General features: G+C 53.6%; 33 protein-coding genes and 1 tRNA gene (1 of these 34 only partly in view). 17 read left to right on the forward strand and 17 right to left on the reverse strand.

Translation table 11 applies throughout. From position 1 onward, the window contains the following. Nucleotides 1-665, forward strand: the 3' portion of a protein-coding gene (gene ttcA, locus ACIDEJ_RS12160; protein ID WP_411988337.1) for a tRNA 2-thiocytidine(32) synthetase TtcA. It extends 283 nt beyond the left edge of the window; only the last 665 of its 948 coding nucleotides appear in the window; its start codon lies beyond the left edge, outside the window; its stop codon occupies nucleotides 663-665. 168 nt (nucleotides 666-833) lie between these two features. Here ttcA and ACIDEJ_RS12165 read toward each other — a convergent pair whose 3' ends face one another. From ACIDEJ_RS12165 to dnaQ, 6 genes are all read right to left on the reverse strand, one after another. Further along, entirely contained in the window at nucleotides 834-1,661 is an 828-nt protein-coding gene (locus ACIDEJ_RS12165; protein ID WP_411988338.1) for a glucosaminidase domain-containing protein, read from the reverse strand. 146 nt (nucleotides 1,662-1,807) lie between these two features. Next, the gene (locus ACIDEJ_RS12170; RefSeq protein WP_411988339.1) at nucleotides 1,808-3,001 is read right to left on the reverse strand and encodes an amino acid aminotransferase; all 1,194 of its coding nucleotides are present in this window, start codon (nucleotides 2,999-3,001) and stop codon (nucleotides 1,808-1,810) included. Nucleotides 3,002-3,277: 276 nt separating this feature from the next. After that, nucleotides 3,278-5,140, reverse strand: coding sequence for a cation:proton antiporter (locus ACIDEJ_RS12175; protein WP_411988340.1), 1,863 nt, complete (start codon nucleotides 5,138-5,140; stop codon nucleotides 3,278-3,280). A 202-nt stretch (nucleotides 5,141-5,342) separates the two neighbouring features. Continuing rightward, nucleotides 5,343-5,419 (reverse strand) — tRNA-Asp (locus ACIDEJ_RS12180). A 268-nt stretch (nucleotides 5,420-5,687) separates the two neighbouring features. Beyond that, the gene (locus tag ACIDEJ_RS12185; RefSeq protein WP_411988341.1) at nucleotides 5,688-6,998 is read right to left on the reverse strand and encodes a TIGR03503 family protein; all 1,311 of its coding nucleotides are present in this window, start codon (nucleotides 6,996-6,998) and stop codon (nucleotides 5,688-5,690) included. 20 nt (nucleotides 6,999-7,018) lie between these two features. After that, entirely contained in the window at nucleotides 7,019-7,753 is a 735-nt protein-coding gene (gene dnaQ, locus ACIDEJ_RS12190) for a DNA polymerase III subunit epsilon (protein ID WP_411988342.1), read from the reverse strand. A gap of 66 nt (nucleotides 7,754-7,819) precedes the next feature. Here dnaQ and rnhA point away from each other — a divergent pair, with 66 nt between their 5' ends. Continuing rightward, nucleotides 7,820-8,296 carry a ribonuclease HI gene (gene rnhA / locus ACIDEJ_RS12195; RefSeq protein ID WP_411988343.1) on the forward strand — a complete coding sequence of 159 codons (477 nt, stop codon included), beginning with the start codon at nucleotides 7,820-7,822 and terminating at the stop codon, nucleotides 8,294-8,296. Here rnhA and ACIDEJ_RS12200 read toward each other — a convergent pair. Further along, nucleotides 8,278-9,189: a LysR substrate-binding domain-containing protein gene (locus ACIDEJ_RS12200; protein WP_411988344.1), complete on the reverse strand. Its 912-nt coding sequence runs from the start codon at nucleotides 9,187-9,189 to the stop codon at nucleotides 8,278-8,280. The genes rnhA and ACIDEJ_RS12200 overlap by 19 nt on opposite strands. 7 nt (nucleotides 9,190-9,196) lie before the next feature. Further along, on the reverse strand, nucleotides 9,197-9,931 hold the full coding sequence (locus tag ACIDEJ_RS12205) for a class I SAM-dependent methyltransferase (protein ID WP_411988345.1): 735 nt from the start codon (nucleotides 9,929-9,931) through the stop codon (nucleotides 9,197-9,199). A gap of 119 nt (nucleotides 9,932-10,050) precedes the next feature. Here ACIDEJ_RS12205 and gloB point away from each other — a divergent pair, with 119 nt between their 5' ends. From gloB to ACIDEJ_RS12220, 3 genes are all read left to right on the forward strand, one after another. Continuing rightward, entirely contained in the window at nucleotides 10,051-10,872 is an 822-nt protein-coding gene (gloB, locus tag ACIDEJ_RS12210; RefSeq protein ID WP_411988346.1) for a hydroxyacylglutathione hydrolase, read from the forward strand. A 251-nt stretch (nucleotides 10,873-11,123) separates the two neighbouring features. After that, on the forward strand, nucleotides 11,124-12,674 hold the full coding sequence (locus ACIDEJ_RS12215) for a LysM peptidoglycan-binding domain-containing protein (protein WP_411988347.1): 1,551 nt from the start codon (nucleotides 11,124-11,126) through the stop codon (nucleotides 12,672-12,674). A 166-nt stretch (nucleotides 12,675-12,840) separates the two neighbouring features. Further along, nucleotides 12,841-14,394, forward strand: coding sequence for a methyl-accepting chemotaxis protein (locus tag ACIDEJ_RS12220; RefSeq protein WP_411988348.1), 1,554 nt, complete (start codon nucleotides 12,841-12,843; stop codon nucleotides 14,392-14,394). 170 nt (nucleotides 14,395-14,564) lie between these two features. Here the strand turns inward: ACIDEJ_RS12220 and ACIDEJ_RS12225 are convergent, their stop codons facing one another. Together ACIDEJ_RS12225 and ACIDEJ_RS12230 are read right to left on the reverse strand one after the other, a co-directional pair. Next, nucleotides 14,565-16,391 carry an AsmA family protein gene (locus ACIDEJ_RS12225; RefSeq protein WP_411988349.1) on the reverse strand — a complete coding sequence of 609 codons (1,827 nt, stop codon included), beginning with the start codon at nucleotides 16,389-16,391 and terminating at the stop codon, nucleotides 14,565-14,567. A gap of 36 nt (nucleotides 16,392-16,427) precedes the next feature. Beyond that, complete coding sequence (locus ACIDEJ_RS12230) at nucleotides 16,428-16,922, reverse strand: putative 4-hydroxy-4-methyl-2-oxoglutarate aldolase (RefSeq protein WP_411988350.1); 495 nt, start codon at nucleotides 16,920-16,922, stop codon at nucleotides 16,428-16,430. 199 nt (nucleotides 16,923-17,121) lie between these two features. Between ACIDEJ_RS12230 and ACIDEJ_RS12235 the strand changes: the two genes are divergently transcribed. The 3 genes from ACIDEJ_RS12235 (at nucleotide 17,122) to ACIDEJ_RS12245 (ending at nucleotide 20,022) form a co-directional block, all read left to right on the forward strand. Next, the gene (locus tag ACIDEJ_RS12235; protein ID WP_411988351.1) at nucleotides 17,122-17,439 is read left to right on the forward strand and encodes a hypothetical protein; all 318 of its coding nucleotides are present in this window, start codon (nucleotides 17,122-17,124) and stop codon (nucleotides 17,437-17,439) included. Nucleotides 17,440-17,710: 271 nt separating this feature from the next. Further along, entirely contained in the window at nucleotides 17,711-18,709 is a 999-nt protein-coding gene (locus tag ACIDEJ_RS12240) for an ABC transporter substrate-binding protein (protein WP_411988352.1), read from the forward strand. Next, nucleotides 18,706-20,022: a diguanylate cyclase gene (locus ACIDEJ_RS12245; RefSeq protein WP_411988353.1), complete on the forward strand. Its 1,317-nt coding sequence runs from the start codon at nucleotides 18,706-18,708 to the stop codon at nucleotides 20,020-20,022. The genes ACIDEJ_RS12240 and ACIDEJ_RS12245 overlap by 4 nt, the downstream gene beginning before the upstream one ends. Nucleotide 20,023: 1 nt before the next feature. Here ACIDEJ_RS12245 and msrQ read toward each other — a convergent pair whose 3' ends face one another. Both msrQ and msrP read right to left on the reverse strand, forming a co-directional pair. Next, nucleotides 20,024-20,620: a protein-methionine-sulfoxide reductase heme-binding subunit MsrQ gene (msrQ, locus tag ACIDEJ_RS12250; protein ID WP_411988354.1), complete on the reverse strand. Its 597-nt coding sequence runs from the start codon at nucleotides 20,618-20,620 to the stop codon at nucleotides 20,024-20,026. Continuing rightward, entirely contained in the window at nucleotides 20,620-21,648 is a 1,029-nt protein-coding gene (gene msrP / locus ACIDEJ_RS12255) for a protein-methionine-sulfoxide reductase catalytic subunit MsrP (RefSeq protein ID WP_411988355.1), read from the reverse strand. The genes msrQ and msrP overlap by 1 nt, the downstream gene beginning before the upstream one ends. Before the next feature lie 208 nt (nucleotides 21,649-21,856). Between msrP and rmuC the strand changes: the two genes are divergently transcribed. From rmuC to ACIDEJ_RS12300, 9 genes are all read left to right on the forward strand, one after another. Beyond that, the gene (rmuC, locus tag ACIDEJ_RS12260) at nucleotides 21,857-23,383 is read left to right on the forward strand and encodes a DNA recombination protein RmuC (RefSeq protein WP_411988356.1); all 1,527 of its coding nucleotides are present in this window, start codon (nucleotides 21,857-21,859) and stop codon (nucleotides 23,381-23,383) included. Nucleotides 23,384-23,467: 84 nt separating this feature from the next. Beyond that, the gene (locus ACIDEJ_RS12265; protein WP_411988357.1) at nucleotides 23,468-25,384 is read left to right on the forward strand and encodes a transglycosylase SLT domain-containing protein; all 1,917 of its coding nucleotides are present in this window, start codon (nucleotides 23,468-23,470) and stop codon (nucleotides 25,382-25,384) included. Nucleotides 25,385-25,435: 51 nt separating this feature from the next. Continuing rightward, nucleotides 25,436-26,341: an AAA family ATPase gene (locus tag ACIDEJ_RS12270; RefSeq protein ID WP_411988358.1), complete on the forward strand. Its 906-nt coding sequence runs from the start codon at nucleotides 25,436-25,438 to the stop codon at nucleotides 26,339-26,341. A gap of 5 nt (nucleotides 26,342-26,346) precedes the next feature. After that, nucleotides 26,347-27,327: a DUF58 domain-containing protein gene (locus ACIDEJ_RS12275; protein ID WP_411988359.1), complete on the forward strand. Its 981-nt coding sequence runs from the start codon at nucleotides 26,347-26,349 to the stop codon at nucleotides 27,325-27,327. Continuing rightward, nucleotides 27,314-29,338 (forward strand): transglutaminase family protein, encoded by a 2,025-nt coding sequence (locus ACIDEJ_RS12280; RefSeq protein ID WP_411988360.1) that lies wholly within the window; start codon nucleotides 27,314-27,316, stop codon nucleotides 29,336-29,338. The genes ACIDEJ_RS12275 and ACIDEJ_RS12280 overlap by 14 nt, the downstream gene beginning before the upstream one ends. A 178-nt stretch (nucleotides 29,339-29,516) precedes the next feature. Further along, a complete protein-coding gene (gene recC / locus ACIDEJ_RS12285; protein ID WP_411988361.1) occupies nucleotides 29,517-33,002 on the forward strand; it encodes an exodeoxyribonuclease V subunit gamma in 3,486 nt (1,161 codons plus the stop codon). After that, nucleotides 32,995-36,735, forward strand: coding sequence for an exodeoxyribonuclease V subunit beta (gene recB / locus ACIDEJ_RS12290; protein WP_411988362.1), 3,741 nt, complete (start codon nucleotides 32,995-32,997; stop codon nucleotides 36,733-36,735). Before recC ends, recB begins: the two co-directional genes overlap by 8 nt. 11 nt (nucleotides 36,736-36,746) lie before the next feature. Continuing rightward, nucleotides 36,747-38,720, forward strand: coding sequence for an exodeoxyribonuclease V subunit alpha (recD, locus tag ACIDEJ_RS12295; protein ID WP_411988363.1), 1,974 nt, complete (start codon nucleotides 36,747-36,749; stop codon nucleotides 38,718-38,720). Nucleotides 38,721-38,947: 227 nt separating this feature from the next. Further along, the gene (locus ACIDEJ_RS12300; protein ID WP_411988364.1) at nucleotides 38,948-39,964 is read left to right on the forward strand and encodes a D-alanine--D-alanine ligase; all 1,017 of its coding nucleotides are present in this window, start codon (nucleotides 38,948-38,950) and stop codon (nucleotides 39,962-39,964) included. A 72-nt stretch (nucleotides 39,965-40,036) separates the two neighbouring features. Here the strand turns inward: ACIDEJ_RS12300 and ACIDEJ_RS12305 are convergent, their stop codons facing one another. The 5 genes from ACIDEJ_RS12305 to ACIDEJ_RS12325 all read right to left on the reverse strand — a co-directional run. Next, nucleotides 40,037-40,534, reverse strand: coding sequence for a GNAT family N-acetyltransferase (locus ACIDEJ_RS12305; RefSeq protein ID WP_411988365.1), 498 nt, complete (start codon nucleotides 40,532-40,534; stop codon nucleotides 40,037-40,039). A 21-nt stretch (nucleotides 40,535-40,555) separates the two neighbouring features. Next, nucleotides 40,556-40,846, reverse strand: coding sequence for a hypothetical protein (locus ACIDEJ_RS12310; protein ID WP_239853112.1), 291 nt, complete (start codon nucleotides 40,844-40,846; stop codon nucleotides 40,556-40,558). 86 nt (nucleotides 40,847-40,932) lie between these two features. Then, a complete protein-coding gene (locus tag ACIDEJ_RS12315; RefSeq protein ID WP_411988366.1) occupies nucleotides 40,933-41,337 on the reverse strand; it encodes an ABZJ_00895 family protein in 405 nt (134 codons plus the stop codon). Nucleotides 41,338-41,455: 118 nt separating this feature from the next. Continuing rightward, complete coding sequence (locus ACIDEJ_RS12320) at nucleotides 41,456-41,920, reverse strand: hypothetical protein (RefSeq protein WP_130255316.1); 465 nt, start codon at nucleotides 41,918-41,920, stop codon at nucleotides 41,456-41,458. A 97-nt stretch (nucleotides 41,921-42,017) separates the two neighbouring features. Continuing rightward, nucleotides 42,018-42,458 (reverse strand): DUF4844 domain-containing protein (locus tag ACIDEJ_RS12325; protein WP_411988367.1); only part of this gene is annotated, 441 nt, incomplete at its 5' end.

Here is a 42,458-nt window from a genome sequence, read left to right on the forward strand (position 1 = left end):
CCTTAGGGATCCCCTACCACATTCTGGAAAAAGACACCTACTCCATCGTGAAGGACAAAATCCCGGAAGGGAAAACCACCTGCGCCTTATGCTCCCGCCTGCGCCGTGGCACCCTGTACGGTTTTGCCCATAGAATTGGCGCCACCAAAATTGCCTTGGGCCATCACCGGGATGACATTATCGAAACCTTGTTCCTGAACATGTTTTATGGCGGCAAAATGAAGGCCATGCCACCCAAATTGCGTTCGGATGATGGTGCCAATGTGGTTATTCGTCCCCTCGCCTATAGCCGCGAAAAAGACATTGCCGAATATGCCCAGCTGAAAAATTTCCCGATTATTCCCTGCAATCTTTGCGGCTCACAGGAAAACCTTAAACGCGCTGAAATCAAGCAGATGCTGAAAAGCTGGGACAAACAGCATCCCGGACGCATTGAAACCATTTTTACCGCCATGCAACATACCGCCCCCTCGCAGGGAGTGGATCGCAACGCCTTTGATTTTGTGTCACTGAAACAAGACCCGAATGCGGTGGTTTCCGGTGATGTGGTAGACGCGGATTTACCGGCATTTGACTTTATGGATGTGGAAAACCGTGGCCATATTGACTTGGATGACGCTGGCAAACACCCCCGCATAGAGATAGTGCAAGTGTATACACCTTAAACATGCCGGGGCATGTATATGCCTTGAGCGCAAGCCACATCGGGCCGTGTTTCATCCCCATGTGGCTTTTGTTTTTGTGTCGTCTGCGCAACCTACTTACACACCCGTCACCATTCATGTGCCGCTTTTTTACTGGCGGACTCACGTTGCCCGCCCGTCACATGGGCTTCAGGAAACCGAACTCTGGGTATTTTCAGGTGCCAGATATTTCTGATTATGGCGCAGCATATCCAGTAACTCATCAATGTAGGCATCTTGCCGCTCGGAATAGTTAATCAAGCCGTAAACCAGTTTTTCCGCGGTAAGCGGCTGTTGTTGCACCCGCAAATCGGCCCGAATGGCACGAAACAGGGCATAGGCGGCATTTGTATTGAGATTACGCATGTAGGATGCAACCGACGCTTCAACACTATCGAACACGGCCACTTCGTGCTGTTGGCCTTCATTGCGAGATTGGGGCACCAAACCGCAGCCAGGCTGAAAACACCACTGTCCAAAAAAATTGAACCCTTCTTTGGCAAACCGGGAAGACCCCCAGCCTGATTCGTTGGCAGCCTGGATCAGCACCATGGCCTCAGGAATAATGTCTACCCGCTTCATCAGGTCCTTAAGGGTACTGAGATCAATGCTGTCCATGGTGTAGGCGTATTTGTCAGCAAGTTTTTGCACCCGATACTGCTCCGCATCATCCAGCGGCATCTCATTTTGCAAATGGTTTGCCACCTGTTGTAAGAAGCGGCGCTCTTCGGCAATCAGGTAATTTTGTTTTTTTACCGAGGGACGCAGGAAATCAAAAAACGCCTGCTTTTTTTCACCTATATCGGCAATGTCATTAAAGTCAGGAATTAAACTGACCCCTACCTGATGTTTCTTGACTAACGGCGTTGTGGTTTGCTGACGCTCGGCAACGGGAATGAAAATGATCCGTAACGCCACAATGGCCACTATCACAATGGTAATGGCAAGAATTGAAGAACCTAATCGACCTGTTCTCAAACAGCCTCCTTTGGGGATCTTATTCAATAAGCGGCTGATTATAAATCAGGCATGCGGTTTCACAAAATATACCGCGATTCAGACGTTTTTTTGACCATAAAAAAGGACGGCAATTACCGTCCTTTCACTTAGTTGCGCCTTCGCGATTACAATACCTGGGCAATCGCCTTACAAATCACCGGTATGTTCTGTTGGGTCATGCCAGCAACACTAATGCGGCCGGAACCCACAATGTAAATACCGAACTCTTCCCGTAACCGTTCCACTTGCGCCTTGTTCAGCCCTGAAAAACTGAACATGCCTTTTTGGCGGCAAATGAAACTGAAATCCCGGGTTACGCCTTCCGCTTTCAGTGTGTCCACAAACAACTGGCGCATTTTGGCAATGCGCTGGCGCATGGCGGTCACTTCCTCCAGCCATAAGGCTTTAAGCTCGGGATCTGACAAAATGGTGCTGACCACCAAGCCGCCGTGAGCCGGCGGGTTGGAGTAATTGGCACGAATGGTGCGTTTTATCTGGCTGAAAGCCTTTTGCGCGCTGGCGCTATCTTCAGCCACCAGTGTTACGGCACCGATACGCTCGTTGTACAACCCGAAATTTTTGGAAAACGAGTTGGCAATTAACAACTCGGGCACCACACTGGCCACACATCTTAACCCCAGTGCGTCTTCTTCCACACCATCACCAAAGCCCTGGTAAGCAAAATCAAATAACGGCAGCAATTGCCGGGACAAGCACAGCTGCGCTACTTGTTGCCATTGCTCGGCAGATAAGTCAATCCCGGTAGGGTTATGGCAGCAACCATGAAGCAACACCAAATCCCCGGCCTGTGCCTGCGCCAGGTCTGCTGTCATGGCGGCAAAATCCAGTGCCTGATGGTTGGCATCATAGTAGCGATATTCTTTGATGTTAAGCCCGGCTGCAATAAAGATATTCTGATGATTGGCCCAGGTGGGTTTGCTGACCCAGATGGTTCTGCTGTCAGTGTTTCTGACAATGAACTCCGCCGCTACCCGTAATGAACCTGTGCCGCCCGGCGCCTGCGCGGTCACTGCCAACCCCTGGCTGACAATCTTGCTGTCGGCGCCGAATAAAAGCGCTTGTACCGCCTGGTTGTAACGCTGCACCCCGTCAATGCCCAAATAGGTTTTAGAGGATTCGCTTTGCAGCAATTTGGCTTCAGCCTTTTTAACAGATTGCAAGATGGGGGTCTGACCGGCTTCATTTTTATATACCCCAACCCCCAGATTGACCTTGTCTTCACGGGGATCTTTTTTGAAAGCATCGGTTAGGCCTAAAATCGGGTCGGCGGGCGCTTGACTAATCTGAGGGAAAATCATGTTTCTTACCTGTACTGTTGCGTATGTTGTAGGGGCTTAATCGCAGTATTTATACCACTGAGCGCCCATGCAAAACAGCCTTATTGGCAAATTCTGTAAGCGCGTTGAAGAACAGTCAGCCTTTTGCCGGAATAATGCAAAATCCGTAGCAACAGCGCCTGCCCGGCGCTAGCGCTCCCGGTAAACCCGTGCCAAGCACTCACGGCAAAGTCGGCGCCAAAGAACAGCCGCCGGGCACTGAGCACCTACCGCCATGAGATAGGTGCCACGTCATACTTATTCCGTTAGCGGCAGTGCATCGGCATTTTTCTTGCGCAGGGTTTCTTGGGCGGCTTTTTGCTGGTGCAACTCCATGGCTTCTTTGGGAATAAGGCTGATAAGTTCAATACCTGCTGGTAACTCTTTCACCGGACTGGTCATGATGTGAATTTTGCCTCCCTTCAAATACGCCAGCGGAATGACCGTGTCGCCATAGCGCTCACAAAAATCAGCATAAGTGAATGCTTCCGTGATATTGGTGCTTTTAATCACGGCATCCCGGGACATCAGGCTATGCAGCCGCGCATAAGACACATTGTCACCAAACAGGCACATGCGGCTCAGGTAGGATTCTGACAACTGATGGCGGGCACTGCCGGCACTGCTGCCATTACTGTGCACCCCGAAGACTTTTTCCGCACCGAAAATATCCTGGAAGTGAAAAAACACCACCGGATTAAGTTGCTGATAGGGTGACAATATCAATACCCGGCCGATACCGCTGAGATCAAGATACGTGTCGGCATGCTCCGAGACCGGATTGCCAAAATACACCTGAATATTGTCCATGCGCGCCTGGCGCACGTTATCCCAGTTACTGTCGGCAATGGTGACTTTAAAGCCCTTGTTTACCAGTATCTTGGCAAACTCCCTGGCGAATTTGGAACCGCCAAAAATCAGCAGCCCTTCCACGCTGCCGGAGGTCACCCCCAACCATTGTGCCCAGCGGCCGGCGCTCAGTGACTGAAACACCACTGTTCCGATAATGATAAGGAACACCAGTGGCACCAGCGCTTCGGCGCCTTCAAAGCCTTTGCTCTCCAGCTTGATGGCAAAAAGGGATGATACCGCTGCGGCAACAATCCCCCGGGGCGCCACCCAGCTTAAAAACCATTTTTCACGGGAACTCAATGAGGTGCCGATGCCGGACAGCCATACACTCAATGGCCGCGCCAAAAACAGCACCACCAGCAAAACGCCAATGCCGCCCCAACCCAAATCCAGCAACGCCCCGGAATCAAGCCGGGCTGCCAGCAAAATGAACAAGGCGGAAATCAACAATACGGTCAGCGTTTCTTTGAACTCCAGGATATCGGCAATATTGACTCCGCGCATGTTGGCCAGCCAAATTCCCATCACGGTTACCGTCAGCAGCCCGGACTCCTCTTGCAGCAGGTTAGAGCCCACAAAAATGCCCAGCATGATGGTAAGCACGGCAGTGTTGGTCAGATAATGGGGCAGCAGGTTGCGACGTAAGATAATTCCCACCAGATAGCCGCCTAAAGCCCCCAAGCCGAAACCGATGCTGAGCATGGACCCAAGCGCGGCGAGCACATGGGAGGTCTGATCGCTGCTCACCGTGATGTATTCAAACACCAGCACCGCCAGAATTGCGCCAATGGGGTCGATAACAATCCCTTCCCAGCGCAGGATGTTGGCCAATTGGGCCTTGGGGCGTACCGTGCGCAGCATGGGCACAATGACCGTGGGGCCGGTTACCACCACCAGTGCCCCGAATAACAGCGCTAACGGCCACTCAAAGCCCAGTAAAAAATGCGCCGCCGGCGCAATGCAGCCCCAGGTGACAAAGGTGCCCACCGATACCAGATGGGTCACCATCCGGCCATGATCCTTAATCTCTTTAAAATTGAGGGTTAACGCCCCCTCAAACAAAATAACCGCCACCCCCAGAGAGATGATGGGAAACAGCAGCTCGCCAAAAATCGCATCAGGTTGTAACAGCGCCAACCCCGGCCCCAATACCAAGCCACACAATAACAGCGGTAAAATCGCAGGTAAGCGAAACAACCAACCCAACCATTGGCAGACTAAAGACAATACCCCGATAATTGCCAGCATGGCGGTAATTTTTTCTACCATAAAATTCGCGTCCTGATTGAACCCCCTGTATCCGGCAGACACAGACGGCAAGCCAAATCCCTAAGATTGGCGCATTTGGAATATGTGAAAGTATATAAAGACACCGACCACAGGGTAATCCCCTTGTGCGGTAAAGACATTACAAAAGACATTTATGAACGATAAATAACAAAAAACCTGCCCAATGGACAGGTTAATGCGTTGGCGGGATGGACGGGACTCGAACCCGCGACCCCCGGCGTGACAGGCCGGTATTCTAACCAACTGAACTACCACCCCACTCAATTCACGGGCATCATACGGCAGCTTATTGAAAAACGCCAACATTTTTTTGCATTATGATAAAAATAGTGATGTTGGATAAAAAAATTGCCAGAAGCCTGATTTCACCGCACTAACTGTGTATCGCACAAGGACTTGCCACGCATAAATTATCGATTAATTGCCAAACCAAGAGTACAGCCGCCGCTCATCCGCCCATGTTTAATCGCCGGCAATTGTCCTACAAGCACGGCCTACTCCCATGGCATACGGGTTTACGCTGAATTTAGTGCGGTTTTTCATCATCATCCGGCAGGGACAAATCAATATCCTGCAAATCCAGTGGCGCCGCATCTTTTGCCTGTTGGGCCAGCAGTTCCCGCTCTGCCGCAGCCAATGCCTGCTTGAGCATGGCTCGTTTGCGTAAAAACAGGATCAGGGCAATGGCCGATACCAGCAACACCCCGTTCCCCACAATCAACCACCATAACGCCTGCTCCTTGGCCTGCTGCTCCTGCATCCTGGCTTCTTCTGCCCGCATGGCGGCAATCACTTCAGGGCTTGGCGGCGGTTCAGGCGGTGCCACATAATTGAAAAAACGCTCCGGTAATGTCAGCACGATTTCCCGTCCGGCCCAATTGGTACTGTACAAGGTGCCCTTGATGCGGTAACTGCCAAACTCCGTGACCTGCGGCAACGCTAACTGATGGGTTGCCTGCGCCAGCTCCCTGACGGTTAGCGATAAATGAAACCCGGCGGGGCCGATGATTTCCAGCTGGAAATGGGTTTCACTCAGTTGCAATTCATCCGTGTCCACCACCAGCTGCAAGCCCCAGGGTTGCTGCTGGGGATCTTCAGGCGTGGTCACTTCAATATCGGCAGGAATGGGCGACAGCACAAAATCCTGTTGGTATTCACGTTCAAAGACCTCATTGGCCACCTGAATATCCAGCGTGTAATGTCCCCAAGGGTGATTAAGGTTAATATCCGCCGTAAAAAGTCCGTCATCCGGGCGCTCATCCAGCTGCTCACCGTCATCCTGAAAACTGCCGACGGTAAAACTGCCCGCCGCGAAATTTTCATCCTCCGCCTGACGTGCCGAGATGAATTTGGCGTTCCATTTCAGCATGTAGGCAAGCCCCGGCAGGCGCATGTGCAATTCATCACCGGTCAGCCCGGCGTTCAGCTTCAACCGCTCGCTCTGATAAAGTGGCTGGGGCAAGGGGTCAATCCAAATGCCCAAACGGGACACCTTGGTGATTTGCGAACCGGGGACAATTTGCCCCAGTAATTGCCAGGGGCCAGGTTGGGGATGGGCAATCCGGATCATGTCGCCACTGATGCCCGCCTCCCAATGCACCCATTGGGGATGGCGGCTGGCGTACCATTTACTGCCGTCAGGCAATACCACCACTACGGGGGCAGAGCCATACTCCCGCTGTACCATCAAGGTGATTTCATCCACCATATGGTCTATGCGGAAACGGTTTTTCAGCTCGGAGGCCTGTGCTAGCGGCTGCGGGGGTTCTGCGGCAAAACCGGCCTGTCCCCACACCGTCAGACATAAAAACAGACACCACAGAGGCAATCTTCTCATGGAGCCCTGCATTCCCTGTTTCAATTACGCCATAAACATTTACCGGATTTAGCCACTAAATCCAGCCGTTGTTCGTGCATACTCAGTTCATCGGCAGAAGCGCCGATCACTTTAAGTTTCGGCCGGTTATTTTCCAGACGCATGATACCGCCGCTGGCACTGCCGCCCCGGTTGCTGTCAAGGCTCAGGTTAAGATCCGTCTGGCCACCGGTCATCGCCAGATAAACATCGGCCAGAATTTCGGCATCGAGTAACGCGCCGTGGTATTCCCGGCGGGAGTTATCTATCTGATAGCGCTTACACAGGGCATCCAGGTTGTTTTTTTGCCCGGGATGCAGGTATTTGGCAATGGCCAGCGAGTCCAGCACCGCACAAAAATCCGTGACCTGCGGCCCTTTGGGAGTTAACAGCGAGAACTCATGGTCGATAAAGCTCACGTCAAAGGGGGCGTTATGGGCCACCATTTCAGCGCCGTCCAGAAAAGCGATAAACTCCTGTTTGATGTCCCGAAACAGCGGCTCATTGGCCACCCTTTCATCAGTGATGCCATGCACTGCAATGGCTTCTTCATCAATCTTTTGCTGCGGATTTAAATACTTGTGAAAGGTGCGGCCGGTAAGGCGCCGGTTAATCACTTCCACCGCGCCGATTTCAATAATCCTGTGGCCCAGATAAACCGGGCCGCCGCCCTGGTTCATGCCGGTGGTTTCGGTATCAAGAATAATCTGGCGGGCGGCACTGGAGACAATATTCATATTATTTTTGCTGCTTACTCAATAACAACTTAAGATGTTCCCTTGGTCGACTATGTTAGCAACTTGATGAACGAACGGAAACAGATAGAAATTTTTACCGATGGCTCCTGTCTTGGAAATCCCGGTCCCGGTGGTTATGGCGCCATTTTGCGTTACAAGCAGCATACCAAAGAGTTGTCGGGCGGATTTGCGCTCACCACCAACAACCGCATGGAATTGCTGGCCCCCATCATGGCGCTGGAAACCCTGAAAGAGCCCTGCCATGTGATCCTCACCAGTGACAGCCAGTACATGCGTCAGGGGATCACCCAGTGGATCATCAACTGGAAGCGCAAAGGCTGGAAGACCGCCAACAAAACGCCGGTCAAGAATGTGGATTTATGGAAGCGCCTGGATAAGGCCAGCCAGCAACATGACATTGAATGGCGCTGGGTCAAGGGCCATGCCGGCCACCCGGAGAACGAGCGCTGTGATGAACTGGCAAGAAGCGCCGCTGAATCCCATCCCACCGCCGTTGACAGCGGTTATACCCCTTCGGTCTGACAGGATAATGGTAAAAACCCCTGGCAAAAGCTGATAAACCCACTGGCAAGGGGGGTAAAACTGTGGTGCTTGTGGCGGATGAGATAAAAGGGCCTGGCCAAATCCAACCCCTCAATGTGCACCACTGCAAGCTCTTTTCTTGCCAGTTCCTGCTCAATGGTCAACTCCGATAACACCCCCAGCACCTGCCCTTGCTTCACCGCCTGCTTAATGGCATCCGGTGTGGGGAAGCTGAATTTCACCTCCGGATGCAAATTCAGCTTATTGGCGTTATTCACAAAGTATTCCCGGGTACCGGAACCTTCTTCCCGCAACACCCAGTCAACACCGGCCAGTTGCTCAGGCGCCAGGTGTTGCCCTGCCAGCGGATGCTCGGGATGGCAAAACACCCGCAACTGATCATGATGCCAAGGCGTGGTAACAATGCGACTGTCCAGGCAATAACCTTCAATAAAGCCCAACTCTGAGCGAAACTCCGCCACCTGTTGCACCACATTACGGGTGTTATCAATGGTCAGTTCAACCCGCGCCGCCGGTTGTTGCTGGCTGAACGCCACCGCCGCCTTGGTTAGCAAGAAATTGCCGATGGTATTACTGGCGCTGACATTCAAGGTTCCGGCCAACAGCGAGGATGTATTTGAAAATGCGTGTTCAATATCCGCCATCTGGTGCAACACCTTGGTGGCCATGGGTTGCAACATGCTACCTTGGGAGTTGAGCAACAGGCGGTTGCCTGAACGTTCAAATAACTGCGTATCCAGTTGCCGCTCCAACTCGGCCAGGGCCATGGAGGTGGCAGGCGGCGACAAATTCATCATTTTGGCGGCTTTGGCCACCTGTCCGCTGCGGGCAATGGCGTCAAAAATTTGCAGTTGTTTCAATGTGATGCGCATTGGCCCACTACTCCTTGTTGATACGGCCCGCATTGGTGCTGCCAGAGCAGCCTGCCGTGGCTGCCGGGCGCCAACTGCCCACTTTTTTGCGTTGCCGGTTGGATAGCGGCGTTAATGGCGCTTCAAGCTTTCTGGCCACAAGCAGATAAACCGCACCGGTGCCCGGCAACCAGCGATGCTGCCATTGGCGACACAGCATGGGCAAGTCCCAGTCCGGCATGAAAGCGTGATAACACAGTCGTTCATCATGCACCAGCTGATACCCCAAAAGCCCCAGCCAATCCCGTACCCGTGCGGGCATGAAAAAATGCCCATTCCAAGGCCATCGCTGCTGATAACCGGGTAATAATTTCCCCAAGCAGGCACAGCTGAAAGGATTGATCCCCGAAATCACCAAATATCCGCCACTGATGAGCACCCGGTCCACTTCCCGCAGAATGCGGTAAGGGTTGGATTCAAACTCCAGCAACAAATGCATGGTCACCGCATCAACGCTGGCACACTGCAACGGCAGCTGGCAATAATCCCCCTGCAATGATGCCCCGGTGCCGGGATAGACGGAAAAACGATGGGCAATGCCGCAGTCATTACTGTTGAAATCGGCACTTAACGGCCCGAGCTGCAATAGATGATAACCAAAAATGCGCGGCCACCATTGGGCCAGAGACTGTTCCAAATCTTGCCGTAACCCTGCGCCTCCCGGGAGCGCATCCCAACGGGGCACCTGAGCATTTTGGAACATAATCTCTCCCACCGAACACAATGATAACCCTAGCTTAATAATGAATGACTACTGCAAGCAAGGGCTACAACAGGTAATATTGACCATGATCAGGTCCGTCTGTCATTCAGGAGTTTGCCATGTCTGCCCAGGAGTTTACTGCCACGCCCCATCAGGGATTTTCCGTATTTCCCCTTGCCGCCTTCAGCGATAACTACATCTGGTGCATACAACCGGCCCACAGTAGCAGCATCTGGGTGGTGGACCCGGGAGATGCCGATGTAGTCCTGGCCACCCTGCAACAAAAACAACTGCAACTGGCGGGCATACTGCTTACCCACCATCACCGGGATCATACGGGCGGGGTGGCCAAGTTACAGCAGTCCCATCCCCGGGAAGTGCCGGTTTACGGCCCCCAAAATCCGCTTATTTCAGGGGTTAACCAGCCACTGACTCAAAGCGCCGAGTGCCAGTTAGCCTGTGATGATGCGCCGCCGTTAACCGCCAGGGTGTATCCGGTGCCGGGGCATACGCTGGATCATCTTGCGTATGTGATTGATGATGCGCTTTTTTGCGGAGACACCTTGTTTTGCGCAGGTTGCGGCCGCCTGTTTGAAGGCACGCCTGAGCAACTTTACCAATCATTGCAACGTTTGGCCGCCCTGCCTGACACCACCCGGGTGTATTGCGCCCATGAATACACCCTTGCCAACCTGAAATTTGCCCTGGCAGTGGAACCTCACAACCCTTCATTGCAAACCTTTTACCGGCAAGCCCAGCAATTAAGGTTGCAACAACGTCCCACACTGCCCTCCTCCATTGGCCTTGAGCGCGCCATCAATCCGTTTTTGCACTGCGAAGATGAACGGCTACAAACGGTGCTGAGTGAGCACTGGCAGTGTACGCCCAAAGATGCCGTGACCCGCTTAAAACTTCTCCGCTCATGGAAAGACAATTTTTAATTTATTGGTTACAATAGCTCGCTTTGATGCAGTTCAATCCGCTGCAAAGCCCTGCATCAGCAGCATAATCTACTTGATAAACAAACACATGCTGCAACCGTCCGGCCAGTAGCCATGTCACCATGGATGCCGCATCGGCGAGCCCCCGCAACACGTTGCTTACCCATGGGGCCCGCCATAAGGGATACCCCCCCTTTGCTACTGGCTCAATCACGTTTTTATGCAAGACATTCTTTTGAGGACTGGCGCTTTTGAAGCAACGGAATTTATTTACCACCGCCGGGATAGTTGTGTTTCTGGCAGGCTGCCAGACGGTAACAATGCCGTCAGAGACCACATCTTCGCCTAAAAAACCGCAGATCACCACCGCCCAAGTGCTGCAACAGGCACCGCAAGAACCCCAGCAGCCCCAACTGGCCATTACCGATGTTTGGCAACGGCTGCGCAACCAGCTGCAAATGCCCATTCCTGATGAAAAGCTGGTGCGCCAATACCGCCAGTGGTACATCAATAACCCCAAACATCTGCAGCAGATATCCGAGCGTGCCACACCCTTTTTGTACCTCATAGTAGAGCAGATTGAGCAGCGCCATCTCCCCATGGAACTGGCACTGTTACCCATTGTGGAAAGCGCGTTCGACCCTTACGCTTATTCGCCCGGTGCCGCTTCCGGCTTATGGCAGTTCACATCGCCCATGGCACGTCATTTCGGCTTGCAAATCAACTGGTGGTATGACGGCCGCCGGGACGTACCCGCCGCCACTACCGCGGCGCTGGACATGATGGAATACCTCTACCGGAAAACCGGTAACAACTGGTTATACGCCATTGCCGCCTACAACACCGGCGAAGGCCGGGTGCTTAATGCGGTAAAACGGAATGCCAAACGGGGCAAAGCCACCGACTTCTGGTCATTGTCATTGCCCAAGGAAACCGAGCGTTATGTGCCCCAATTACTGGCTTTGGCGGATGTGATTAAACATGCCGAGCAATATGGCATCAAGCTTGCCCCCATTGATAATCAGGCGGTGGTGTCGGTGGTTGACATCGGCAGCCAGATTGACTTGGCGCTGGCCGCCGATTTGGCCGGTCTGTCAGTACGCGAGCTGCAACAGTTGAACCCGGGATACAATCGCTGGGCAACCGCCCCTGATGGCCCCCACCAATTGGTGCTGCCTGCCGACAAGGCTCAGGACTTTGAAGTGGCACTGGCCACCACCCCGGCGGAGAACCGTCTCAGCTGGCTGCGCTACAAAATCAAGCGCGGCGACGCTTTGGGGCTGATAGCCAAACGCCACAAAACAACCATTGAGATTTTACGCTCAGTCAATGACATCAAGGGCAATACCATTGTGGCCGGCAAGCACCTGTTAATCCCGGTATCCTCCCAGGATGCGGATGCCTATCCGCTGTCTGCCGACAACCGCCTGCAGCAACGGCAAACCAAGGGTAAATACAAAACCACCTATAAGGTTCAGGCCGGGGATTCGCTCTGGAAGATTGCCCATGATCACGGCGTCAGCGTCAGCCAGCTTAGCCGCTGGAACGACATCGCCGCCAAAACCCCGTTGCATCCGGGCAAAGTGCTGGTGTTATGGCACAATCAAGCCACCAAAAAAGGCAGCATTACCCGCACGGTAAAATACACCGTACGCAATGGTGACTCCTTGGCGAGAATTGCCCATAAATTCCATGTCACCGTCACCCAGTTACAGGAATGGAACCAACTGCAACGACAAAAATATATCAAGCCTGGGCAGATACTTACCCTGTTTGTGGATATTACCGCCAGCGACAGCTGACACATGAACGTGACGTGAACGGCAATTGGACTGCCGTTCAGTTGCGCCCACTCAAATTTTACGCATTTAGCCGCCATCATTGCCCCGGCTTCCGTGGGGCGTCACAATTTTGACTCTCGCGATTACCGATAATAAAAAATATTTAACTGCCGTTACTGTGTTGGGTATGAAGCGAGATAAGTACATCACGGATGTTGAAACCATAGTGCCTGAAAACGGCCGCATCATTTCAACCACCGATTTAAAAGGGCGAATTACCCACGTAAATCAGCAATTTTGCGACATTTGCGGCTACAGCCAGCAAGAGCTGTTGGGACACGGGCACAATATTGTGCGCCATCCCCATATGCCCAAAGCCGCATTTGCCGATCTCTGGCAAACCATCCAACAGGGTGAAAACTGGATGGGCCTTGTCAAGAACCGCCGGAAAGATGGCGGTTTTTATTGGGTAAATGCCTTTATCACGCCCATTCGCCGGGCAGGAAAACTGTTTGAGTACCAATCCGTTCGCACCAAAGCGGACCCGGCACTGATTGAACGCGCCACGGCCTGCTACAGCAAGATTGAGCAAGGCAAATCCCCCCTGCCCCGTTTTTCGCTGTCCCTGCCCGGGAAAATCGCCCTTGGCTGGGCACTGTCCTCAGCATTATTGCTGTCAATGCCGCTGCTGCCATCCCCTTTCAATTATCTGTTAGCGTTGGTGGCTGCTGCGATAATGGGCATGACACTTGCCCGCCTTGCAAAACGTTGCCAGAAACTGCAACAGCTCAGTGATAACACCCAGCACAATAGGCTAATGCAGGCCATCTACAGCGGTGATACGGATATACTGGCCGCCGCCGAACTCACCATCCGCATGCAGCAGGCCGAAATTACCGCCATTACCGCCCGTATTGATGACACCAACGAACACCTGACCCAAAACCTGCACGCCCACCAGCAATCGGTGGATGATAATCACCAGGAATTGCGGCAACAGGCAGCGGCCCTTGATGAGCTGGTAGTTGCCATCAGCCAGATGAAAAGTGCCGTGGCAGAAATCGCCGGCACCTCTGCCAATACCGCCGGTGATGTTACCGAACTGGAGCACAGCAATCAAAGCACCATGCAAGCCTTGCAAGCCAGCAATGCAGCCAATGGCGAAATGAGTGCCCTGCTTGAGAAAGTGGCTGGCCAGATTGCAGCGTTGGACAAGCAGGCCACCAGTGTTAACACCGTGCTGGAAGTGATTGAAAAATTGTCGGAACAAACCAATCTGCTGGCGCTTAATGCCGCCATTGAAGCGGCCAGAGCCGGTGAAGCGGGTCGCGGCTTTGCGGTGGTGGCCGATGAAGTGAGGGCGCTGGCGCAGCGCTCATCGGATTCTGCCAAAGAGATTTACAATATCATCCACCAGTTAGGGGAGCAAAGCCGCCAGGCGGTAACGGAAATGGAGCGCAGCCAGCACCTGACCCAGCAAAGCATTGCCCTGGAACAGCAGCTGGTGAACCGGCTCAATGAAGAGTCCAGGGCACTGGCCCGCATTACCGCCGGTAGCCACCAAATTGCGGTTGCCACAGAAGAGCAAGCCTATACGGTAGAGCAACTGCACACCAATTGCGCCCGGATGCAATCCGCCGTCAGCCAGTTGCAGCACAACAGCGAGCAGGCATCGGTCCATGGCTCCGAGTTGCAACGGCAAAGTGCGCGGCAACAAGAATTAATCGCGCAATTTCAATAACGCCGCACGTGCGCCAAAGGCTGATGCATGTTCAGGCATGGTGTTTATGTACGGATGAAAACCAATAAAAAAGTCAGACATGATATCTGACTTTTCATTTTGGCCGATATGTCAGCCTTGTTTAAAGCTGCTGCAGGGCGTTACATGCAGTGCAGCTTCAACCATGGCGTTTATTTTACGCCAAGCTTTTTAAACAGGCTGTCTGTCAGTTTTTCCTTGGCTTTTTCTGCTTCACCCTTCAGTTGGCTTTTAAACAGGGCTTCGGTATCCAGTGAGAATTTAGGCTCGCCAAACGTGCCGCTTATCCGCAGGGGAATTTCAATCCCGGCCAGGTTATCGGAGCTCTTGCCACCCTGGCCTTTAAGGGAGTCCACCAGTGCGGTTTTCAGCTGATAGTCCAATGTTTCCTGCAACAAGTTGGCACCACCGGCGCCCGACAAACGGATTAACGGCGAGGACATTTGCAGATCCGGATTATGGGCTACCCCATCCTTGACAGAAAAACTGCCGGTAAGGCTGGTGAAGTCGGTTTTCTGCTCTTCATTATTGGTGGCGCTCAAATCCCCTTTCAGCTTGTCTTGAGCATTGCGGATCATCAATGGAATGTTGATGCCGTAAAGCGCCCCATCGGCAATGTCAAAACTGCCGTTGGCATTCAGGTTGCGTTTGATATTGGCAGGCAGCAGACTACGGCCAGCACCTTTAACGTTGATTTTGGCGCTACCTGCCAGCATGTCCACCTGTGCCATGTCACTCAATAATGGCCGCAAGTTAATCTGCTGCAATGCGCCGTCAAACTGATAACTGGCGATTTTATTGCGCCCATCAAGCTTGGCCATGGCGCTAAGCTTGCCCTGATACAAATCGGCAGTCATCTGTTGCAGCTCCAGCACGCCGTTATGCAAGCGGGCTTTCATGGCCCAGTTCTCGGTGGTAAGGCCAGCAGTCTTGAGTGAATCAACCGTTAGCGCCAGGGTCATATTCACCGCTTTCATGCCACTGAGATCAGGTTCAGTGGCGGTACTGGCCTTGGCACCTGCATCGGCAGTCTGAGGGGCTGGTGCGTCTTCTGCTGGCAGTAATTTATCCAGGTCAATTGCGCCCATTGCCAAGGTTGCATCAATTTGGGGCACTTTGCCGCCATAGGATAGCGACATATTGCCGTTCCCCGTAATGTCAGCGATTTTCAATATTGGCAAGGCAATCGTTACCACCTGTTTTGCGGTATCCAGCATTACATTGGTGGTCAGATCCACTTGCATTTCACCATGAGGAATGGCGCTTCCCATCAACACTTTATGGATGGCAAAGTCTTTCAGTTCAAGCTGCGTGAGATCGGGAGAAATCTTCAGGTAACCTTTCCCTTTACTGCTCACATTGAGCTGCGGCATTTCCCCGCTGAAGTGGTATTCCAGTGGGGCAAATTGCCCCAAAGCCAATTCGCCCAAGGTTAATGACGCCAGGGTAAAGGTGTTTTCACTCCCCTGTTGACGGTCCAGCAAACGTACCTGAGCGTTAGTCACGCTAATGCCGCCAATATTCAGCCCGCCAAGGGTCAGATGGCTATCAGTGCCGCTTGCTTCGGTTGTTTTTGCCGGTTGCTTGCTGCCTGTCAGACCATCAAGGCTGTTTCGTCCATCCTTGGTGGTTTCCAGGTTCAGTTGTAATCCGTCCAGTTGCAGCTGGGAAATCTTTATCTCTTTGCTCAATAGCGGCAACAGTGCCACATTGGCGACGATTTTTTGCACGGACACAAGCTGTTTTTCAATAAAGCCGTCCGGATTGCTCAAGGAAATGCCGCCCACCTCAATGCCCACTGACGGGAAAAAGGTCCAGCTCAGATCCTGATCAATCACAAGCGTCCTGCCGGTTTGTTTTTCCACGGCAGCAATAATCTGGGGTTTGAAATCGTTGGGGTCAAATAACAGGGTGAGATACAGCGTGAAGGCGACAATCACCAGTGCCAACACGCCAAAAATCCACTTTAATGCTTTCATTCTTCAGTCCTTTTGATTGCATCATGAAACTGGGGCTTAGCTTAACAGAGTCAGATCCAATGCTGTATCACTGAGCGCTAATCCATTGTCATCGGCATAAATTACCATACCCGGCATCACAATCTGATGACCAAATTGCAAAGGACAGTTAACTTCACCCAGCCCTTTGCGAGCGGTTTTTAACGGCACGGTGCCCAGCGCTTTCACCCCCAATGGCATTTGGGCCAATGCCCCGGCATCCCGCACTGCACCAAATATCACCACCCCGGCCCAGCCATTGTCGACAGCGCTCTGGGCAATCAAATCCCCCATTAACGCCTTGTTAAGGGAACCTTCACCGTCAACCACCAGCACTTTCCCCTCTCCCGGGCGCGCCAGTAGTTGTTTCACCATGGAGTTATCTTCAAAGCATTTCACAGTAACAATTTCACCCCAAAAAATGTGGTGATTTCCGTATTGCTTTAGCGGTAATGGCAGCAGTTTTACCTGTTCAGGAAACGTATCAAAAAGATCCGGCAGTAAATCCAACATAACAATAAGCCTTCTGTCAAAATGTACTTATAAGGTTAGTGGCCTTATTAAGTCATCACAAGTGCCATAAAGGAGGATATTACTTGAGTCATTAATGGGAAATAATATACAATTTATAGTCCGCTTCATTGTTATTCTGAAGTGGTTGTCTATTTATCCTGTTGTGGTGTTTACTTCATTAAATTAATAAGAGAATAAAATGAGCAAAGATCTTGATCTGCAAAGTGCTATCGCCGCGCTTGATGAATATGGATATGAGAAAAAGCATTCAACGGATCTTGAACAAGCCAGAAACAAACCCCAAATGATACGCTATCTAAAATCCCTCGATTACAGCCTGAAACGCATGCAATTGTTGCAGGAAGCCGTAGAGGATGTGGTAGCCGAAATGCAGCATCAACAAATAAAAAACGAAAAAGTACAAACCTTTAAAAGCAAGGTCATCAATCTTTCCAAAGAACTGAACATGAGCTACGACGAAGTGCTCACCTACATGGCGTCATCCAAAGCCAAATAATCAGGCCGCAGGTAGCCGCTATTTGGCGGCTACCATTTAATTGCTAATAAAAACCGCTTATTTAAAGCGTCGCTCTCTTCCTTTTTTTGTTAATACTTTTTCTCTTTCAAATATTACCTTTGTGGTTCAATATCCGCTTTTTCATGTTTTTAATCCGTGAGTTAATAAAAACCATCCATAAACTGGCACTCACTTGCCCTTAAGCTAAACTTAACCCCACTATTACGAGAAGCTAACAGGCACCGCCTCTTATTGGACATCTCATATAAAAATGGAAAAACTTTTTTTACTGTTATTTTTGTTATTGAGCAGTGCCCTGTTGTGGCTGGGGGTTACCGCAAAAACGGCGTTTGCCCCCGGCACTGAGCCACCATTACGCATCGCCGTATCCACCTCAACATTGTCTGCCCCCATCATCATTGCCGAGCGCATGGGTTTTTTCCGTGATCAGCAGCTTGCAGTACAGCTCATTCCACAGAAAGGCGGGGACAGCTGCTTTAATGCCCTGATGCGGGATGACGCGGATTTGGCCACCAGCTCTGAAAGCGTGGCAATGTTTAACAGTTTCAAACGCAACGATTTCAGCATCATCAGTACCTTTGCGGAATCCGATAACGATTTAAAGCTGCTGACCCGCACCGCATCCAACATTCAGCACCCAACCGAGTTACTGCATCATAAAATAGGGATTGTGGCTGGCTCTGCCAGTGAGTATTTTCTGGATGCCCTGCTATTGATGTACGGCCAGCAGCAGCCAGCCATTCAAAAAGTGGACATTACCGCCAATGATTTGACCGACGCGTTAATGGCCGGGGTGGTGGACGCCATTTCCATATGGGAGCCTTTCGCCTTCCATTTGCAACAACAATTCCCAAATCAAGTACAACATTTTGAAACCAAGGGACTTTATAACCTGACCTTTAATTTGCTTACCCGGCGTGCCGATGCCGATAAAAAACTGTCGCAACATGTGAAATTGCTCAAAGCCCTGGATGAGGCCATTTTGTATATCATCAAGGAGCCTGAAAAATCCCAGCAGCTGATGGCCCGCTATTTGAAAGTGCCGACGGAAGAGATTGCCGCACTATGGCCTGATTACCTGTTTCGCCTATCCCTTGGCAATACACTGCTCAGCAGCCTGCAATCCCAGGCCCGCTGGGCCATGGATGCCAATCTGGTCCACGGCAGCAAAATTCCCGACTACCGTTTATACATTGAACCAACCGCCCTGAATCAAGCCATACATACATCATTGGTACGCAAAGAATGAGAATATCCAAACGATTAAAATTACTGGTGGCATTGTGTACCATTCTTACCCTGGCGCACGGGGCGGTATTGCTCAAACAACGCAGCGTGATGATCCGCTCATTTGAACAGATAAAACACCTGACGGAAGTTCAGCTGCGGGTGGATTTGCTCCGAGCCAATTTATGGCTATTGCAACAGTATCAGGATCAAAAAGCCATCAATGATACCGCCAGAGCGTTGGTTAACTTGCAACATTATGTGAATACCGCCCAGCAATTGCAGATGGCGGCCCGGGAAACCAAATTATTGAATAACCTGCAGCGCCATGAAAAAAACATTGGGGTCTTACTCGATCTTTCCAGGCAAAATCTCGCCAAGCGGCTTGAGCCACAATCAAACAGCAATAAGGTGCTCACCACCCGTTACAATGTGATTATCCAGTCCATGAGTGAGGACTTGTTACGCTTGCAAACCCAAGTTGTTGATGATGCCCGCATATTGCAAGTGCGCCATCTTTATCTTAACGGGGCATTGTTGTTGCTTATCACCATTCTGGTCACCTTGTTTTCACTGCAAACACTTTCCCGGTTTAAAGCCCATCTGGTGACCTTCAAAAAAGGCATCAAGGATTTAGCGGCCGGGGATTTACTCAGTAAGGTCAGCATGCCCAAAGGCGAAGAGTTCGGGGAAATGGCGGATGAGTTTAATAGCATGAAGCAAGAGCTGCTGCTGGCCACCCGCAAACGGGATCAGCTACAACTGGAGGTTGAGGAACAAACCCGCCAATTACAGCTGCAACAAGCAAAATTGCGCCATATTGCCGAGCATGATGATCTGACCGGCATATTTAACCGGGGAGCTGCCACCACGCAAATCGAGCTGGCCATTGAACGCTGCAAACGGCAACAGCAACAAGCGGCGTTACTGTTTATTGACCTGGATCGTTTCAAACCCATTAATGACAATCTCGGCCATGCCGCCGGAGATAAAGTATTGAAAGAGATTGCCCAGCGCTTGCATTGCAGTTTGCGGGCATCCGACATGATTGCCCGTTTTGGCGGAGATGAATTCATTGTGTGGTTAGAGCCGGTACATAGCCATGATGAAATTGCCCTAGTGGTTGAAAAAATTCGCGCTACCGGCCATGACATCACCTTGGACACACAGCAACTTGACGTTGATATGAGTATTGGCGTGAGCATCTATCCCACTGACGGAGAAAACCTGGCAGCCCTTCTGAGTCACGCAGACAATGCCATGTATAAAACCAAAAAATGCCGGGACAGCAAAGCGCCAGCCCCGGCCATTGAAACAATGCCGCCCCAGGAATGAATCATTTTCTGGGTAAAAAACGCCTCACCCGCAAAGACAGCAAAAGCAGCGCCAGTGCAATGTAAATACTGGGTTCAATAATCTCTGATTTGACAGACCAGTAATAATGCACCACCACCAGCAACAGCGCAGGGTAAACGCAGTAATGCAGCTGTTGCCAACGTTTTCCCATGCGCCGCTGGGCGGCTTTGAAGGAGGTTAACGACAGTGCCAGCAATATCAGCCAGGCACTGGCACCCACCACAATGTAAGGACGCTTTACCACTTCTTGCAGCAACAACTGCCACGCAAACAGCAGATCCAGGCTGAAAAATGCCACCAAATGCAGTGACGCATAGGCAAACACCCACAACCCCAAGGGACGGCGCAGTTGCATCAGCATGCCCTGTTTGCTCCAGCGTGCAAGCGGGGATACCAGCAAGGTCAGCAGCAGCAAATTAAGCGCACCCTTGCCTAAAAAGTGAATGATATACTGCACCGGATCGCCACCTGCCACATTGTTATTAACCGCTAGAAACAGCAGCAACAGCGGCGATGCAGCACCTATGTGCAGTGCGGTTTTCAACCAGAATAACTGCCGACGAGTCATGCGCCACATCAGAAAAATTTCCTTAAATCCATCCCTTGGTACAAAGAAGCCACCTGCTCGCCATAACCATTAAACGGCAAGGTGGGGATCCGTTTGGCGTTAAACAAACCGCCATCGGCAATGCGCCGCTCACTGGCCTGAGACCAGCGGGGATGATCCACCTGCGGGTTAACATTGGCATAAAAACCATACTCATGGGGCACCAGCTGATTCCAGCTGGAAGGCGGTTGCTTATCCACCAGATGGATGCGCACCACGGACTTGATGCTCTTGAAGCCGTATTTCCAGGGGAGTACCAAACGGATGGGAGCCCCGCTCTGGGGGGACAGACTCTGATCATAAAGCCCTACTGCCAGAAAGGTCAGATCATTGAGGGCTTCATCCAAACGTAACCCCTCCACATAGGGGTAATGGATACCGCCGCCCATCAACGGATTGCGCTGCCCCGGCATCTGCTCCGGATCAAACAGGGTTTCAAATGCCACATGTGTTGCGTTGCTGCTCACACCGGCTTTTTTCAACAGGGCCGCCAGCGGGAACCCCACCCACGGGATCACCATGGACCAGGCTTCCACGCAGCGCAAACGGTAGGTACGCTGCTCAAGCGGCAGCAATTGAAAGAGATCGTCATAATCCAGGGTTAACGGTTTGTCCACCAAACCGTCAATGGTCAGCGCCCAAGGCTCCACCTTAAGCTGCTGGGCATGATTAAAAGGGTCCTGTTTACCGGTGCCAAACTCATAAAAATTGTTATGACGGATAACCTTGTCATAAGGGGTTGGCTGCTCACTCGTCTTGTACTGCGCCGATTGGGTGAAATTCAACGTCTTGGTGGCAAACAAGGGTTTATCTTCGCCAAACAGATCAAAAATTCCTGCCTGCACGTAACCGGGCAAACTGGCCGCAATACTGCCAAACCCCAGCATGGCGGTGATCCTGCGCCGATCCCGAAAAACCGCCTCGGGTGTCACTTCATATTCGGGAATATCCCAGCAACGCTTGTGTTGAATGCCTTTTTTGAATTTTTTATTCGTCATAAGACCTCAAATGACAGACAGTGGATGGTGACAATTAGACCGCATCATTGCCATTGAGTTGCATTGCCGTTAACTAAATTACCGGCCAGCATACGCCAATGTATACATCATAATCAGCCATAAAACCCAATAATAGCAAGCCCTTGAAGCGACTCACGTTCCATGCGACCCTAGGCAGCATCCATTATTTTGTCGCTTAGGTATTCTCATGGCGCTGGTTAACCAATTACTGGCCTTTCAATTTCCTCTCCTGTGGCTGCTGGCCGCCGTCTTTATGGTTGCCGCCGTGATGTTATGGCACTCCAAACGCAAACAGGCATTATTGCAACAGCTGCTTGATGAACAACATCAGCAGCAACTGCAGCCACTTACCCAGCAATTGCAAGCCGCCCAGGAAGCGTTGCAACAGCAAACCGCTGCACTTGGCAAGGCACAGGCTCATGCCGAGCGCGTGCCACTGCTAGAGCAACAGCTCAAGGCCGCCCAGCACAAATTGATGGAAACCCAGCTTAACCTGTCCAAGGCCAATGCCATGCAACAGACCATGAGCGCCCGTTTTGAGGCGGAACGCCAAGCCCTCAACGACAAGCTGGCACTTCTTGAAAACAGCGAAATCCGCCTCACCACCCAGTTTGAAAATCTTGCAAACAAAATTTTTGATGACAAAAGCAGTAAGCTGCAAAACGAGAATGAAAAACAGATGGGCGGTTTTATCAGCCCACTTAAACAGCAGCTGGAAGGCTTCAGGCAACAGATAAGTGAATCATATTCAAAAGAACAAGCTGAGCGTTTTTCACTGAAACACCAACTGGAAGAACTCAAAAAGCTCAATCAGCGCATGAGTGAAGATGCGGTCAACCTGACCCGGGCCCTGAAAGGTGACAATAAAAAACAGGGCAACTGGGGAGAAGTGATCCTGGAGCGGGTATTAAGCGAAAGCGGTTTGCGCGTAGGCCATGAGTACGACATCCAGCAGGATTTGCAAAGCGACAATGGCAAGCATTTCAAGCCGGACGTGATAGTGCACTTGCCGGATAACAAGGATGTGGTCATCGACTCCAAGATGTCACTGCTGGCCTACGAGCGTTATTTCAATGCCGAGTCGGAAGAGGCCAAACAACAGGCGGCAAAAGAGCATGTCAATTCCCTGCGTGCCCACATCAAGGGCTTGGGCCAGAAAGATTACCAAAAACTCCATGGTCTTAAGAGCCTGGATTACGTATTGATGTTCATTCCGCTGGAACCTGCATTTTTACTGGCATTGGAGCAAGACCCGCAGTTGGTTAACTATGCGCTGGAAAACAATATCATGCTGGTAAGCCCCACCAACCTGCTGGTGGCACTGCGTACCATTAACAACATCTGGCGTTATGAATACCAAAACCAGCATGCCCAGCGCATTGCCCGTCAGGCCGGTAAAATATACGACAAACTATGCGGCTTTGTGGATGACATGGAAAAACTCGGCCGGGCACTTGCCAGCGCTGACAAATCCTTTGCCGGTGCCATGAACAAGCTCAGCAGCGGCCGGGGTAACCTTATCCAGCAGGCGCATCAGATAAAACAGTTGGGCGCCGACACCAGTAAACAACTCGACAGCAAATTACTGGACAAAGCATTGGCCGGCACCCTGGATGAAAATGGGGAAGCGCCCGTGGATGACGGGCAGCCTCACGCCGAAGTTACATTGCTGGATAGGGTTAAACAAAACGCTGGCAGCCGGAATGACGCTTAGAAAATGGCAAACGGGCAATATTCACCCTGAATATTTCATATACTGAAGCAGCCCAAGCGCACTGTTTAACTCAGGGAGTTTGTAATGTCGGTTTTCAACTGCAAAAGGAATTTGCCCCAATATGTCACCACCACGCTGTTACTGCTGACATTTGCCGCCGCTGGTGCCACTAAGCCGCCACAGCGGCAGCAGTATCTTGATGCCAGAGAAGCCTTGCAACAGCAGCAAACCACCCGTTATCAGGCTCTGAGGCAAAAATTGGATGACTATCCCCTGGCCATTTACCTGGACTTTAACGCCAATATCGACGCCATTATCAACATGCCGGGAAAACAGGCTGCCACGGCAATCGCCCCCTTTGACGGCTCACCGCTGTACAACATGGCCAGGCACCGCTATCTGTTGCAGGCCGGGGGCAAACAGCGCTGGCAAGATTTTTTGAGCATTTCGCCAGAGACGCCGCGCAACCTTGAACTGCAGTGCTATTACTATCAGGCAAAGTGGCATCAGGGGCAAAAACAACAGGCTTATCAAGGCGCCGCCGAGCTGTGGCTTACGGGGCATTCGCTGCCCAAAGCCTGCGACCCGCTGCTCTCGGCCTGGAGTCGCGCCAAGCAGCGCACTCAGGAGCTTATCTGGTCACGGATGCTGCTCACCTTTCATGAGGGCGAAACCAGCCTGCTGCGTTACTTATCCCAAAAAATCACCCACCATAAAGCCCAGGCCCAGCTGCTGCTGGAGGTGTACCGTGACCCCCGCATACTGCGCCACACCCGCAAATTCAGCGGTAAAGCCCCCATCTACAGCGATATCGTGGCCGCCGGCTTAAAACGCCTTGCCAGAAAAGATCTGCACCAGGCATTCAGCCTATATGCCAAATATCAAAAAGCCGGGCGCTTCAGCGAAAACGATGGCCGGCGCCTTAACCGTTATCTGGTATGGTATGCGCTGCTTAAACAGGATGCCGGCCTGCAAGATGCCGTGGATGGCATGTTGCCATTACTGCGCGCAGATGACCTGACCGAGAGGCGTTTACGCTGGGCGCTGGCTGAGCAGGATGCCACTGCGGTGAAAAAATTCCTGCCATTGCTCAGTGACAAGACCCGGCAGGAAGCGCGCTGGCAATATTGGCAGTACCGTTTTGCCCAGCTTGACAAAAACCGTTATCAGCAACTTGCAAAACAGCGCAATTTTTACGGTTTTGCAGTGGCGGATGAATTGGGACACCCCCTCACACTGGCCGATGAGCCCACTCCCTTGCAGGACAACCTGCAGGCCCGCTTGCATGACGACCCGGGGCTTGCCCGGGTACAAGAGCTGATGGCGCTGGACAAATGGCTTGATGCCCGGCCGGAATGGCAACTGTTATTACGGCGCCACACGGTGCAGATGCAGGCCCAATACGGATTGTATGCCTTGCAGCAAGGCTGGGACGCCTTGGCGGTGGATGCCAGCATTGCCGCAAAATTGTGGGATGACATGACCATGCGCTTTCCCTTTCCTGAACCGACGCATTTTGCCAAGGCCAGCAAACGGTTTAACACGCCGGTGAACGAGCTCAGGGCCATTTCCCGCCGTGAAAGCGCCTATTACCCTTATGCCACCTCCGGTGCCGGTGCCAGGGGATTCATGCAGCTGATGCCGGGGACCGCCGCCCGCACCGCCAAAAAATACCATCTGCCCTATGGCGGGGTAAAAAGCCTGTACCAACCCCAGATCAACATTCCCCTTGGCAGTGCCTATTACGGCCAGTTGCTGCAACGATTCAACCACAACCGCATACTGGCCACGGCGGCTTATAATGCCGGCCCCACAAGGCTGCAACAATGGCTGGAGAAAAGTCAGGGCAATCTTGATCTCATGACGTTTGTGGAAGTCATTCCCTTTAACGAAACCCGTGAATATGTGCAGGCCGTATTCACCTACCGAGCCATTTATGAGCGTAAACGGCAACAAACGCCGCCGTTTTTCAGCCCGTCGGAAAAACAATACCGTTACTGACAACCAGCGGAAGCCATAAAAGTGCCCGTGTACAGTGATTGAAGGAAGTGTATGAAACAGGTGGCAATTGAACAGGCGCTGCAACAGCTGCAGCAGGTATTGATTGGCAAGCCGCGGGTGATCCGCATGGCGCTGGCCTGCATTCTGGCCAAAGGCCACCTGTTGATTGAAGACCTGCCCGGCATGGGCAAAACCACGCTGTCCCAAGCCCTTGCCCAAACCCTTGGGCTGAGTTACCAACGCATTCAGTTTACCAGCGACATGCTACCGGCAGACATTCTTGGGGTATCGATTTTTGATAAGCAGCAAGGGGAGTTCGTGTTCCATCCGGGGCCGGTTTTTCGGCAGATGATCCTGGCCGATGAAATTAACCGCGCCAGTCCCAAAACCCAAAGCGCCCTGCTGGAAGCCATGGCAGAGCAGCAAATCACCATTGATGGCATTACCCATCGCCTGCCCCGGCCCTTTTTCGTGGTAGCCACGCAAAATCCCAGCGAGCAATCCGGCACATTCCCCTTGCCGGAGTCCCAGCTTGACCGCTTCATGATGCGCCTGTCCATCGGTTATCCCGCGCCAAAAGCCGAGCTGCAGATGCTAAAGGGAGAACAGCAAGCCGCCCATGACCTGCCCCAATGCCTCACGGCAATGACGTTGATGCAATTGCAGCAGCAATGTGAGCAGGTGGCGGCATCCGATGCTTTGCTGGAATACATTCTGGCACTGGTTAGCGGCTCCCGGGAAATGGCCGAAGACGGCGGGCTGTCGCCAAGAGCCAGCAAGGCGCTGCTCAGTGCTGCCAAGGCTTGGGCATTCATTCATGGGCGCCAGTACCTGTTGCCTGAAGACGTGCAAGCCGTTTTTGTGGCGGTGGCAGAACACCGCCTGCGTCACGCCAGTCAACTGCAGGGCGAGCAACTGTCACTGAATTTGCTCAACACCATCAATCCCATCCGGTGAGCATCATGTTGCATAAGCGGCCCATGCAGGGCTACTTCCATCGGTGGCTGTCCCGGCGGTTGCCGCCGGGGCAACGCCAACGCCTTGATCACCGGCGCATTTTCATTCTGCCAAGCGGTTTTGGCATGTTATGGCTGGGGCTGGCAGTGTTGCTGTTTTTATTCGGCACCAATTACCAGAACAACCTGATCATCGCCCTGGGATTTTTGCTCAGCAGTGTGTTTGTCAGCAGCATTTTTTACAGTTATCGCAATCTGGCGGGGCTTGCCTTGCACGCACAGCCCGCACCGGAAGCCTTTGCCGGAGACAATATTCAGGTAACCGTAAAACTGCTCACGGATTGCCCACGTTATCAGTTGCAGCTGCAGTATCCGGCAACGGATGGCACCATAACCCATGAAATAACCGCCCCGGGGGCAAACCTGTCACTGCCGGTCAGTTGCGGCCGCCGGGGATGGCTGCACCCTGGCAGATTGTTGCTGGAATCCCGTTTCCCGCTGGGACTTTGCCGAGTGTGGTCATGGATTGATCTGGATAACCCGGTATTGGTTTATCCGCCATTACATCCGGCGCCGTTGCAACTGCAGGGCATCATGGACAGCAACCAGCAACAGTTGCCCAGCCAACAGCCGGGCATAGAAGAGTTCAGCGGCCTTAAGAGCTGGCATCCCGGAGAATCCCTCAAACAGGTTGCATGGAAACAGTATGCCCAAGGGCGCGGCATGCTGGCCAAGGAGTTTAACGCCCCCCAGGGCGCGCCGGTATGGTTGCAACTGCCACCGGGGTTGCAGGGTGCCACCTTGGAGGATGCCTTGGCAAAATTGTGTTGGCAGGTGCTGCAACTGGCTCGGCAAAATGCCGTCTGGGGACTGCAACTGCCAACGCAGCAGTTGTTGCCGGCAACAGGGGCAACCCATCGCCGTCAATGCCTACAAGCCCTGGCACTGTATGGCCTGCCGGCAAGGAGATGCGATGACCAACCGTGACCATCTCAGCCAACGCACCCTTTTTTGGCTGTTGCTGACCAATGTGGCCATTTTGCTGCCCCTGTATGACAAAGCCGCCTCCGCTACGCTGGCAATTGGTGCCATCTGTTTTCTTTGGCGCCTTGGCATCTATTTTGGCAAGGTGGCCCGTCCGCCCCGGTTACTGGTGACGCTTCTGGCCGTGGCGGCCGCCCTCACCCTGGCGCTGGTAAGCCGGGAGCTTGGATTGCTCAATGCACTGATTAACCTGTTGATTTTGGGTTATGCCCTGAAATACATCGAAGCCAGATGCCGACGTGACGTGCGGGTGATTGTACTGGCGGGATATTTTCTGGTGGCGCTGACGCTGATTGACCATCAGGGAATAGGCTACGTGCTGTTGCTGGCGCCGGTCATTGCCATCAACACGCTCACGCTCATCAGCCTGTATCTGGAAACCGGCAACATCTCCCGGCAAGGGCAACTCACCCTTAAACTGCTGCTGCAAAGCCTGCCCCTTGCGTTGCTGCTGTTCATTACCATTCCCCGCCTGCCGCCTTTGTGGATGGTGCCCCAGCTCAAATCGGCCACTACCGGGTTGTCTGATACCGTGGGGTTTGGTGACATTTCCAGGCTGACACGCTCGGCGCAATTGGCGTTCAGGGTCACCTATGAACAGCAGCGCCCGCCTGCCCATAGCCTTTACTGGCGGGCACTGGTGCTTGAGGATTACGATGGCAAACACTGGCGCCAGTCGCCAACGGCCCAGGCATGGCAAAGCCAGGCCGATACACGCCACCCACAGCGGCCACGCCCCCAAGAGACTCAAGTCGGTGAGCGCCTTGATTACACCGTTATTGCCGAAAGCTCCGGTCAGCATTGGCTGTTTGCCATGGGCAATGCCTTTAGCGACACGCCAGGCGTATTCAACATGCCGGATTATCGGCTCTACGCCAGTCGGCCGTTGGAGCAAAAATTTCAATACCGGGTGCAGCAATACCTTCATGCACCGCGCCAACAGGCACTGAGTGAGGCGGAATATCAGCGTAACCTGGCATTGCCGGCACACGCCAACCCTCGCAGCCAAGCGCTGGCGTTGCAGCTGCGCCAGCACTACCCCGAACCGGCACAGCGGCTGCAGGCCATGATGCGCTTTTTCAACCACCAGCCCTTTTCCTATACCCTGACCCCGCCCCTTACTGGCCCCCAGCAGCTGGATGATTTCCTGTTTGAAACCCGCGCCGGCTTTTGTGTGCATTACGCTTCTGCGTTCACCTTTCTGGCCAGGGCCTCCGGCTTGCCGGCGCGAATGGTGGCCGGATACCAGGGCGGTGAATTCAATCCCCAAGCCGGCTATCTGAGCGTTTATCAGTACATGGCCCATGCCTGGAGTGAAGTATGGCTTGAGGGGCAAGGCTGGGTGCGGTTTGACCCCACGGCAATGATTGCGCCCGAACGTATCGAACAGGGCTTTGACAGTATTTTCTCCCCCGAGGACAGTTATCTGGCCAACACCGCCTTTATTGGCATTCGCACCAGTGACTGGTTCCAGCAGCTGCGCCTTAAACTTGCCAGCCTTGATTACTACTGGACGGTGTGGGTACTGGGGTTTGACAACAACCGCCAGCAGCAGTTGCTCAACCAGTTACTGGGGAAAATAACCCTCTCGCGCATGGCACTGCTGGTGCTGGGCGTCATGACCCTGGCCCTTGGGTACATCGCTTACAGCAGCGGCTTGCTGCGACGCCCCACCTCCTTGCCACAAGTGGACAAAGATTTCCGGAAAATCTGCCAATTGGTGGCCCGCAAGGGGCTGCAACGCCAGCCGGGATGTGGCCCGCAGGATTTCATCACGCAGATGGCTTGCCATTTCCCCAGTTGCGCCAATCTCATCAGCCACTGGGGCGAGCAATACCTGCAACTGAAATATGCCAAGCTGACACCCCACGCCTGGCAACAGGCGCAGCAAAGCTTTCATCAGCTGACCCGGCAATTGGTGCAACAACTGTCCCGTAGCGCTTTGGCACGTTAATGCCCGCTGCATTCGCCCCATTTGCCGCACCATCCCCAAGGCACCGCTTGAGTGCATGCCCCTGCCATCATCCGCCGCCAGCCGTCTCGGCTTTACGCCAAGACAAAGCTGGCACATTCGAAATCAGCTATTTAGAATAACGCCATCCGCCAATGAAGGCTTACCGATCAGGAATCCCATGTTCAAACTGATCCAATCCAACAAGATGGAGTTGCTGTCAGCAGCCCTTAGCGACGAGCTGCGCACCCCGCTGCCGGGACAGTCACCGCTGGCACAGGAACAGATTCTGGTGCAGAGCCCCGGCATGTCCACCTGGTTGCAACTGGAGATTGCCAAACACAACGGCATTGCTGCCGCGCTGGATTTCCCCCTGCCCTCCAGTTTTGTCTGGGACTTGTGTCATACGCTGCTGCCGGATGTGCCCAAGGAAAACGCCTTCACCAAAGAGGCCATGACCTGGAAACTGTTGGGCTTGCTGCCGCAACTTGTTGATGAGGCGGAATATGCGCCGCTCAAGCGTTATCTGGAAGGCGACCTACAGCAGTTGCCGTTAAAGCGGTTTCAGCTGGCATCCCGCATTGCGGACATTTTTGACCAGTATCTGGTGTACCGCCCCGACTGGATTGCCGCCTGGGAACAGGGTGAATTGCCGTTTGAACTGGCGCCGGAGCAGCAATGGCAGCCGTTGCTGTGGCAACAGCTGATTGCCAAGAACCAGGCACTGGGGCTTAGCGGCTACCATCGTGCCAACCTGCACGATGCGCTGGTCAGCACCCTGAAACATGATGCCAGCATTCTGGCGCGTTTGCCTGCCAGGCTGTTCGTTTTCGGCATCTCCTCCATGCCGCCGCAGATGCTGTCGGTGCTGCAGGCGTTGGGGCAACGCATCAACGTTACCGTGTTTGGCCTCAGCCCCTGCCAGCATTATTGGGGCGACATTGTGGCCCCCAAAACCCGCGCCCGCATCAACCTGGCCTACGGCGAAAAACGCCAGTTGCCGGAAAACTGGCAACAGAGCCTGATTGTGGGCAACCCGCTGCTGGCCAACAACGGCAAGCTGGGGCGCGATTTGCTGGATTTACTGCTGGAGTTGCCACCAGAAGAAATAGTACTGGGAGATGACCTGTTCTACCCCGCAGGCAACGCCAACCTGCTGCAAGGCCTGCAACAGGACATTCTGGAGATGGAAACCCGCGGCCGCCTGCTGGGGCCAGACAGTGAGCTGTACCTGTCACTTAACGGCCGCCGCCTGCTGCGGGATGACGACGACTCGTTGACCCTGCGCAGCTGTCATTCACCACTGAGGGAAGTGGAAACCCTGCACGATCACCTGCAATGGCTGCTGGCCCGTGAGCCGGAATTGTCACCTAAGGACATAGTGGTGATGATGCCGGATGTGGCCGCCTATGCCCCCTATATTGATGCAGTATTCGCCCGGCGCGACGGGCAATATTTCATTCCCTACGCCATTGCCGATCGGGGCGCCAGCCAGGAATCGCCCCTTATCAGCAGCTTTTTGACCTTGCTTGACATCAACAGCAGCCGTTTTGCCCTCACCGAAGTGCTCACCCTGCTGGAGCTGCCCGCCACCTTGAGCCGTTTCGGGCTGGATGATGGCGATTTGGCGCAAATTCGCCACTGGCTGGAGCAGGCCCAGGTACGCTGGGGCCGCAGCGGTAAAGCCCGTCAGCAGCAACAACTGCCCGCCTTTGAACAAAACTCCTGGGCGGAGGGATTGCGCCGTCTGGTACTGGGGTATGCCCTGGAAGATGACGGTGAGCTTTTTTGCGGCCATCTGCCGGTAGCGGGCGTTGAGGGGCAATCTGCCCAAGCGCTTGGAAAACTGTTGAATTTTATTGAAGCATTGGACAACCTCGCCAACGGTTTGCAACAGGCAGAATCACCAGACGACAGAATTCAGCAGTTATCAGCATTATGCCAACAATTTTATGCACCGGTTGATGAGCAAGATACCCAGGCATTAATGGCGGTGCATGCAGCAATTGCTAAACTGGCATCAGAATTATCGAATGCAGGATTCAACCACAAACTCGATCAGCAACTGCTGTTGCAGTGGTTCAGCACCCAGCTGGAGGAGTCCCGTGTCGGCCAGCGTTATCTGGCCGGGGCGGTCAATTTCTGCACATTGATGCCCATGCGCTCCATTCCGTTTCAAGTGGTGTGTCTGCTGGGGATGAATGATGGCATCTACCCGCGAGTGCAGCACCCGGTGGGATTTGACCTGATGGCCCAGCAACCGGCTCGCCGGGGTGACCGCTCCCGCCGCCTGGACGACCGCTACCTGTTCCTTGAGGCGTTATTGTCCGCCAGACGGCAACTTTACATCAGTTACATTGGCCGCTCCCAGCGGGATAACAGCCCGCGCAATCCCTCCATGCTGGTGGCGGAATTGCTGGAATACTGCCAGCTCAGCTGCCTGCCCCAAGCATTGGCAGAAGATGGCGCCGCGCCGTTAACCGAGCCGCTGGATGCCAACGCCTTGCAGCGGTTGGAAGACACGCTCAACGCCAAATTAATCAAACAGCAGCCGCTGCAGCCTTTTGATGGCGCGCTGTATCAGCCGGCATTACTTGAAAATCCGGCCAATGCGCCCATTACGCCATCGTTTGCCGCCCAGTGGTGCCCGCAGCCCCACACCGACGATAACCCGTTCCTTAATGGCACACCGCTGCAATTGGCGCCGGACGATACTTTGGTTGACAGCGAAACACTCATTGAATTGCAGGCACTGGTGCGGTTTTTCCGCAATCCGGCCCAATATTTTTTCAATCGCAGCCTGAAACTGGACCTGGCGCTGGATATCCACGCCGATGACAACGACGAGCCGTTTACCCTCAATGCCCTGCAACGCTACCAATTGCAGTCACTGTTGCTGGAAGACGCCTTGAAACGGGATGGCGTGCGTGATGCCAGCCTGACGGCCAAGCTCAAGGCCAGCGGCCAACTGCCAAGCCGCCCCTTTGATGATCTGCTGTTGGGGCGTTATCAGCAGGATGTGGCACCGCTGCTGGAGCGCACCCTGTTCTTGCGGGGAGAGAAACTGCAAACCCTGACGGTGGATTTGCCCTTCCCGGCCCTTGGCTGCCGCCTGCATGGCCGACTGGATGACATCAGCGCCAAAGGGCTGCTCAGTTACCGTCCCGGTACCGCCAAACCCCAGGACCTCATCCGCCTGTATTTGCGCCATCTGGCACTGAATGCCAGTAACTGGCAGCGCCACAGCTATTTGCTGGACATGGGCAATTTCCACGCCTTTGCCCCCATGGATGCAGACACCGCCCAGCAGGAGTTGCAACTGTGGCTGCAAGCCTTCCTCCACGGCCAGCATCAGCCGCTGCTGTTCATGCCAAAAACCGCCATGAGCTACGCCATGAGCGAAGGCCAAACCCATGAAGAACGCCTACTGGATGCCAAGACTGCCTGGGAGGATCGCCAAGGAAAAGATGGCAATACCTTGCCCGGTGATGGCAGCAATCCCCATTACCAGCGCTGTTTTACCTTTCCGGATGACTTTACCGAAGATGCCTTTGCCCGCCAGGCCATGCACTTGCTGTTGCCGTTAATCGGCCGTTACCAGCAGGGCGAGTTGCAGCAGCTGGCAGAATTTGTGGCCAATGGCGGCGAGGAGGCTGCAAATGACTGATCCAAAACCCATGCAACCACAACTGCTGCATACCATGAGCCTGCCCCTGCAAGGGGCGCAGCTGATTGAGGCCAGCGCCGGCACCGGCAAAACCTACACCATTTCCGGCCTTTATTTGCGGCTGCTGCTGGGCATTGGCACCCGTGCGCCCCTCACGTGTGAACAGATCCTGGTGGTGACCTTTACCAATGCCGCCACCGATGAACTGCGCGAGCGCATCCGCAGCCGCATCCGCCAGGCATACCGTGCCTGCCTTGGACTGCCTGAAACCGATCCGTTTCTCACCGAGCTGCTGGCCCTTATCAGCGCGGATGAGCTGCCCCAAACCCTCAATCGGCTGGATCTGGCGCTAAAATCCCTGGATGAAGCGGCCATTTTCACCATTCACGGTTTTTGCCAGCGGGTGCTGAGCGATTTGGCATTCGAGTCCGCCTTGCTGTTTGATGCGGAATTTTCCCTGGATGACAGCGAATTTTTGCATCACGCCGTACGGGATTTCTGGCGCAAGGCCTGTTATCCGCTGCCGCGCCTGCTGGCGCAGCTCATTTTTGACAAACTGCCGGGGCCGGATGCCCTGCAGCAAAAGCTGCAGCCACTGCTGGGAAACCGGGATGCCATTGCCACGCCTGCGCCCGTGCCTTTTGCCCGGATTGCCGACATGCTGCAGCCTGCCATCAGCCGCCTGCGCCAGCACTGGAAAGCCGGGCGGGAACAACTGCACCGGCAGCTTTATGGCCTGTCACTCAATGGCCGCCGTTACGGCAAAAAAGACGAGGGTTATCCACTGCTGGCCCAAGCCTTGGAGCAGATGGATGACTGGGTGGACTCCCGCCACGAGCTGCCACCAGCCAAAGCGCTGGACAAGCTGTCATTGCAGCGCCTGAGCCTGAATAAAGGCAGCGCCCCGGCGCCCAGTCAAGATGAGGCACCACTGCTGGGGTTGATTGATGACATCCTTACCATGCAGGAGCAACTGCTGCCGGCTTTTTTATGCGAGGCGCGCGATGACATTCGCCAGCGCTTTGTGGCCGAAAAGGCCCGGCGCAACCTGCTGACGCCGGATGATTTGCTCTCGACCCTGGCCACCGCACTGGGGCATGGCCCGTCAACGGCAGAAGCATTGCCCAAGGGCGAACCGATAAACACGCCGGATGTTCTGGAGGCCAACAGCGAGCAGGCGCGCCAGCAGCATCTGGCGCAAGAGATTGCCCGGCGCTTTCCGGTGGCCCTGATTGACGAATTTCAGGATACCGACCCGTTGCAGTTTGCCATTTTCTCGCGCATTTATGCCGCCAGCTTGCCCCTTGATGGCAGCGTGGCTGGCAGCCAGGACGGATTATTGATGATCGGCGACCCGAAACAGGCCATTTACGGTTTTCGCGGCGGCGACATCCACACCTATCTGGCGGCCCGCACCCAAACCCACGGCCAGTACACCTTGGGCACCAACTACCGCTCCGCCGCGGCCATGGTCACGGCGGTCAACACCCTGTTCAGCCAGCATCCCGCCCCCTTTGCCGGGGAAAACATTCCCTTTGAGGCGGTGAACGTGCCCGCCGCAGCCAGTGAAAAATGCCTGCAAAGCCTTGGTGACAACCATGCGCTGCAAATTCGCCTGCTCAGTGAAGACCCTAGCAAAGGGCTTAACAAGGACGCCGGCCGGCAACTGCTGGCAGAAGATGCGGCCGAGCAAATCCTGCAACTGCTCAACGGCCAGGCCGAGATTGCCCGTGGCCCGCAGCGTAAACGGTTGCGGGCGCGGGATATTGCCGTGCTGGTGCGGGATCATGTGGAAGCCTCGGTCATGAAAGAGGCCTTGAGCAAACGCCAGATTGGCGCGGTTTTTTTAAGCCGCGACAGTGTGTTTGCCACTCAGGAAGCGCGGGAGCTGGCACTGTTGCTGCAAGCGCTGGCCAATCCCCGGGATGAAATGGCGCTGCGCAGTGCCATGGCCACCCGCTTGCTGGGGCTTGATATTGGCGCCATTCACGATTTCAACCAGTCAGAAGACAGGCGCGCCCTGTGGCTTGAGCGCTTTGAGCGCTGGCACCAATTGTGGCTGAGCCGCGGCATCATGCCGGCCATCATGCAGCTGACCGCCGACACCGGCACCCTGCACCGGCTGCTGGCAGGCGACAGCGGCGAGCGGCGCCTGACCGATGTACGCCACCTGTGCGAACTGTTGCAGCAAAAAGCCGCAGAGCTGGATGGCCCGGCGGCCCTGCGCTACTGGTTTGAGCAACAACTGCTGGAAGCCGCCAACAGCGAAGAGCAGCAGCTACGGCTGGAAAGCGAGCAGAACCTGGTGCAAATCGTCACCATCCACAAAAGCAAGGGGCTGGAATACCCGGTGTGTTTGCTGCCCTTTATCAGCCTTGCCGGCAGCGATCGCACGCCGGATCCGCTGCTGTATCATCAGCAGGAAAAATTATGGTGGGATCTGGCCAAATCCGATGACGGCAAAGCCCGGCAAAAACAGGAGCAACTGGCCGAAGATCTGCGCTTGCTGTACGTGGCGCTGACCCGCCCGGTTTACCGCTGTTATCTGTCCATCACCAATCACAGCCGCATGCTGAAAAACGGCATCAAGAGCAACCTGCCGCAAACCGCCATCGGTTACCTGCTGGGCTTTACCGACAGCGCCACCGATTTTGCCAAGCTGCAACAGCAACTGCTGCCGTTGCAGTCCGATGCCATTTCGGTCAGCGTCATCAGCGCCGGGCAGTATGGCGGCACGCTGACCGCCACCACCGCCACAGCTAGCCAGCCCCAGCCCTTGACACTGCCCATGCCCCAGCGCCTGCCTTGGCGGGTGGGCAGCTACAGCGGCTTGGTCAAAGACAAGAGCAAACCGGGTTACCAGCTGCCAGAGGTGGACAATACCGAGGCACCGCCGCAAACGCCGGGCATGGATGATGAACAGTTTGACCCATTGCCGGCAATAACCCCTTTACCGGAGCAACCACCGGCAGCGCGCTTTTTGTTTGAAAAAGGCGCCAATGCCGGCTCCTTCATGCATCAGGTACTGGAAGATTGGGACTTTGCCTGCGAAAACCCAGGCGCCGCACTGGCGCAACTATTACCCCCCATCATGCTGCAATACGGCATTGCAGCCGATGAGCAGCCACTACTTGAGTGCTGGTATCAGGAGATCATCCACACCCCCTTTGGCAGCAAAAACCGGGATGACGGCTTGATGCTAAGCGCCCTTGTGGCCGCTGACAGGCTCCCTGAAATGGCGTTTTACCTGCCGGTGAGCGAGCTGCGTTGCCATGCCCTTAACATGTTGCTGCGCCGCTACGGGTATCAGGCGGATTTCAGCTTCGATACCCTGCGGGGCATGCTCAAGGGCTTTATTGATTTGACTTTTTGTTACCAGCAGCGCTGGTACATTGCCGATTATAAATCCAACCACCTTGGCAATGAGTTTGACAGCTACCATGGCGATAACCTGCAACAGGCCATGCTGGAGCACCACTACCACCTGCAGTACCTGCTCTATACCCTGGCGCTGCACCGCCTGCTGGAAAAACGCCTGCCGGATTATCAGTACGAGCGGGATTTTGGCGGCTGCTATTACCTGTTTTTGCGGGGCATGTCGCCCCAACACCCCCAAGCCGGTATTTATTACGACAAACCGCCACTGGCACTGATTGAAGCGCTGGATGCCTTATTTGCCGGCCAGCTGCCCGCGGCCGCGCCAGGCACTCAATTCAGTCTGGAGTCATGCTGATGGAAAGCCCAATGTTACTGAACCTGCACAGCTCCGCCCCCATTGACACCCTGTTGCAACAGGCCGAGCAGCAAGGTGCCCTCAGTCCGCTGGATCGCCACTTTGCCCTGCAACTGGCAGGGCTCAGTCACAGTGACGAGCCCTGGCTGTTATTGCTGCTGGCACTGCTGTCAAAGCAGCTGTCGGCCCAGCACAGCTGCCTGCCCCTTGCCCATATTGATGCCGACAATCCGCTGGCACTGCGCCAATTGCCGGACAGCCCAGCCATTGAGTGCCGCTTTGACATTCCCCAGCCGCAGCTAAGCGCCTGCATTGTCAAAGCCTTGCAGGATTCGGCGCTGATATGGCAGGCGCAAGATGAGCAAAGCGACCCCCAACACCGCCCCTTGGTATTGCAGGGCGAGCGCCTGTACCTGCGCCGTTACTGGCATTATGAACAGCAGGTGGCCGCCAAGCTGCAACAACTGGCCTGTGACAGCGATATTGCGAGGCAACTGGACAATGATCCCGCGTTGCTACAACAAACAGCCGAGCTGCTTGGCAATCTGTTCAGCGCGCCAGATGATGGCATTGACTGGCAAAAAGTTGCTGCCGCCACCGCCCTTACCCGGCAACTGGCCGTGATCACCGGAGGCCCCGGCACCGGCAAAACCACCACGGTCACCAAGGTGTTGCTGCTGTTGCTGCAACTTTTGCCTTCCCTCAAAATCCGTCTGGTTGCCCCCACCGGCAAAGCGGCGGCGCGCCTTAGCGAGTCGGTCAAACATTCCAAAATGCAGCTGCAATCGAGCCTGCACGGGCCGTTGGCCGCACTGCAGCAAGCCCTGCAACACATTCCCGAGCAGGCATCCACCATCCACCGCTTACTGGGCGTGATCCCAGATGACAGCCGTTTCCGTCATCACCGGGACAACCCGCTGCTGCTGGATTTGCTGATTGTGGATGAAGCTTCCATGGTGGATCTGCCGCTGATGGCCAAACTGCTCGATGCCCTGCCGGACAATGCCCGGCTGATATTGCTGGGCGATCAGGATCAGCTGGCCTCGGTGGAAGCCGGTGCCGTGCTGGCAGACATCTGTCAGGGGCTGAAACACGCCGACCAGTGGCAGATGCGTTACAGCCCCCGCCAGGCCAAGCGCCTTGGCGAGTTGTGCCGGGCACCGCTCCAGGCCACAGCCAGCAGCAGCGGCCTTGGCGACAGCCTGTGCATGTTGCGCCACAGCCACCGCTTTAAAGGGGATGCGGGAATTGGCTTGCTGGCGCAAGCAGTGAACCAAGGTGATGAAAACGCCATTGCCCGCATTTGGCAGCGGGGGTATCAGGAGCTGCAATGGCTGGAGCACAGCGATGATGGCAGCGGCTTGCAAGGGCTGCTGACGCTGTGCGAGCAGGGTTATCGGGAATACCTGGCCCTGATGCAACAACAGGCCGCGCCTGCGCAAATTCTGACGGCCTTTCACCAGTTTCGGGTGCTGTGCGCCATGCGCAGCGGCGAATACGGGGTAGATGGCATCAATCGAGCCATTATCCGCGCGCTGGCCGCCAAGGGCTGGCTGCAACCGGTGAGCGAATTTTACGCCGGGCGCGCGGTGATCATTCAAAGCAATGATTACAATCTGGGGCTGTTTAACGGCGATATCGGGCTTATTCTGCCCGATCCCGCCCAGCAACGGCTGATGGCCTGGTTTGAGCGCAGTGACGGCAGTTTGCTCAAAGTGCTGCCCGCCCGCCTGCCCGGCCACGACAGCTGCTTTGCCATGACCGTACATAAAAGCCAGGGCAGCGAATTTAACCGCGTGGCGCTGGTATTGCCGCCATTTCCCAAAGGGCCCCAGCAGCAACTGCTGTGCCGGGAGTTGCTGTATACCGCTATTACCCGCGCCAAAAATCACTTTACCTGCCTGGCAGGAAGCCGGGTATTTGCCCATGCCAGCCGCCGTCTTACCCGCCGCGCCTCGGGGCTGGCACAGCGGCTATGGCGTTAACCGCAGCGGGTTGCCACCTAAAAATGCCACAAGAGGCGAGACATGGCAGCACGGCTCACAATTATTGCGCGGATGTTATCAGTTGCCGGCTTTTTCAGCGCATCTTTCACATCCACGCAAATCCGCTTAACCCTGCCAAGCGATATGCGCCATAATGGCACACACAAAGTGCCTGCCAGATGGCAGGCCATACAATCACTCATCCTCCGAGTCTTACGGGAGCAACCATGACCCACGGGATCAATCTTTTGCTGTTATGTGGTGGCGGTGGTGCCGAGCACGCCATTTCGCTGCTGTCTGCCGGATATTTTGAAAGCTGCCTGAGCAAGGTCAGCGGCATCAACCTGTTATGGCTGGAGCTTAACGGCAGCGGCCAGTACCACACCAAGGATGGTCGCAAATGCGAGCTGACCAACCGCCGCGAAGTGCGTTTTGACGATGAAAGCCCCAGTTGGCCGGTAGATTACGTAATCCCCTGCATTCACGGTTACCCCGGCGAAACCGGCGATATCCAGTCTTACTTCAACCTGATTAACCTGCCCTATTTTGGCTGTGAATCAGAAGCCAGCAGCAACTGCTTCAATAAAATCACCGCAAAAATGTGGTTCAGCGCGCTGGGGATCCCCAACACCCCTTACCTGTTTGTCAATCAGCCCGATGACGCAGCCATCCAGCGCTGCCAGCAGGCACTCAGCCAATGGGGTTCGCTGTTTATCAAGGCCGCATCACAGGGCTCTTCCGTGGGGTGCTACAAGGTTGACTCGCCCGCTGCCGTTGCCGAAAAACTCCAAGAGGCCTTTCATTATTCCCCTTACGTGGTAGTGGAAAAAACCATTCACGCCCGGGAGCTGGAAGTGGCGGTATATGAGTATCAGGGCCAGGTGATTGCCACCCTGCCCGGCGAAATCGTCTGCGCCGCCGACACCTTTTACACCTACGAAGAGAAATATGCCAAAAGCAGCCATGCCACAACCCGCGTGGTCGCAGAAAACCTCAGCGAAGACCAGATAGCCACCATCCGTGATTATGCCGTGCGGGCATTCAACGGCATGAAACTGCGCCACCTGTCACGCATTGATTTCTTCCTCAGCGATGACGGGGAAATCCTGCTGAACGAAATCAATACCTTCCCCGGCCTGACCAACATATCCATGTTCCCCAAAATGCTGGCTAACCACGGAGAGGATTTTACCACCTACCTGCTGGATAACATCTCCCGCCAATTGGGCCAACCAATCGCCTGACAACAGTTAACAAGCAAGCCTCCCGCTGGGAGGCTTGCTTGGGGTAAAACCGCCAAGGGTTGCCCATCACGCTTAAACCGTTGGTCTGCCATCCAACGCCAACACCATTGGAATATCCACCATTCCTTGTCGATTCCTGATGCCTGCCGTGCGTTTAAAGCCAAAACGCAAATACACGCCTTCCGCATTTACCGCCGAGTTAACCGTAAATAAGCCACCATTACCGTTTGCCAATGCCTTTTCCTTAACGGCTCGCCATAATTGGCGGGAAAGCCCCTTACCTTGAAAATCATCGTTGACGAATAGATGGTACAGATGCGAGTTGTCCCGAATGCCCGCCACGCCAACCACTTCATCATGCGCGGTCACTGCCACAACATAGTCATAGCTTGCTGATGAAGAGTTTGCAGACAGATATTTTTCGATATTTTTCTCTGACATGGAATCTAGCAAAATATCATGTACAGACGCATCACAAGTGGGACATACATATTTTCTTGTTAGGGGTAGCATCAACTCACTGATTGCCCTCGCATCACTCATTTCCGCATTCCTGATGTAGATGCCCATTATTTCTCCTAATTGTTAACGTTATGTGTTTTTAACCAAACCATCTACTACCTCTGATGCCTCTTTTAAACCAGCACCTGTAATTTTGCGATACAGCCTGATAGCTTTTAATCTATGACCAGCTTTTACCGCAGAATGAACTTCAACCGGAACTAGGGTGCTATCGTCAAATTCAATACCCGTATGTTTGATAAGAGCGTCTACTTTAACTTCCAAAAAGCGAATTCTTTTCCGGTAAGTATCAAGTTGCGTATTAACAATCAGATATAGCACAACCAAGGACGGCAATAAAACTCCTAATAATTCAGCCAATCTGTCTACTCCTTAAAACACATAACGCCGCAAGCAAAGGCGCGCGTTAGCGCGTCCGGCCCGAAGGGCGATTTTGCCTTGCCTTGTTAACTTTGTACGAGTTCAGGGCGTTTTTTAAGAAGATGCTTTTTAACACCATAGTTTACAGCAACGAACAACAAGGCATGCAATGGAATGACAACTGCCATGCCTACAAATAGAAATTTAATAGGAACTTCATTAGCGATCATAGTGGGTACACCCAACAGAACACTCGCTAACACATCTCCCGCTAAGGCGGAAAACACCAACTTCCATTTTTCACCACCTTCGATAATTCTAGAATTCTTAGTTGAGTATGAATAGAAACACCAAAATGAGATAGCCAATAATATGGGGGTATTTAGACTATTAGCGTTTTCTACGCCTAGAAGCCCCATGGTTATCCCCACAGCTGCCATTACTAATGTGTAGACAATGGTGAAACGCGTAAAAAATCCTAAGATGCTCATTATTACTCCTATAAAGTTAACGCCTTACTAATGGGCGCAAAAATGCTTGGCTAAAATTAGCGACGAAGGAGCACAAGCCAAGCGTTTTGCGTCCTTTTGAGTAACTTGTTATACGTTTTTACTCTAGTCTTCCTTCAGGGCACCAGACAGCCATGCCACCTCCAGGGCAAGCAACAACTAACCAAGTATCAGAGTTTTCTCCATGACTAGTTAACCCAGCTTGCCACGGCTCGTAATCCTGATCTTCTCCATTCATATAAAGAAGCTTTCCACTTTCAAAATGCACAACCAAATGGGGATGAGGAGATAATATTTGTATTTCCTTTACTTCTTCGCCCCTCAATTGATGAAGTTTGATTTCTTCTTGCTCTTGGGTCAGTTCTTCACATTCAACGGGAAATTCTTCTGGTAGAGAATCAAAGATATCCCATTCGGATGATAAGTTGATATAAGCCTCTTGAGCTATGTCTTTTGGGCCATCCAGTAATAGCTGTGGAGTGAAAAACCTCAAGCCATTAACAGAACTTCCTTTCATCAATCTGTTCATTACAGATTCGGCAAATTTTCTATCAGATTCGTCCATAGTCTCGAAACGTATAACGCCCCGCTAGACGGCGAGCGAAGCGAGTCCTAGTGAAGGCCACGTTTTTCCTGTGGCCGTAACGGATTTCAGCGGTTTGTTAGTGTTGAATCGTTGGGTCAAAGCCATACCTCCATTGATTCAATCGTCCTCCTGAGCTAGCAATCTCGAAAACATCCATAATTTGCTCAAAGTATGTGAAGCCTCTATCCATCTCTTCGGAATCCATCACAGATAGTGCACGAGCTGCGACTTCGATGATCCCCCAGAACTCATCTTCCGATATTTCAGATTCTGAAACCTTGAGGATACTGACTATAGCTGCATTTATAACTAGCTCGGCCTGAAGCCTAGTTACCTCGTCAGGAGCGCCTGGATAGAAGTACACGGAACTTTCGACGAACTTCTTTTCTTCTAAAAGCGCTTCTAGCTGACTGACCCTATCTGGGTTAACACTGATCATTTGTCCCTCATTTGAACAGCCAAACATTAGTACCGTTAAGAACAGGAGAGTAATAATTTTCATATTTACACTAACGCC

The sequence above is a fragment of the Shewanella mytili genome (genome assembly GCF_046765975.1).
Classification (GTDB): Bacteria; Pseudomonadota; Gammaproteobacteria; order Enterobacterales; family Shewanellaceae; genus Shewanella; species Shewanella mytili.

Excerpts from the sequence above, each read along its gene's own strand:
- ACIDEJ_RS12170 (WP_411988339.1), bottom strand. The coding sequence starts at position 3,001 with ATGATTTTCCCTCAGATTAGTCAAGCGCCCGCCGACCCGATTTTAGGC.
- ACIDEJ_RS12175 (WP_411988340.1), bottom strand. The coding sequence starts at position 5,140 with ATGGTAGAAAAAATTACCGCCATGCTGGCAATTATCGGGGTATTGTCT.
- ACIDEJ_RS12185 (WP_411988341.1), bottom strand. The coding sequence starts at position 6,998 with ATGAGAAGATTGCCTCTGTGGTGTCTGTTTTTATGTCTGACGGTGTGG.
- dnaQ (WP_411988342.1), bottom strand. The coding sequence starts at position 7,753 with ATGAATATTGTCTCCAGTGCCGCCCGCCAGATTATTCTTGATACCGAA.
- rnhA (WP_411988343.1), top strand. The coding sequence starts at position 7,820 with ATGAACGAACGGAAACAGATAGAAATTTTTACCGATGGCTCCTGTCTT.
- ACIDEJ_RS12200 (WP_411988344.1), bottom strand. The coding sequence starts at position 9,189 with ATGCGCATCACATTGAAACAACTGCAAATTTTTGACGCCATTGCCCGC.
- ACIDEJ_RS12205 (WP_411988345.1), bottom strand. The coding sequence starts at position 9,931 with ATGTTCCAAAATGCTCAGGTGCCCCGTTGGGATGCGCTCCCGGGAGGC.
- gloB (WP_411988346.1), top strand. The coding sequence starts at position 10,051 with ATGTCTGCCCAGGAGTTTACTGCCACGCCCCATCAGGGATTTTCCGTA.
- ACIDEJ_RS12220 (WP_411988348.1), top strand. The coding sequence starts at position 12,841 with ATGAAGCGAGATAAGTACATCACGGATGTTGAAACCATAGTGCCTGAA.
- ACIDEJ_RS12225 (WP_411988349.1), bottom strand. The coding sequence starts at position 16,391 with ATGAAAGCATTAAAGTGGATTTTTGGCGTGTTGGCACTGGTGATTGTC.
- ACIDEJ_RS12230 (WP_411988350.1), bottom strand. The coding sequence starts at position 16,922 with ATGTTGGATTTACTGCCGGATCTTTTTGATACGTTTCCTGAACAGGTA.
- ACIDEJ_RS12235 (WP_411988351.1), top strand. The coding sequence starts at position 17,122 with ATGAGCAAAGATCTTGATCTGCAAAGTGCTATCGCCGCGCTTGATGAA.
- ACIDEJ_RS12240 (WP_411988352.1), top strand. The coding sequence starts at position 17,711 with ATGGAAAAACTTTTTTTACTGTTATTTTTGTTATTGAGCAGTGCCCTG.
- ACIDEJ_RS12245 (WP_411988353.1), top strand. The coding sequence starts at position 18,706 with ATGAGAATATCCAAACGATTAAAATTACTGGTGGCATTGTGTACCATT.
- msrQ (WP_411988354.1), bottom strand. The coding sequence starts at position 20,620 with ATGTGGCGCATGACTCGTCGGCAGTTATTCTGGTTGAAAACCGCACTG.
- msrP (WP_411988355.1), bottom strand. The coding sequence starts at position 21,648 with ATGACGAATAAAAAATTCAAAAAAGGCATTCAACACAAGCGTTGCTGG.
- rmuC (WP_411988356.1), top strand. The coding sequence starts at position 21,857 with ATGGCGCTGGTTAACCAATTACTGGCCTTTCAATTTCCTCTCCTGTGG.
- ACIDEJ_RS12265 (WP_411988357.1), top strand. The coding sequence starts at position 23,468 with ATGTCGGTTTTCAACTGCAAAAGGAATTTGCCCCAATATGTCACCACC.
- ACIDEJ_RS12270 (WP_411988358.1), top strand. The coding sequence starts at position 25,436 with ATGAAACAGGTGGCAATTGAACAGGCGCTGCAACAGCTGCAGCAGGTA.
- ACIDEJ_RS12275 (WP_411988359.1), top strand. The coding sequence starts at position 26,347 with ATGTTGCATAAGCGGCCCATGCAGGGCTACTTCCATCGGTGGCTGTCC.
- ACIDEJ_RS12280 (WP_411988360.1), top strand. The coding sequence starts at position 27,314 with ATGACCAACCGTGACCATCTCAGCCAACGCACCCTTTTTTGGCTGTTG.
- recC (WP_411988361.1), top strand. The coding sequence starts at position 29,517 with ATGTTCAAACTGATCCAATCCAACAAGATGGAGTTGCTGTCAGCAGCC.
- recB (WP_411988362.1), top strand. The coding sequence starts at position 32,995 with ATGACTGATCCAAAACCCATGCAACCACAACTGCTGCATACCATGAGC.
- recD (WP_411988363.1), top strand. The coding sequence starts at position 36,747 with ATGTTACTGAACCTGCACAGCTCCGCCCCCATTGACACCCTGTTGCAA.
- ACIDEJ_RS12300 (WP_411988364.1), top strand. The coding sequence starts at position 38,948 with ATGACCCACGGGATCAATCTTTTGCTGTTATGTGGTGGCGGTGGTGCC.
- ACIDEJ_RS12305 (WP_411988365.1), bottom strand. The coding sequence starts at position 40,534 with ATGGGCATCTACATCAGGAATGCGGAAATGAGTGATGCGAGGGCAATC.
- ACIDEJ_RS12315 (WP_411988366.1), bottom strand. The coding sequence starts at position 41,337 with ATGAGCATCTTAGGATTTTTTACGCGTTTCACCATTGTCTACACATTA.
- ACIDEJ_RS12320 (WP_130255316.1), bottom strand. The coding sequence starts at position 41,920 with ATGGACGAATCTGATAGAAAATTTGCCGAATCTGTAATGAACAGATTG.